This is a genomic window from Streptomyces sp. NPDC026538 (assembly GCF_055567535.1).
Genome location: NZ_JBVHQG010000001.1, coordinates 1,485,145 through 1,537,823 on the forward strand (window position 1 = coordinate 1,485,145; position 52,679 = coordinate 1,537,823).

Sequence of the window (52,679 nt, forward strand, 5' to 3'; positions counted from 1 at the left end):
GATGCCGAGCAGACCGGGCACCGTGTACACCAGCCAGCGGCGCAGCGCCGAGCCGAACGCCGGGGGCTCGTGGCCCTCGATGTCCCGTACCTCCAGGCCGAACAGCTTCTTGCCGAGCGTGCGACCCCACTTGGCGGTGGGCAGCACCTCGTAGAGGACGCCGACGAGGAGCAGGACGGCGAGCACGATGCCGAGGTAGAGGCCGGTCGTGCCGTCGAGCAGCCAGACGGTCTCGGTACGGCCGGAGAGCTTGGCCGCGTCGATCTTGTCCTGCACGTGGTCGGCCGCCCGGGTGCCGAGCGGTACGGCGGCCGCGGCGGTCACCATGCCGACGACCAGGCTGTCGACGAGCCGCGCGGCGAACCGCTTGCCGAGTCCGGCGGGGCGGGCCGACGCCTGCCGCCGGGCGGCCGCCTGGAAGACGTCCTCCACCGGCGGCTTCCAGGGCGCGACCTGCTGATCACCCGCGAGCTGATGCACCTGCTGCGCCCAGGAGGACTGCCCCCCGCCGGGCCCCGCGGTCATGGGGGCGGCAGCCTGCGGCCCGGCGGACTGCGCGGGCACGGCGGGAGCGGCGGCCTGGGGAGCGGCGGGAGCCGGGGCCGAGGCGGCGCGTTCCGCGGCGGCCTTTCCGGCGCCGAAGCCGGGGCGGGCGCCACCGGGAGCGCCGACCGGGCCCTGCGCACCGAAACCGGCCGCACCGGCGGGGCCCTGAGCGCCGTGGCCACCGGACCCGGAGGCCCCGGCCGCGCCCGGACCACCGGACCCCGGCGCACCGAACCCGCCCGAAGCCGCCGCGCCGGAACCCTGTCCGCCGGCCCCGGCGCCGGCACCTTGGCCGCCTGAACCCGGACCGCCGAACCCGGCCGCGCCGGCCCCCGCGCCCTGACCACCCGCGCCCGCCGCGCCGGAACCCTGCCCGCCGGCCCCGCCGGGACCCGTGCCGGCGGTCGCCGCCCCCGTGTTCGGGGGGTTCTCGGCGCGGATCGGGCGGAAGGTCATCGTGCCGTCGTCCATGGGCGGCCGCTCGGCCGGCGGGGTGCCCGCCGGGCCCAGCGTCGGCCTGCGGAAGATGAACGTGCCGCCGGAGTCGACGTCCCCCTGGTCCGCCGGCGGGATCGTCGCCGAGCCGTCCGTGTGGGACGACCGGCCGTCCGGCCGGGGCGGCGAACCCGCCGCCGCCCGGGGGTCGGTGCCCCAGGCACTCCCCTCGGCCGCCCAGCCGGATCCACCCTGCTGCGGGTCCTCGTCGAAGAAGTGCGGGCCGGTCTCCTCCACCGCGGGGGTCGCGGGGCGGGAACCGGGCGGCGGGGCGAGCCGTTCGCCGCCGGACGGAGCCGGGCGGCTGGTGCCCGGCACCCACGCGGCGCCGTTCCAGTAACGGACGTAGCCGGGGATGGACGGGTCCGGGTAGTAGCCCTCGCGGGGCCGTTCGTCACCGGGTGCCGGGGTAGGGGCGGTCATGTCCGTCATCCCGTATCTGCTCGGGGGTCGTGTGGGAGGCTCCACATCTATCAGACGCGCGTGCCCACCACCGCCAGTCCCGCAGGACCCGCCACTTTCCGGGCATCCCTGTGCGCCCCCTTCGGCGCGGCGGAAAAAATTTCCCCGAACCCGCGTAATGCTCACGGCCCCACGCCCTCTCCCCTCGTACGGGCCCGGCCACAGGCGCCCGTACGACCGAGCGAGAGGAAACGAAGTCATGCAGCACACCGTGGTGGAGCGCGAACTGGAGCTGCGGCTCATCCTGTCCCCCGAGCGGAGCGTCCCGGTCCCGGCCCGGCTCGGCTACCGCTCCGACGACCCGTACGCCGTCCATGTCGGCTTCCACATCAACTCGGCGTCCCCGGTCCGCTGGACCTTCGCCCGCGACCTGCTGGTGGAGGGGGTGTTCCGGCCGTGCGGGCAGGGGGACGTGCGGGTGTGGCCGACGAAGGTGGAGGGCCGCTGCGTCGTGCTGATGGCGCTGAGTTCACCCGACGGAGACGCCCTCCTGGAGGCGCCGACCGCCCAGGTGTCCGCCTGGCTGGAGCGGACGCTGCGGGTGGTGCCCCCGGGGACCGAGGGCGGGCGGCTGGGGATCGACGACGCGCTCGACCAGCTGCTCGCCCAGTAAGTCCCCCGACGGCCAGGGCGTGTGGACCGTGTGGCCCGTGTGGCCCGTGTGGGCTCAGAACAGCTTGCCGGGGTTGAGGATGCCCAGCGGGTCGAAGGCGTCCTTCACGGCCCGCTGGAGCTCCACGCCCACCGGCCCGATCTCCCGGGCCAGCCACTCCTTCTTCAGGACGCCGACGCCGTGTTCGCCGGTGATGGTGCCGCCGAGCTCCAGTCCGAGGGCCATGATCTCGTCGAAGGACTCGCGGGCGCGGCGGCACTCCTCGGGGTCCTGCGCGTCGAAGCAGACCGTGGGATGCGTGTTGCCGTCGCCGGCGTGGGCGACCACGCCGATGGTCAGCCCGTGCTTCTCCGCGATGCGCTCGACCCCTTCGATCAGGTCGCCGAGCCGCGAGCGGGGCACGCACACGTCGTCGATCATCGTGGTGCCCTTGACGGCCTCCAGGGCGACCAGCGAGGACCGGCGGGCCTGGAGCAGGAGTTCGGACTCGGCGGCGTCCTCGGCCGGGACCACCTGGGTGGCGCCCGCCTCCTCGCACAGCGCGCCGAGCGCGGCGAGGTCGGCGGCCGGGTCCGGGGTGTCGAAGGCGGCCAGGAGCAGCGCCTCGGTCGACTCCGGCAGGCCCATGCGGGTGAGTGCGTTGACGGCCTTCACGGTCGTACGGTCCATCAGTTCGAGGAGGGACGGTACGTGCCCGCCCGCCATGATCCGGCACACCGCGTCGCAGGCGGCGGCCGCGGAGCCGAACTCGGCGGCCAGCACCAGCTGCTGCGGCGGCTTGGGCTTCAGGGCCAGGACGGCCCGTACGACGACACCGAGCGAGCCCTCGGAACCCACGAACAGCCGGGTCAGGTCGTACCCGGCGACGCCCTTCGCGGTACGCCGGCCGGTGGACAGCAGCCGCCCGTCGGCGAGGACGACGTCCAGGCCGAGCACATACTCGGCGGTCACCCCGTACTTCACACAGCACAGGCCGCCCGACGCCGTGCCGATGTTGCCGCCGATCGTGCACATCTCCCAGCTGGAGGGGTCCGGCGGGTAGGAGAGGCCGTGTTCCTCGACCGCGCGGGAGAGGGTGGCGTTGATGACCCCCGGTTCGACGACGGCGATGCGGTCGACCGGCGAGATCTCCAGGATGCGGTCCATCTTGGTCAGGGACAGCACGATGCAGCCGTCGGTGGCGTTGGCGCCGCCGGACAGGCCGGTGCGGGCGCCCTGCGGGACGACCGGGACGCGCAGCTCGGTGGCGACGCGCAGGACGTGCTGAACCTGCTCGACCGTGCGGGGCAGTACGACGACGGCCGGGGCGCCGGCCGGGCAGAAGCTCGCCATGTCGTTGGCGTAGGAGGTGGTCACATCGGGGTCCACGAGAACCGCGTCGGCCGGCAGGCCCGCCAGGAGCCGGTCGGTGAGGTTGCCGGTGGTCTCGTCCCGAGGCGCTTCGATACGGCTCATGATCACAGCGTCGCACCCGGGGCCATCGGTGTGAACCCCACAGGTGCCCTCCTTGGGCCGCCCGTGCGCGGTCGTCCTATTGACGCACAGTATCCGGCATGTGCGCGCTCGATAACCGACCGTCAGGGCCCACCACCTCGTTGCTCACCGAGTCGGGGCCGCCGCGCCGCCGTCGCCGGGTACTGCGGCGGCTTCTGGTCGTCGCGCTGGCGGGCGGGGCGGCGGCCGGCACGGCGCTGACGGTGTGGCCGCACCGGCCGGAGCCGCGCCACGCCGCCGCGCCGCCCCCGGCGGCCGGGCCCCGGGCCCAGGCGAGGGCGCAGGCCGCGGCGCAGGCGGCGGCGCAGACGGCCGTCCTCAACGGCCTGCCCGCCGCGCTGCCCGACCTCACCGCGCTCATCGGCGCGCGCGAGAGCCGGGTGCGGGCGCAGCCGAAGGACGCGCGGGCCTGGGCGGTGCTCGGGGCCGCGTACGTGGAGCGGGCGCGCCGGACCACCGGCACCGCCGACTATCCGCGGGCCGAGCGGGCGCTGCGGACCTCCCTCCAGGTGGCCGGCAAGGGCAACACCGACGCGCTGGCCGGTCTCGCCGCGCTGGCGAACGCGCGCCGGGACTTCGCGACGGCCAAGCGGTTCGGCGAGGAGGCGCTGAAGGCGGCGCCGAAGCGGTGGTCGACGTATCCGGCGCTGATCGACGCCTACAACGGGCTCGGCGACTACAAGGCGGCCCGGTCCGCGCTGGACAAGCTGATGGCGCTGAAGGTCGGGGCGGCCGTGAAGCCGGCCGTGATGGCACGGGCATCGGCCGTGTACCGGGACCGGGGCTGGCGGGAGGACGCGGTGGCGCAGGTGACGGACGCGGCGGCGGCCGCCGGGACGCCGGCCGAGCAGGCCGCGTACCTGACCCAGGCCGGGCAGCTGGCCTGGGAGCGGGGAGACCGGGACGACGCGCTACGGCACTTCACGGCGGCGGTGCGCCTGGACCCCGACCAGCCGGCGGCGCGGGCCGGGCAGGGGCGGGCGCTGGCCGCGCTGGGCCGCACGCAGGAGGCGCTGGCCACGTACCAGCGGGCGCTCACGCACCGGCCGGATCCACGCGTCACCCTGGAACTGGCCGAGTTGTACGAGTCGCTGGGGATGGGGCACCAGGCGGAGACGCAGTACGCGCTGCTGCAGACGCAGGTGCGGCGGGAGCTGGACGCCGGCGTCGACGACGAGTTGCTGATCGGGCAGTACGAGGCGGACCACGGGGATGCCGAGGAGGGGGTGCAGCGGCTTACGGCCGAGTGGGACCAGCAGCCCGGCATCGAGGTCGCGGACGCGCTCGGGTGGGCGCTGCACCGGGCCGGCGCCGACAAGGAGGCGCTGGGCTACGCCTCGATCGCGACGGACTCGACGAAGGGCGGCGGGGTCCGCAGCGCGTCGTACGCCTTCCACCGGGGCATGATCGAACGCGACCTGGACCTGGAGGCGTCCGCCCGCCGCCACCTTCAGGACGCCCTGCGCATCAATCCGTACTTCTCCCCGCTGCAGGCCCCGGTGGCCCGGGCCACCCTGGCCACCCTGGGCGACCAGCCCCCGAACGAAGAGGCCCCGCAGTGACCCACCGGCGGCCGGGCACCGCCGGGGACCGCCGTCGTGGCGGGGCGCCGTCGCGGCGGAGAGAAGTCTGACCGACGTCGGTTTCCCTCCGCCGCGGCGCGGCGATCAGCCACGCCGGCGGCGGATCCCGGCGGTGCCGGGCCGGCCTCGGCCAGGCGGCTCGCCAACCGGCCCCGCGGCCCACCAGGCCGGCCTCGGCCAGGCGGCTCGCTCACCGGCTCACCGGCCCACCAGGCCAGCGGGCCCCCGGCCCCTGGTTCACAGGTTGCCGCGGCGCTCCTGCTCGCGCTCGATCGCTTCGAAGAGGGCCTTGAAGTTGCCCTTGCCGAAGCCCATGGAGCCGTGGCGTTCGATGATCTCGAAGAAGATCGTCGGGCGGTCCTGGACCGGCTTGGTGAAGATCTGCAGCAGGTAGCCGTCCTCGTCCCGGTCGGCGAGGATCTTCAGCTCGCGCAGGGTGTCGACCGGCACCCGGGTGTCGCCGACCCACTCGCCGAGGGTGTCGTAGTAGGAGTCGGGGGTGTCGAGGAACTCGACGCCGGCCGCTCTCATGGTCCGTACGGTCTCGACGATGTCGTTGCTGTTGAGCGCGATGTGCTGGACGCCCGCCCCGCCGTAGAACTCCAGGTACTCGTCGATCTGGGACTTCTTCTTGGCGACGGCGGGCTCGTTGATCGGGAACTTGACCTTGAGGGTGCCGTCGGCGACGACCTTGGACATCAGCGCGCTGTACTCGGTGGCGATGTCGTCGCCCACGAACTCCTTCATGTTCGTGAAGCCCATGACCCTGTTGTAGAAGCCGACCCACTCGTTCATCCGGCCGAGTTCGACGTTGCCGACGCAGTGGTCGACGGCCTGGAAGGTACGGCGGGCGGGCGGCTCGACGATCGGCGACGCGGCGACGAACCCCGGCAGGTACGGGCCGTCGTACCCGGTCCGCTCGACCAGGGTGTGGCGGGTCTCGCCGTACGTGGCGATCGCGGCGAGCACCACCGTCCCGTGCTCGTCCTTCAGCTCGTAGGGCTCGGCCACCGACCGGGCGCCGTGCTCGACGGCGTACGCGTACGCGGCCCGCGCGTCCGGGACCTCGATGGCCAGGTCGACGACCCCGTCACCGTGCTCGGCGACGTGCCTGGACAGGAACGTGCCCCACTCGGTCTCCGGCCTGACGACGGAGGTGAGGACGAACCGCGCCGAGCCGTTCTCCAGGACGTAGCTCGCGGTCTCCCGGCTGCCGTGCTCCGGTCCGGAGTACGCGACCAGCCGCATGCCGAACGCGCTGGAGTAGTAGTGCGCCGCCTGCTTGGCGTTGCCGACGGCGAAGACGACCGCGTCCATTCCCTTGACCGGGAAGGGATCGTCCTGCCGGGTGGTCGCGTCGGGAGTGTGCTGTGTGGTCTGCGTCATGGTCGAAGGGTGACCCCGGCCCACAAGGTGCGCAATAGTTCCCGTATTCACTGGACAACATGTTCAGCGGTACGGCCGTAATGGCGGACTTTCTGTGCAGGATGACCATCCGGAGGCGGGCATGGCGATCGATCATCTGGACGGGCGGATCCTGGTGCTGCTGGCCCGGGAACCGCGGATCGGCGTGCTGGAGATGTCCCGTCGGCTCGGGGTGGCGCGCGGGACCGTGCAGGCCCGGCTCGACCGGCTTCAGTCGAATGGAGTGATCCAGGGATTCGGCCCGCAGGTGGACCCGGCGGCCCTCGGCTACCCCGTCACCGCGTTCGCCACGCTGCAGATCCGGCAGGGCCAAGGCCCGGACGTACGGGCGCACTTGGCGACCGTGCCGGAGGTGCTGGAGCTGCTCACCACCACCGGCACCGGCGACATGCTGTGCCGGCTGGTGGCCCGCTCCAACGCCGATCTCCAGCGGGTGATCGACCGGGTCGTCGGTTTTGATGGCATTGTCCGGGCCTCCACGGCGATCGTCATGGAGAACCCCGTTCCGCTGCGGATCATCCCGCTGGTGGAACAGGCCGCGGCGGACAGCGAAGGGACGACCTGACCGGCTCGGAGTTCGGGGTGAGCGCGCGTGAGCTTCTGGGAGTACCTGGGCAACCGGCACCAGACCCTGCTCACGGACGCCTACCAGCACGCCAGCGCGGTCTTCCAGTGCATGGTCGCGGCGACCCTCATCGGCGTACTGATCGGTCTCGTCACCTACCGCAGCGAGTGGGCGGGCAACCTCGCCACCACCGCGACCGCCACCATCCTCACCGTCCCCTCCCTCGCCATGATCGGTCTGCTGATCCCGGTCGTGGGCCTCGGCGTCCCGCCGACGGTGATCTCCCTGACGCTGTACGGGCTGTTGCCGATCGTGCGGAACTCGATCGTGGGCCTGCGCGGGGTCGACCCGATGCTGGTGGACGCGGCCAGGGGCATCGGCATGTCCCGGCTGACACGGCTGATGCGGGTGGAGCTGCCGCTGGCCTGGCCGCCGATCCTGACCGGCATCCGGGTCTCCACACAGATGCTGATGGGCATCGCCGCGATCGCCGCGTACGCCTCCGGTCCCGGCCTCGGCAACGAGATCTTCCGCGGACTGGCCTCCCTGGGCAGCAAGAACGCGCTCAACCAGGTACTGGCGGGTACCGTCGGGATCATCATCCTCGCGCTGCTGTTCGACGCGGCGTACGTCCTGATCGGACGGCTGACCATTCCCAGGGGGATCCGTGGCTGAATCCCATGGCGCCTCGATCGAGCTGGAGAACCTGACCAAGCGCTACCCGGGCGGCCCGCAGCCGGCCGTGGACAACGTGAACATGGAGATCAGGGCCGGCGAGACGGTGGTGTTCGTCGGCCCGTCCGGCTGCGGCAAGTCGACCACCCTGAAGATGATCAACCGGCTGATCGAGCCGACCGGCGGCCGGATCCGGATCGGCGGCGAGGACGTCACCGACATCGACGCGGTGAAGCTGCGCCGCAAGGTCGGCTACGCCATCCAGTCCGCCGGGCTGTTCCCGCACATGACGGTCGCCCAGAACATCGCCCTGGTCCCGAAGATGCTCCGCTGGCCGAAGGCCCGGATCCGCGCCCGCGTCGAGGAGCTGCTCGACCTGGTCGGCCTGGACCCCGGCGAGTTCCACGCCCGCTATCCGCGCCAGCTCTCCGGCGGCCAGCAGCAGCGGGTGGGCGTGGCCCGGGCGCTGGCCGCCGATCCGCCGGTGCTGCTGATGGACGAGCCGTTCGGCGCCGTGGACCCGATCACCCGTGACCATCTCCAGGACGAGCTGATCAGACTCCAGCGCGAACTGCACAAGACGATCGTCTTCGTCACCCACGACTTCGACGAGGCGATCAAGCTCGGCGACCGGATCGCCGTACTCCGCGAACGCTCGCACATCGCCCAGTTCGACACCCCGGAGGCGATCCTCACCAACCCGGCGGACGACTTCGTCTCCGGTTTCGTCGGCGCGGGCGCGGCCCTGAAGCGGCTGAACCTCACCCGGGTCCGGGACGTCGAGATGGGGGACTATCCGACGGTCACCCTGGACACCCCGCTCCAGGAGATCTTCAACAAACTGCGCGGCAGCGGCACGAACGAGATCCTGCTGCTCGACAAGCGCGGCCGCCCCTACAAGTGGCTCCGGCGCGGCGACCTGATGCGGGCCAGGGGCTCGCTGGCCCGCGCCGGCACGCTGGTGCACGACACGGTGACCCGGGACGCGACCCTGCGCGACGCGCTGGAGGCGGTGCTGACCGACAACGCGGGCCGGGTCGCGGTGACCGGGCGGCGCGGCCAGTTCATCGGGGTGGTCGACATGGAGACCCTGATGAACTCGGTGCACGAGCTCCTGGAGGCCGACCGCCTCGAAGCGATGGAGCACCAGCACGAACTCGAGGAGGCCCGGGCCGCCCAGACCCATGCCGAACAGGAGGGCGAGGGAGGGGAGCAGAAGGCGTGAGCACGTCCCCCGACGCCCGCCCCGAGGGCGAGCACGAGGTCAAGGGCCTCGCCTTCCGTGACGAGGGCGAGGCCGAACAGGAGGCCCCGCCGCCGCGGCAGGGGCCGCCGGCCCGCCGTATCACCTGGCGGAAGCTGACGTTCCTGCCGGCGTTCCTGGTGGCGCTGCTGCTGGCCACCTGGCTGTGGTTCCAGCAGGCCCACCTGGACACGATCTCCGCGAACGCCCTCTCCCACGGCCAGGTCTCCAAGTGTCTGTGGCAGCAGGTGAAACTCACCGTGATCTCCACGTTCTTCGTGCTGATCATCGCGATCCCGCTGGGCATCCTGCTGACCCGCAAGGCCTTCCGGAAGGCCACCCCGGTGGCGATGGCCTTCGCCAACATGGGCCAGGCGACCCCGGCGATCGGCCTGCTGGCCCTGCTGGTCATCTGGCTGGGCGTCGGCGAGAAGCCGGCCCTGATCGGCATCATCGTCTACGCGATCCTGCCGGTCCTCTCCAACACCATCACGGGCCTCAAGGCGAACGACCCCACCCTCCTGGAGGCGGCGCGCGGCATCGGCATGTCCCCGCTGGGCGTGCTGCGGAAGGTGGAGCTGCCGCTGGCCGTCCCGCTGATCCTGGCGGGCGTCCGTACGGCCCTGGTCCTCAACGTCGGTACGGCGACGCTGGCCACCTTCGGCGGAGGCGGCGGCCTGGGCGTCCTGATCACCACCGGCATCACGAACCAGCGCATGCCGGTCCTGGTCCTCGGCTCGGTGCTCACGGTGGCCCTGGCGCTGCTGGTGGACTGGCTGGCCTCACTGGCGGAGATCCTGCTCCGGCCGCGGGGCCTGGAGGTGGGCCGGTGAGACGGTTCCGTGTGCCACCGGCGCTGGTGCTGACCCTGCTGGCGCTGCTGCCGGCCGCCGGCTGCGGTCTGACGAGCGGCTCCCCCATGGTCGACGACGTGACACCTGGCTCGATCGGATCCGGAGAGCCCCTCAAGGGCGCCCATCTCACGGTCACCTCCAAGGAGTTCACGGAACAGCTGATCCTCGGCGCGATCATGGGCATCGCCTTCGAGGCGGCTGGCGCGGAGGTCCTCGACCGCACCGGCATCCAGGGCTCGATCGGCGCCCGCGAGGCGGTCAAGTCCGGGGAGGCCGACGGGATGTACGAGTACACCGGCACGGCGTGGATCACCTATCTGGGCAACAGCCACCCCATCCCCGACCCGCAGCGGCAGTGGCAGGCGGTCCACGACGCCGACCTGCGCAACGGCCTGACCTGGCTTGCGCCCTCCCGGCTCAACAACACCTACGCACTGGCCATGAACCAGGCCAACTTCAGGAAGTACGGCACGAAGACCCTGTCGGAGGTGGCCGCGCTGGCGAAGTCGGACCCGGGCGCGGTGACCCTGTGCGTGGAGGGCGAGTTCGCCAACCGCGCCGACGGCCTGCCCGGCATGGAGAAGGCGTACGGCATGAGCGTGCCGGCCAGGAACATCACGCAGATGGACACCGGGATCATCTACACCCAGGTACAGAAGGGCAGTTGCACCTACGGCGAGGTCTTCACGACCGACGGCCGCATCAGGTCCATGAACCTGGTGGTGATGCAGGACGACAGGAAGTTCTTCCCCAACTACAACGCGGCGCCCGTGATCAACACCAAGGCTCTGAAGAAGTGGCCGGCGATCGCGACGGTCCTGGACCCGGTGACGGCGAAGCTGGACAACACGGTGGCCCAGACGCTGAACGCGAAGGTGGACGTGGCCGGCGAGGACCCGCACCAGGTGGCACTGGACTGGATGAAGGCGGAGGGGTTCGTCAAGTAGCGGGGCCGGAGCGGGAGTTCCAAAGGACTCGATGCAAAAGAGTGGTTGCAAAGGGTTCTTTGCATCGCTATCTTTGTACGCATGACGGAGCACGAGGACCGGAAACAGCGTCGGCTGGACGCACGTTCACTGCGCGGGCTCGCCCACCCGCTGCGGATGCAGCTGCTGGACGCGCTACGGCAGCACGGTCCCGCCACCGCGTCCCAACTGGCGGAGCGACTGGGCGAGTCCAGCGGCGCGACCAGCTACCACCTGCGCCAGCTCGCCGAACACGGCTTCGTCGAGGACGCTCCCGAGCGCGGCAAGGGCCGGGAACGGTGGTGGCAGGCGGTGGACCAGGGCCTCCGCTTCGACAGTGCGGACTTCGAGGACGCGAGTCCCGAGGTGCGGGGGCTGACGGAGGTGTTCCTCCAGGAGGGCGCCGCACGCCATGCCCGCGAGCTGTCCGCCTGGCTCGGCACCCGCGACCAGTGGCCCCAGGCCTGGGCCCGTTCCACCGACATGAGCGACATGAGCCTGCGGCTCACACCGGATCTCGCCATCGAACTGATCGGCAGGATGCATGACCTGATCGACGGCTACCGCGACCGGGTCCCCGACAAGGACACCCCGCAGTCGGAGCAAGTACGCATCCACACGCACCTCTTCCCCATCGAGACGGACTGAGAGGCACGACATGCACACGCAGACCCAGCTCGCCCAGCACCGGACGACGGAACTCCGCACCCAGGCGGAGGCCTACCGCCTGGCGAAGGAGACCAGGCCTGAGAGGGAGCTGCGCACCCGTCTGGGCTGGGCGTTGGTCGAAGTCGGCCTGCGCATCGCGACTCCGGTGCCGGCAGCGTCCTGAGGGGCGCGGGGCTGTATCACCGTGCGGCTCCGCCGCGCGGGCGCGACCGGCCCCCACCGGCGGGCCGGCCGAAACTCAACAGGCCGGGACGCTCTTCCCCTTCTCCAACGCGACCAACTCGGATACAGCCCCCTTGAGACTGGTCACCGGCACCAACCGCAACCCCTTCGGCAGCTCGGCCTTCGCATCGGCGCACTCGTCCTTCGGCACCAGGAAGACCGTCGCCCCGTCCCGCCGCGCGGCCTGCGTCTTCAGCGCCACCCCGCCCACGGCCCCCACCGTGCCGTCGGCGCTGATGGTCCCCGTACCGGCGATGTTCTTCCCCCCGGTGAGGTCGCCCCCGCTGCCGTTCCCGTCCAGCTTGTCGACGATCCCGAGCGAGAACAGCAACCCCGCACTCGGCCCGCCCACGTCCGCCAGCTTCAGGGTCACCTTGACCTTGTCGGCGCTGAGATCCAGGTACTTCAGCGCGGCCTGCGCCGCCGCGTCCTGCGACTGCTCCATCTGCTCGGTGTTGTGCTGCTCGATCTCCTTGACGTTGTCGCCGCTCGGATACACCGAGTCGCGCGGCATCACCGCCCGGTCCGTGCGGAACCAGTTGCCGAGGACGTCGCCCAGCGACACCCGGGTGTCCGGCCCGGTCGCCTCGATCGTCGTCATCCGCAGCTGCCCGCCGGTGGTCCGGGTGGGCGCCCCGGAGATGGTGATCACCGGGGTGCCCTGGTTGTCGCCGAGCACGTTCGCCGTCATCCCGGGCTGGGCCACCGAGAACGGCAACGGCGCGAAGACGGCCGTACCGATCAGAGCCACGACGGGAACCGTACAGACGGCGACGGCCTGGAGACGCGTGAGACGTGAGAGCACGGAGTCAATCTAACGCGACGACGTGGCAACCACTTCAGGCCATCGCCCCGGCCCATCACCCCGGACCCTCGCCGGACCCTCAGCGCAACGCCTCCGCGACCTCCCGCGCCGCGTCCATGACCCGCGCCCCCACCCGCTCGGGCACGGCGTCGGCCAGCATCACGACCCCGACGCTCCCCTCGACCCCGGTGACCCCGAGCAGGGGCGCGGCCGCACCGCTCGCACCGGCCTCCAGTTCGCCGTGGGTCAGCGTGTACCCGGGGTCGTCCTTCGGCGAGTGCCGTGCGGCCAGGATCGCCTTCCCGGCGGCCCCCCGGTCCAGCGGGTGCCGGAACCCGGCCCGGTAGGCCACGTGGTAGTCGGTCCAGCTCGGCTCGACGACCGCGACGGCGAGCGCCTCGGTCCCGTCGACCAGCGTCAGGTGTGCCGTCGCCCCTATGTCCTCGGCGAGCGACCGCAGGGCCGGCAGCGCGGCCTCCCGTACGAGCGGATGCACCTGCCGTCCCAGCCGCAGTACTCCGAGGCCGACCCGGGCTCGCCCGCCCAGATCGCGCCGTACCAGCGCATGCTGCTCGAGCGTGGCAAGCAACCGGTACACCACGGTCCGGTTCACGCCCAGTTTGTTGGAAAGCTCGGTGACGGTCAGCCCGTGGTCCGTGTCGGCCAGCAACTTGAGGACCCTGAGGCCCCGGTCGAGCGTCTGAGAGGTCTCCGCGGTCACGACGCCCACTCCTTAAGTGGTGAGGTCGGCAGCCTCCGACGCGGCGGATGCGTCGCCGAGTCCCGTCAGCGACGCGCTTCAGAGGCCGCCGATCGGCAGGACGGCCCGGCGGCTCCGGGCCCAGTCGCTTCACGGCTGCGCTCCGCGGCGGCGCTGCCACGGGGCGTGTGCGTAGCCGGACAGTAGCGAAGGGGGTTCGCTGAGCGGAAGCCTCCGTCCAGAATCCGGTCACGCTCGGGTACGGACTACTTCGGTATGTGACGGTATGCGCCCACGTATCGCGCCCAAAGAGGCCAGGTATCGCGGCCAAAGGGGCACGAGGCCCTGTCGACCTGCGGCTCCGCCGCGTGGGCCGGACGAGCCCCCGCTCACCCGCGGCCTGCCGACTACCTCATACGCGTGGCCCACTCCTGCACCTTGGCGATCCGCTGCCGGAGCTGTCCCGCCGTGGCCTCCGCGCTCGGCGGCCCCCCGCACACTCGGCGCAGCTCGGTGTGGATCACCCCGTGCGGCTTGCCGCTCTGGTGCACATACGCGCTGACCATGGTGTTCAGCTGCTTCCGCAGCTCCATCATCTCCTTGTGGGAGACGACGGGGCGCCGTTCCGCGGGCAGTTCCAGCAGGTCGGCCTCGTCGTCCGGCTTCTTGCGGCTGTGCGCGATCTGCCGGGCCTGCCGCTTCTGCAACAGCAGCTGCACCTGGTCGGGCTCCAGCAGTCCCGGGATGCCGAGGTAGTCCTGCTCCTCCTCGCTCCCCGGGTGCGCCTGCATACCGAACTCGGCACCGTCGTACAGCACCCGGTCGAAGACGGCCTCGGACTCCAGCGCCTCGAAGGCGAACTGCTCCTGCTCGCCGGTGTCCTCGTCCTGCTCCTTGTTCGCCTCCTCCATCTCCTTCTCGGACTCGGCGTACGGGTCCTCCTCGCCGTCCTTCTTCGGCTTGTCGAGGGCGTGGTCGCGCTCGACCTCCATCTCGTTGGCGAAGGTCAGGAGATCCGGGACGGTCGGCAGGAACACGGAGGCCGTCTCGCCGCGCCGCCGGGACCGTACGAAACGGCCGACGGCCTGGGCGAAGAAGAGGGGAGTCGAGATGGTGGTGGCGTACACCCCGACGGCGAGCCGGGGGACGTCGACGCCCTCGGACACCATCCGCACCGCGACCATCCACCGGTCGTCGCTCGCGCTGAAGGCGTCGATCCGCTTGGACGCGCCGGTGTCGTCGGAGAGAACGAGGGTGGCCTTGTTCCCGGTGATCTCACGGATGAGCTTGGCGTAGGCCCGGGCCGACTCCTGGTCCGAGGCGATGACCAGGGCCCCGGCATCCGGAATACCCTTCCGCACCTCCGTCAGCCGCTGGTCGGCGGCGCGCAGCACGGCCGGCATCCACTCACCGCGCGGATCGAGCGCCGTACGCCAGGCCTGGCTGACGGCGTCCTTCGTCATCGGCTCGCCGAGCCGCGCGGCGATCTCGTCACCGGCCTTCGTCCGCCAGCGCATGTTGCCGCTGTAGGAGAGGAAGATGACCGGCCGCACGACATGGTCGGCGAGCGCGTTGCCGTACCCGTAGGTGTAGTCGGCGGCGGACCGCCGGATCCCGTCCTGCCCCTCCTCGTACGTCACGAAGGGGATGGGGTTGGTGTCGGACCGGAAGGGCGTACCGGTCAGCGCCAGCCGCCGGGTCGCCGGCTCGAACGCCTCCAGACAGGCCTCGCCCCAGGACTTGGAGTCACCGGCGTGATGGATCTCGTCGAGGATGACGAGCGTCTTGCGCTGCTCGGACCGGTTGCGGTGCAGCATCGGCCGCACCCCGACACCGGCATAGGTGACGGCGACCCCGTCGTACTCCCGGCTGAGCGGTCCCGCGCTGTACTCGGGATCGAGCTTGATCCCTATCCGTGCCGCGGCCTCCGCCCACTGCTTCTTCAGATGCTCGGTGGGGGCGACGACGGTGACCTGCTGCACGACATGGTGGTGCAGCAGCCAGGACGCGAGGGTCAGCGCGAACGTCGTCTTGCCGGCGCCGGGCGTGGCGACGGCGAGAAAGTCACGCGGCTGCTCCTGGACGTACTTCTCCATGGCCCCCTGCTGCCAGGCACGCAGCTTGCTGGCGGTACCCCAGGGTGCCCGGCCGGGGAAGGCCGGCGAGAGGTGGTGGGAGGACGAGGAGGCAGAAGCGGCGGTGGTAGTCACGGTCTCCGTAGTAAGGGGGTCGGGCGGCTACGTATGGGTATGACAACCGGGCCACCCTACCGGCGCCCCGCGGCGGTCAACGCGCGGACAACGCCGCCTCACCCTCGGGTGGGACTCACGTCACAGATCACGAAGCCGGGTCGTCACCCACACCCCGAGGAGCGCCACGGCGGCCATCGGCAGGAACACGACGGCGAAGGCGACCGGATGGGAACCGGAACCGGCCGTCCCGGTCATGCTGCCGCCGCCCAGGGAGGCGAAGGCGGCGCCGGCCACGGCGAGCAGCACGACGTTCGACAGGGCGTCGGAGATCTGCAGGGCGGCCGAGTTGGCACCGGCCTCCTGCGGGGCGGAGAGCCGCAGCATCAGCACGCTCGACGAGGCGATCACCAGGCCCATCCCGAAGCAGCCGAAGGCCCAGGCGACCGCGACGACCCACACCGGCATGCCGTGCAGGAGCACGCTGGGCGCGGTGGCGATCGCCGCGGCGACCAGCACCATCCCGAGGGTCATCAGCCGCTCCCGGTACGGCGCCACGCGCGGCCGCGCCTGCACCCACGAACCCAGCGCCCAGGTCACCCCGCCCGCCGCCAGCGAGAACCCGGCGAGGGTGGGCGAGAGCCCCCGCTGGGTCACCAGCATCAGCGGCACGAAGGACTCGGCGGAGACGAACGCACCGGCCGCGACCCCGCGCAGCAGGACCACCGACGGCAGCCCGCGGGCCGCCCGGTAGGTCCCGCGCGGCAGCAGCCCGAGTACGGCGGGGACCAGCAGCGCACCCCCGACGGCGCCCGGCAGCAGGGAGATCCACCGCTGGTCCTGAGCCGCGTACTGCAGCAGCCCCACACCGGCGGAGATACCGAACGCGAGCCGGATCCGCCGCCGTTCGAAGGTCTCCCGCGTCCGTTCGGCGACCGGCCCGCCGGCCCGGCGCCGTATCTGGGGAAGGGCGAGCGCCACCGGAAAGACCACGAGCGCCGGGATTCCGAGGAACACCCATCGCCACCCGAGGTGCTCGGTCACCGCGCCGGCGGCCAGCGGCCCGACGATGGACGGCACCACCCAGCCGGCGGCGAAGGCGGCCATGATCGCGGGCCGCAGCCGCTCCGGATAGGCCCGCCCCACCACCACGTACAGCGCGACGATGACCAGCCCGCCGCCGAACCCCTGCACGGCCCGCCCCAGGATGAACACCCACATGACCTGAGCGGTCCCGGCGACGACGAGCCCCGCGGCGAAGGCCCCGATCCCCGTGGTCAGCGCCCCGAGCGGCCCCCTCCGGTCCGACCACTGCCCGGACAGCACCATCCCGAACAGACTGGTCGTGTAGTACCCGGAGAAGGCGAACGCGTACAGCGACACCCCGTCCAGCTCCCGGGCGGCCACGGGCATCGCCGTCCCGACGGCGGTCGCCTCGAAGGCGATCAGCAGCACCACGGACACGATCCCGACGCTCAGCGCCCGGTACGACCGCCCCAGCACACCCGCACCACGGGCTGCGTCATCTGTCGTCTCATCTGCGACAACGGCGTCGCTGGGCTCAAGAGCGGTCATACCGACCAAGGTAAGCCCCAATCCCCACCTTGACCCCTGTCCCGAGCCCCACCCCACCTCGGACCTTGGTCGTAGACCTCCCGTCCGCCCTCCCTTCATGAACGCCACATGGCAGTCCCATTGCAGCCCCACCGATTCCCTTGAGCCCCTCCCCCACCCACGCCTACCTTCAGATCACCGACACGGCCGTGTGCCCGAGTGGTTCAGGGGCTCGCCTGCGCTGTATCCCTCAGCGAGCTCCGCTCGCGGGGAGTCACGCGGGTTCATCCCCACCACGGCCGTGACGGAAGAAGCTGTTCCCGGCCGTGTGCCCGAGTGGTTTAGGGGCTCGCCTGCAAAGCGAGTTACGCGGGTTCGATTCCCGCCACGGCCTCCAGCGCCTGACCAGGCAGAACGAAAGGGCGGCACCCCGGAGGGGGCGCCGCCCTTTCGGTCGTCCGTCTCAGTTCGGCTCTCAGCCTGTCCGAGGGTCGGGCCCCGGCCCGGAAAGGGCCGGTGGGTTGGATTCCCGCCACGACCTGATGGCCCGAGCTGCCGTTCAGAGCACCCCGCCCGCCTCGTCCTGGAACAGCTCCGTCCAGTAGTGCCACTCGGCGTCCATCGTCGTGGGGGTCGGGTCGATGGTCGCGAGGGTGTGGAGCATGGTCGCGGCGAGCTGGTCGTAGGCCTCCGTGGTGAGTTCGTGGCCCAGGTGCTCGTCGATGGTGCGCTCGTGGTGGAGGAGCCAGAGGGTGAAGGCGAGCGTGGAGATGTCCGTGTTGAGGGGGTAGAGGGTCGCCTCGGGCTCGGAGAAGTTGAGGATCGCGCCCGTGGTGCCGTCCACGACCAGGCTGTTGTCCTCGACCAGGTAGCCGAGGCGTATGAGGTGGTCGGCGTGGGGCGGCAGGGCGTCCAGGGGGAAGCCGCCCGGCTGTACGTCGGTGAAGAACTCCTTGAGGGTGGGCAGCGGGGCGTCCGGGTCGAGGTGGAAGAGAACCGCGTTTTCCGGCAGGCCGGTCTCGCGCAGGAAACGGCGGGTCGGCAGGTGGGTGAGCGTCGGCGGGAAGTCCACCTCCTCGAAGCGGGCCACCCGGCCCTGCCCGAACTCCTGGTCCAGCAGCCGGGCCGGCAGGTCGACGGCGAGCCCGGAGTCCGTGCCGGGGCCCGCGATCAGGCCGAGCGGGCGGATCAGTGCCGTCGCCTTCCAGTACGGCGGGACCCGGCCTGCCGTGTCCTCCTCGAAGAGCTCCAGGAGCTTGCGGGAGGCCTCGGTGGCCGCCTTGGTGCCGTAGGTCCCGGCGAGGGAGGCGAAGCGGCCGCGCAGGCCGGTCAGTTCCTCGGTGACCGCGGCGAAGCGCAGCAGCGTCTCCAGCGAGGGCGCCAGCGGGCGCGGGTCGGCCGGGTCGACCAGGTACGCCGTGCTGATCTCGCCGGTGCCGCCGTCGAGGAGGATCGACTCCGTGTCCAGGCCGGCCGGGGCCAGCAGTTCGCCTATCACCAGCCGGTCCCGGAGCTCCTCCGCGAGCCGGGACGGGCCTGCCGTGATGTCCGCGACGTCGGCGAGCGTGCGCAGGCCGGCCGTGCGGAGCGGTTCGAACGTCAACAGGCCGCCGGTGTCGGGGAGTCCGGGGCCGGTGAGCCACATGCGGGTCGGTTCGTGCGTGATGTAACGGTCCAGTTCTGCCTCGGTCAGCGTGATCGCCGCCGCACCGCTGCCGGTCGTGCTGGTCGTGCTCATCGCTGCCCCCGCGATCAAAGAGTTCAGGAAATGCAAGTGGGTCGGAGTGGTGTGCCGTAGGCCGTCCTGAGCAGGGCATGGTGTGCCGTTCGGGCTTCCCCTCCGAAACGGCCGTCCCCACTGCCCAGAACACTACGCCGCGCCACTGACAACGCCCCGTGGAAAAGACGTCAGGCGACCCTCGCCCGTTCCGTCCCGGTGAGAATCGCCGCCACCGTCTGTTCCACGGTCAACGCCGAGGTGTCCAGCCGCAGACCCAACGCCTGGGTGCGCAGCCGTAGTTCCGCGTCCAGTTCGGCGATCGTCCACGCGGGCCCGTACCCGGTCTTCGGCCGCCCCGCCTCCCGCTCCGCCACCGCCTCGGGGCTGGGGGCGAGTACGACGACGTACAGCGGGCGGGTGCGGATCCGCTCGACGTACGACGTCAACTCGGGGCCCAGCAGCACGTCCTGGACGATCGCCGTGAAGCCGGCCGCCGCGTACGCGTCCGCCGTCGCCGCCGACAGGTCGTAACGGAGGTGGAGTTGGGCGGTCGCCTCCGCGGCGGCCTCGGGTGTGTACTCGGCCCGGCCGGAGACGATCATCCGGCGGAAGACGTCACCGCGCACGTGGGCCGCCCGCGGAAGCCTTTCGGCGAGCGCCTGGGCGACCGTCGACTTGCCCGACGCCATGATCCCCGCGATCACGACGACCCCGGACAGGCTCACTGGCCGGTGACCACCGCGGCCTGCGGGCGGATCGGGAGGCGGTTGACCGGGCGGCCGGTCGCCGCGCGGACGGCGGAGGCGATGGCCGCCGGTGACGTCACGACCGGTACCGCGCTGACCGACTTGGCGCCGAAGGGCGCGACCACGTCCCGCTCCTCGACGAGCTTGACGATCCGGATGTCCGGCGCGTCGAGGGCGGTCGGCAGGGCGTATCCGGTGAGGTCGGGGTGGCGGACCAGCCCGCGCGGGGTGCGCAGGTTCTCCGTGAGCGCGATGCCGACGCCCTGGGTGACACCGGCCTCGATCCGCGCGTTGAGCTGCGCCGGGTTGAGGATCCGGCCCACGTCCTGGGCGACGGCCAGCTCCACGACGCGTACCGAGCCGAGTTCGATGTCCACGTCGACGACCGCGCGGATCGCGCAGAAGGCGAGGCCGACGAAGGCGTCGCCCTGGCCTTCCGCGTTCAGCGGCTCGGTCGGGTGCGGGCGGCACTGTGCGGTGGCCCACAGTTCCTTGCCGTCCATCGCCTCGGTGACGGTGGTCGACAGGACGCCGTCGTACGACGTGATCTTGCCGTCGGTGATCTGGAGGAGTTCGGTGGACATGCCGAACTTGTGGGCGAGGGGCTGGAGGAGCTGGGTGCGGACCATCTTGGCCGCGCGTTCGACGGCTCCGCCGGAGACCCAGGTGTGGCGGCCGCGGCAGCCGGGGCCGGCCGGCGGCTGGTCGGTGTCGACGGGTGCCACGTGGACCTCGTCGATACCGAGGGTGTCCTGGACGATCTGGCGGGCCAGGGTGGTGAACCCCTGGCCGGTCTCCACGGCCGCGCAGAGCACGGTCGCGATGCCGTCGTGGACCTTGACGGTGGCCGTCGAGACCTCGTCGGCGCCCTCGGCGCCGAGCATGTGGACCATGCCGAGGCCGTAGCCGACGCCCCGGCGCACCGCGCCCGGCTCGCCCGCGCCCTCGGGGCCGCCGGGCAGCAGCCACTCGTCCTCGGGGGTGTCCTTGGGGAGCGCGGGCAGCGGGAAGTCCCGTACCGCCTGGAGCAGCTCGGCGACGGGGGCCGGGCAGGTCACCGTCTGGCCGATGGGCAGTACGTCGCCGGTCGCGAGGGCGTTGCGCAGGCGGATCTCGGCGGGGTCGATGCCGAGTTTCTTCGCCAGCTTGTCCATCTGCGCCTCGTAGGCGGCGCACACCTGCATGGCGCCCTCGCCGCGGACGTGGCCGGAGGGCGGGTTGTTGGTGCGTACGGCCCAGCCCTCGATGAAGGCGTTCGGGACGACGTAGGGGCCGCAGGCGAAGGAGACGGCGGCGGCCAGGGACTCGGCGGAGGTGTCGGCGTAGGCGCCGGCGTCGAGCAGGATCTGGGCCTCGACCTTGACCAGCTTGCCGTCGGCGTCGGCGTGGTGCCGGTAGCGGAGCAGGGTGGGGTGGCGGTGGGCGTGGCCGAGGAAGGACTCCTCGCGCGTGGCGGTGAGTTTGACCGGGCACCCGGTCTTCAGGGCGAGCAGGCCGAGCGGCAGCTGGAAGCCCTGGTCCTCGCGGTCGGCGGTGGCGCCCGGCACGCCGGTGACGACGATCTTCACCTGTTCGAGCGACAGGCCGAAACAGGCGGCGGCCGTGTTGCGGTCGGTGTGCGGGTCGGTGGAGGCCAGGTACAGCTCGACCCCGCCGTCGGGGCGGGGCACGGCGAGTCCGGCCTCGGCGCCGATGGGGGCCGGGTCGGCGCGGCCGATGCGGTACTGGCCCTCGACGACGACCTCGCCGGCCGCGTCCGGGTCGCCGTGGCGCAGTGGGATGTGCCGGATCAGGTTGCCGTCGGGGTGCAGCGGCTCGGCTTCGAAGGCCTGCTCGGGGTCGATGACCGGGTCGAGCACCTCGTACTCGACGATGACGGCGGCGGCGGCCATCCGGGCCGTGTCGGGGTGGTCGGCGGCGACGGCGGCGATGGGCTCGCCGTGGTGCCGTACGACCTCGGCGGCGAACACCGGACGGTCCGGGGTGCCGCGGCCGTGGCGGGGGGTGCCGGGGACGTCCTCGTGGGTGACGACGGCCCGTACGCCGGGCATCTCGCGCGCGTGGCTGGTGTCGATCGACACGATGCGCGCGTGCGGGTGCGGGGAGCGCAGTACGGCCGCCCAGAGGAGGCCCTCGGCCCACAGGTCGGCCGCGTACGGGAAGGTGCCCTCGGTCTTCGCGCGCGCGTCGGCGGGCGGCAGCGACACGCCGAGGCCGTGCGGCAGCGGCTCGGGGACGGGGTCGGCGCTGTCCGCGGCGGTGGTCGTGGTGACGGTCTCGTTGGTCACGCCTGGCCTCCGTCCGAGCCGTAGGGCTGGTCGCCGTAGCTCTGACTCTGGTCGCCGAACGTCTGGTCACCGCCGTACGACTGGTCGTACGACTGCTCGCGCCGGGCGTCGTACGACGACTGCTCGCGCTGGGCGGGGGACGCGAAGGTGCCCGGCGAGTCGAACGCCGACGCGTTGACGCCGCCGGCTCCCGGTCCCGCCTGATGCGGAATACGGGCCTCGTCGCCGTCCGTCTCAGCGTCGGCGGCGGCGTGCGCCTCGCGTTCGGCGACGACCTCCTGGACGGCGTCCAGGACGCCCCGGTAGCCCGAGCAGCGGCAGAGGTTGCCGCACAGGGCCTGGCGGGTCTCCATCTCGGTGGGGGCCGGGTTGCCTTCCAGCAGGTCGTGGACGGTCATGGCCATGCCCGGGACGCAGAAGCCGCACTGGACGGCTCCGCGCAGGGCGAGCGCGCGTTGGACGTCGGAGGGCCGGCCGTCCTGGGCGAGGCCCTCGACCGTGCGGACCTCGCTGCCGGCCGCGGTGACCGCGGGGACCAGGCAGGAGGCGACCAGGCGGCCGTCGACCTGGACGTTGCAGGCGCCGCATTCGCCCTGGGAGCAGCCGTCCTTGGCGCCGGCCAGGCCGAGGCGTTCACGCAGGACGTAGAGGAGCGACTCGCCGATCCAGGCGTCGGTGACGGGGCGGTCGGTGGCGTTGACGCGGAGGACGTAGGAGGCGAGGGGGTGGTCGTCGAGCGCCTCGGCTTCGCCTTCGGCGTGTTCCGTCCCGTCCGCGCCTGGCGTGCGGCTTTCGTCGTCGGGTGCGGCCGGCCCCTGTGCGGGCGCGTCGCCGTCGGCGGTCTGCGGGTCGGCGGTGGGGTGGTGCGGGTCGAAGCGCCCGGTGGGGTGCTGGGCGGGCGCGTCGTGGGGTTCGTCGCCTTCGCCGGGCCGGGCCGGGCCGGTGGCGGTCGCGGGGCCCGCATGGCCGGCCGCGGCCTCGCGCCCGACTGCGGTCTGTCCACGGGGGTCGGCCGGATCTCCGGGCGCGGTCGGCCGGCCGGTCGCGCGCAACCGTCCGGCTCCGGGCGGGGCGCCCGGGTCAGGCGATCCGCCGCCCGCGTACAGAGCGCCGGGGTCGGGCGACTCGCCGAAGTCGCGGCGTGCGGCGGCGTCAAGTGACTCGCCGACTCGGTGCGGTTCGCCCGTATCGACCGGTTCGCCCGGTTCGTCCACCGTGGGCGCGCCGGGCCCAGAAGTCGCCTCAGCGGGCCCGGAGGCGAAGGCGGGGGCCTGAGTGTCACCGTGGCCCGCCGAGGCGCCTGAGGGCGCTCCGGGGGCCTCTGTGGGGTGCTCCCAGGCCTGGACCTCGGTCGCCCAGGGTGCGGACGCGCCGCCCGGCAGGGTCGCCGGCGGTGTGCCGCCCCACTGCTCCATGAGCGCGGATGTGGTGAACTCGCCCGATTCGTCCGGAACATCACCGCCCGCGACCGGAATGGACCACTGCCCGGTCACATCGTGACCGGGCGCGGGCGGCGGCTCCTCGTACGTCCACTGCTGGGTCGCCGCCGGCTGGTACGTGAACCGGTCGTCGGCGGCCCGCTCCTGGGGGACCGCGTTCGGGTCGGGCCACTGACCGCCGTCGGCCGACGCGCCCCAGGTCTCGCTGTCGGGAGCGACCGCTATCTGCGGCGGCACATAGCCGTGCCCTGGCGCGGCCAGGGGGCTGTCACCGGACAGCAGGGCCTCGATGCCGCCCTCGGGGAGTTTCACGAAGGCGGTCGCGCCGTCGTCGTAGTCGCCCTGGGGCAGCGGGTCCCAGCGGCCGCCACCCGAGGGCGCGCCCTCTCCGTGCTGTTCGTCGGTCATGACAGCGCCCTCCCCAGTGCTCGTCGGGCCAGCGCGGCGACAGTGCGCCGCAGGTGCAGTACGGCAGGCGGAAGCGGGGGCACCGAGCCGTCCGGCTCGGGTGCCGGGTCGGGGATGCAGGCGGCCGCGACGTACTCGCCGAAGGCGTGCAGCGCCTCCGGGACGAGCGCGCGGTCGTTGTCCCAGTCGATCAGCCGGGCCACCCACTGCTCGGCCTCCAGCGGCCGCAGCGGCATCGGCGCTATGGCTCCGACGGCGCATCTGACCCCGCGCCGCGCGGGGTCGAGGACGAGCGCCACGGAGGCCACCGAGCGGCCGGGGCCGGTGCGGCCGGTGGCCTTCAGGAAGACCTGCGGGGCGTGCAGCAGCGGCACGCGCACGAAGCCGATCAACTCGCCGCCGCGGAGCATCTCCACGCCGGCCAGCAGGTGCGACACCGGGATCTCCCGGCGGGAGCCGCCCGGCCCCGCGATGATCAGCGTCGCCTCCAGGGCGGCGAGCACCGGCAGCGCGTCGCCGGTGGGCGCGGCCGTGGCGATGTTGCCGCCCAGGGTGCCCGCGTTGCGGATGTGGGGCGGACCGGCGGCCCGCGCGGCGGCGGCGAGCGCCGGGATCAGGGCCGCGAAGTCGGGACGGCCCATGCGCGCATGCGTGAGTCCGGCGCCGAGCAGCGCGTTGCCGTCCTGGTACTGCCAGCCGCGGATCTCGCTGATCCGGCCGAGGCCGACCAGGGCGGCGGGCCGGAGCTGTCCGGAGTTGACGGCGGCCATCAGGTCGGTACCGCCCGCCACGGGGACCGCGGCGGGCATGGCGGTGAGGGCCGCCACTGCTTCGTTCAGTGTCGTGGGCAGCGTGACGGACTGCGCCGCCTGCGGTGCGTGCGTGGTCAAAACCGGCTGCCCCTTCCCGCTGCCCCCACCTGGTCCCACCTGTGTGGCCGTACGGTACGTGCTCACAGGGCGGACGTGGCAACTCTGGCACATCTTCGCAAGCCTCGAACGCACGGGTCCGCTAGGAGGCATTCGCCCACCTCACCGGCAACTTGGTCCGTTTTCGTACGCCATCACCAGTGCATACCGATTGACACTCTTCGGTGACCCTTGAGGTCTTTTTCCCTTCCGCGTTCGGAACGAGGAGCGGGGCCGGAGGAGCCGCGAGGGGGAGCCGGCGAGGAGCCCGGAGGGGACCGGGGCAGGGGGCCCGGGAGGGACCGGGCAGGGGGCCCTGGACAGGGGGCTAGCGCTTCGGGGGCGGGCCGTCGATCGGGCGGCCCGGCACCCCGGGACGCCGCTGCCACGGCAGCGGGCCGGCCGGCGGACGGTAGGCCACGCCCAGGGCGTCCAGACGCAGGTAGTGGGCGCCCATACGGCGCTCGAAACCGGCGAAGTCCCGCTCCCCCGGGGCCGGGAGAGCGCTCCAGGCGACCTCGGCGAAGGCGGCGAGCCGGGGAAAGGCCTGGTAGTCCACGCGCGCGAGGTCCTCCATCACCTCGGTCCAGAGGTTGGCCTGGGTGCCCAGCACATGAGCTGTCTCAGCCGCGTCGAGGCCCGGTGGAACGGGCTCGAACCGGTACACGTCCTCCAGGGTGCGGACGTATCCGATCGGCACGGGCTCGTCCGCCCCGGCGGCCTGCCGGTGGTCCAGGTACACATGCTGCTCGGGGCACATGACGACGTCGTGCCCGGCCCGCGCGGCCGCGATCCCGCCGCCGTAGCCGCGCCACGACGACACGGCCGCGCCCTCGGCGATCCCGCCCTCCAGGATCTCGTCCCAGCCGATCGGTCTGCGCCCGCGCGCGGAAAGCCACTTGGCGAAGTGACCGATGAACCACGACTGCAACGCGTCCTCGTCGGCGAGCCCGAGTTCCTTCATCCGCGCCTGGGCGGCCGGCGAGGCCCGCCACTGGTCCTTGGGGCATTCGTCGCCGCCGATGTGAATGAACGCCGAGAACTCGGCGGCATCGGCCGGGAACAGCTCCAGCACTTCCTCGAACACCCCCTCGTAGAAGCGCAGGGTGTTGTCGGTGGGGGCGAGTACGTTCGGAGAGATCCCCCAGGAGTCCCAGACCGAGAGGGCGGAGCCCCCTGCGATGGAGGCAGTGATGACGTCGGTGTTGCCGAGTTCCGGATACGCGGCGATGGCGGCCTGCGAGTGGCCGGGCACGTCGATTTCGGGGACGACCGTGATATGCCGTGCGGCCGCGTAGGCGACGATCTCCCGGATGTCGTCCCGGGTGTAGTGGCCGCCGTGCGGCTTCTCCTCCCACAGCGGTGAGGCCCGGTGGCCGAATTTCGTGCGGGGCCGCCAGGAGCCGACCTCGGTGAGCCGGGGGTGGCGGTCGATCTGGATGCGCCAGCCCTGGTCGTCCGTCAGATGGAAGTGGAAGACGTTGAGTTTGTGCGCCGCCATGAGATCCAGGTAGCGCAGGACGCCTTCCTTGGGCATGAAGTGCCGGGCGACGTCGAGCATGAGGCCGCGCCAGCGGAATCGGGGGGCGTCCTCGATGATCTGGTGCGGGATTCCGTACCGGATCCCGGGGCGCACGGGCGCTCGGCGGAAGGCCTCCGGCCCCAGCAGCTGGCGCAAGGTCTGGGCGCCCCAGAAGACCCCGGCCGGACCGCCGCCGCGGATCTCGACCCCCCAATTCGCGATCACGCTCAACCGGTACGCCTCGGGCTCCAGCGAGTCGTCCAGGCACAGCCGTACGGAGTCGCGGGCGTCCTCGGTGCCGGGCCGCAGCGGCAGCCCGAGGGCCGCGCCGAGGGTCGAACGCAGCCAGCGTTCGGTCCCCTCGGTGCCCGGGGCGGCCCACAGGGTGGTGTCCGCGTCGAACAGGACACCGCATCGCATCGGTCCCTCGACCGCGCGCGGTGCCGGAATCAGATCCACTTCGGAAGTCATGTCAGTCCTTGACCGCTCCGCCCAGTCCGGAGACCAGCCGTCGCTGTACGAGTACGAAGAACACCAGCACCGGAATCGTCATCACCGTGGAGGCCGCCATGACCCCGCCCCAGTCCGGGTCGTCGGGCTTGAGGAACACCAGCAGCGCCATCGGCAGCGTGGACTGCGAAGTGTCGCTGATGATGAAGGACTTGGCGAAGAGGAAGTCGTTCCAGGCGGAGATGAAGGAAAACACGCTCGTGGCCACCAGACCGGGCAGCACGAGCGGGAAAAGGATCTGCCAGAGAAAGCGCGACCGGCTCGCCCCGTCGATGTAGGCGGCCTCCTCCAGCGCCTGAGGCACCCCTTTCACGAACCCCCGCAGCATCCAGATCGCGAAGGGCAGCGAGAAGGCGATGTGGGGCAGGATCAGCGAGCCCAGCGTGTTCAGCAGACCGAAGGCCCGCATCTGGAAGAACAAGGGGATGGTGAGGGCCTCCACGGGCACCATCTGAGCCACCAGAAACATGATCAGCAGGGTGGTCCGGAAGCGGAACCGGAATCGTGTCACGGCGGTCGCGGCGAGAAAGGCGATCAGCGCCGAGACGATGACCACACTGCCCGCCACGACAAGGCTGTTGACGAAGTAGCGGCCGAATTCCTGCTGCCCGAAGACCCGCCGGAAGGAGTCCGTCGAGGGCGCGAGAGTCCATGGCCGGGGCCGGTCGGACTCGATCTCACCGGACGGTTCGAAGGCGCCCAGCACCATCCAGTACAGCGGGAAGGCGACCACGAACGCGATCGCCAGCGCCGCCGTCTCGGCGGCCAGCCGCCCCGGCCGGCGTATCGACCCGCGCACAAGATTCACGACGGTCACAGCTCCTCCCCCTGGCGGCGCAGCAGCCGCAGATAGCCGAGGGTCACGCCGAGCAGGACCAGCAGCGTGACCACGCCGATGGCGGCGCCGAGTCCGTACTGCGAGGAGGCGAAGGCCTGCGTCGCCGCCCTGTTCTGGCGGCCTGCGCACCCGGACTTCGGGCCCGTCAAAGGAATGCGGGGACGGGGAGCTTCATGGAGTGACCCTCCGGAGCGTGCTGAAGCGTAAGCGTTCAAGACACTGCACACACTGCGCCCATCCGTTGCAACATGCGCAACGACGGTTTCGCTCTGCGCAACACCACGGAGCGTAGGGACAACATGAGCATGCCGACAAGAGGTCTCGACCACTCTGTGACCGGCGGACGCACCCTGTGCAACGCGCGGGTACGACAAAGGCCCCGGAGCACGCCAAAACGCGCCCGGGGCCTCGGAAGATCCGGGGGTGTTACTTGTCCTTGCCGCCCTCGCCGTCGCCGCCGCTGCCCATGGAGTCGTAGATCTCCTTGCACATGGGGCACACGGGGTACTTCTTCGGGTCGCGGCCCGGTACCCACACCTTGCCGCACAGCGCCACGACGGGGGTGCCGTCGAGGGCGCTCGCCATGATCTTGTCCTTCTGGACGTAGTGGGCGAAGCGCTCGTGGTCGCCGTCGCCGTGGGACACCTGTGGCGTCGGCTCTACGAGGGTCCCCGTACCAGTCCCGCGCTCGGGCTCAAGAGTGCTCATAAGGCCCAAGGGTACTGAAGCGCCCGGGCAACGGTTGCGAGAAGGCCCGCCGTCAGTTGAGCGAGGCGTCGTCCGGGTAGGTGGCCACCATCGCCAGCTCGTTGCGCTGGCGGCGGAGCACCTCGCGCCAGAGTCTCTCGGGGGACGGAGAGGAGACGTCTCCGGGTTCCGACTCGACGACGTACCAGGCGCCCTCGACCAGTTCGTCCTCCAGCTGGCCGGGGCCCCAGCCGGCGTAACCGGCGAAGATCCGCAGGGAGCCGAGGGCCGAGGCGAGCAGCTCCGGCGGGGCCTCCAGGTCGACCAGGCCGATCGCGCCGTGCACCCGGCGCCAGCCGAGCGGGGCCCGGTCGCCGTTGCCGCCGCCCGGGATGACCGCGACGCCGAGCGCGGAGTCCAGCGACACCGGGCCGCCCTGGAAGACGACCCCGGGGTCGCCGGTGAGAGCGGCCCAGCCCTCCAGGATGTCCCGGACGTCCACCGGAGTGGGCCGGTTGAGGACGACGCCGAGGGAGCCCTCCTCGTCGTGGTCGAGAAGGAGCACCACCGCGCGGTCGAAGTTCGGGTCCGCCAGGGCGGGCGTGGCCACGAGCAGCCGCCCTGTGAGCGAGGACACCTCGGTCATGCCTGACATGATCCCGCATCTTCCCCTCGCATGGGGAGCCAACGGGGGTGTGGGAGTGAATGCAGCTCAGGGAGGAAGGAAGCACCCCCCGGCGCACGATGACGCGCGGTGACCCCATGTGCCCGACGAGGAACCGTTCGTGTTGTGACACACCTATGACGTAGCTGGGCGGTCCTTGGGCATACGGCAGGGGACCGATGGGCGATTACTCTGTCTCTCCGGCCCTGCCCCACTCCACGGAACGCGAGATTCATGACCGTCAACGACGATGTCCTGCTTGTCCACGGCGGCACCCCGCTGGAGGGCGAGATCCGGGTCCGCGGTGCGAAGAACCTCGTACCGAAGGCCATGGTCGCCGCCCTGCTGGGCAGTGCGCCGAGTCGGCTGCGCAACGTTCCGGACATCCGTGACGTGCGTGTCGTACGCGGCCTGCTCCAGTTGCACGGGGTGACGGTCCGTCCGGGTGAGGAGCCCGGTGAGCTGGTGCTGGATCCGACGTACGTGGAGAGCGCGAACGTCGCTGACATCGATGCCCACGCGGGTTCGAGCCGTATCCCGATCCTGTTCTGCGGCCCGCTGCTGCACCGGCTCGGGCACGCCTTCATCCCGGGTCTGGGCGGCTGCGACATCGGCGGCCGGCCCATCGACTTCCACTTCGACGTGCTGCGGCAGTTCGGCGCGACCATCGAGAAGCGGGCCGACGGGCAGTACCTGGAGGCGCCGACCCGCCTGCGCGGTACGAAGATCCGGCTGCCGTACCCGTCCGTCGGCGCGACCGAGCAGGTGCTGCTGACGGCCGTACTCGCCGAGGGCGTCACGGAGTTGTCCAACGCGGCCGTCGAGCCGGAGATCGAGGACCTCATCTGCGTGCTGCAGAAGATGGGCGCGATCATCGCGATGGACACCGACCGGACCATCCGCATCACCGGTGTGGACGAGCTCGGCGGCTACAACCACGGCGCCCTCCCGGACCGCCTGGAGGCCGCGTCCTGGGCGTCGGCGGCGCTGGCGACCGAGGGCAACATCTACGTCAAGGGCGCCCAGCAGCGCTCGATGATGACGTTCCTGAACACCTACCGCAAGGTCGGCGGTGCCTTCGAGATCGACGACGAGGGCATCCGCTTCTGGCACCCGGGCGGCCAGCTGAAGTCGATCGCCCTGGAGACGGACGTGCACCCCGGCTTCCAGACCGACTGGCAGCAGCCGCTGGTGGTCGCCCTGACCCAGGCGACGGGCCTGTCGATCGTGCACGAGACGGTGTACGAGTCGCGGCTCGGCTTCACCTCGGCGCTGAACCAGATGGGTGCGCACATCCAGCTCTACCGCGAGTGCCTGGGCGGCGCGGCCTGCCGCTTCGGGCAGCGCAACTTCCTGCACTCCGCGGTCGTCTCCGGGCCGACCAAGCTCCAGGGCGCCGACCTGGTCATCCCCGACCTGCGCGGCGGCTTCTCGTACCTGATCGCGGCCCTCGCGGCCCAAGGCACGTCCCGGGTCCACGGCATCGACCTCATCAACCGCGGCTACGAGAACTTCATGGAGAAGCTCGTGGAGCTCGGCGCGAAGGTCGAACTGCCGGGCAAGGCGCTCGGCTGACCGCGACCTCCTGACCCCGGCCCCGGGCGGCGCCCTCCCGGCCGGGGGTCCGGGGGTCGCCCCCGGGCAGACACAGCATGGAGAAGCTCGTGGAGCTCGGCGCGAAGGTCGAACTGCCGGGCAAGGCGCTCGGCTGACGCCCGTAGTAGGTACGACGATGGGGCGGCCCCTGGTGGAGGGGCCGCCCCATCGTCGTGTTACACGCCGTACGCCGTCCCGTGGCCTACGGAAGGCAAGGTCACTTGCCCTTCGCGGATTCCTTCAGCTTCGAGCCCGCGGAGACCTTCACGCTGTAGCCGGCGGGGATGTTGATCGGCTCGCCGGTCTGCGGGTTGCGCGCGGTGCGAGCGGCACGGTGGGTGCGCTCGAAGGTCAGGAAGCCGGGGATGGTGACCTTCTCGTCGCCCTTGGAGACGATGTCGCCGACGACGTCGGCGAACGCGGCCAGCACGGCGTCGGCGTCCTTGCGAGTCACCTCGGCACGGTCGGCCAGCGCGGCCACCAGCTCACTGCGGTTCATGTTGTTACTCCCGTGTTCTTCTTGCCATGGAGGCGTGCCACGCGGCGGAGCCGCATGTTGGGCCGGGACGCATCCTGCCCCCACCTGCGGCGGGAACGCCAATCCGTTGCCGCCCATACCCTACGGGGGGCCCGAAGGGGGGGTTTCACGACGCGCCGATCGGATGGCGTGGCATGTTTCACAGACGTTTACTGGGGGCTGCTGCCCCCAGACCCCCGCAATCATGCGGGCGCGTCGCGTTCTGGTTCCGGTGGGGGCTTGTCGCCCCACGCGGCGGTAGCCGCACATCGACACAGCCCCGCGTCCCTGACGGGGCGCCCTGAAGGGGCGCTTACGCGCCCTTCGCGGCCTCCCGCACCGCGCCCGCCACCGCTCCCGCGACCTTCTCGTTGAAGACGCTCGGAATGATGTAGTTCGGGTTCAGCTCGTCCTCGGTGACCACGTCGGCGAGGGCCTTCGCGGCCGCGAGCATCATGTCCGTGTTCACCGTCCGGGACTGCGCGTCCAGGAGGCCGCGGAAGACGCCCGGGAAGACCAGCACGTTGTTGATCTGGTTGGGGAAGTCGGAGCGGCCGGTGGCGACCACGGCGGCCGTCTGGCGGGCGATCGCCGGGTCCACCTCGGGGTCCGGGTTCGCGAGTGCGAACACGATGGCGTCGTCGGCCATGGCGGCCACGTCGTCGCCGTCGAGGACGTTCGGGGCCGAGACGCCGATGAAGACGTCCGCGCCCCGCACGGCCTCCTTCAGCGTGCCGGTGAGGTCCTCGGGGTTGGTGTTGTCGGCGATCCAGCGCAGCGGCGAGTCGGCCGGGGCCTCCACCAGGTCCTCGCGGGCGGAGTGCACGACACCGCGGATGTCGGCGACGACAGCGTTCTTCACGCCGGCCGCGATCAGCAGCTTCAGGATGGCCGTACCGGCCGCGCCGGCGCCGGACATGACGACCCGGATGTTCTCGATCGCCTTGCCGGTGCAGCGAAGTGCGTTGGTCAGGGCGGCGAGGACGACGATCGCGGTGCCGTGCTGGTCGTCGTGGAAGACGGGGATGTCGAGGGCCTCCCGCAGGCGCGCCTCGATCTCGAAGCAGCGCGGCGCGGAGATGTCCTCCAGGTTGATGCCGGCGAACCCGGGGGCGATCGCCTTGACGATCTCGACGATCGCGTCGGTGTCCTGGGTGTCCAGGCACAGCGGCCACGCGTCGATGCCCGCGAACCGCTTGAAGAGGGCCGCCTTGCCCTCCATGACGGGCAGCGCGGCCTTCGGGCCGATGTTGCCGAGGCCCAGGACCGCCGAGCCGTCCGTCACGACCGCAACGGAGTTGCGCTTGATGGTGAGGCGGCGCGCGTCCTCGGGGTTCTCCGCGATCGCCATGCACACGCGGGCCACGCCCGGGGTGTAGATCATGGAGAGGTCGTCACGGTTGCGGATGGGGTGCTTGGACTGCATCTCGATCTTGCCGCCGAGGTGCATGAGGAACGTACGGTCCGAGACCTTGCCGAGGGTGACGCCCTCGATCTCGCGGAGCTGCCCGACGATCTGGTCGGCGTGGGCGGTCGAGCTGGCAGCGATGGTGACGTCGATACGGAGCTTCTCGTGGCCGGACGCGGTGACGTCGAGGCCGGTGACCGAGCCTCCGGAGGACTCCACGGCGGTGGTGAGCTGCGAGACGGCGGTTCCGCTCGCGGGCACCTCCAGCCGGATGGTCATCGAGTAGGAGACGCTGGGCGCCGTTGCCATGGCCGACTTCCTTCGTTTCACCGTGTAGCGAGTTGTGCCGTCCGATCGTCGCACCTACCGCCGGGTAGGCGGTAGCGGGGCCTGGTTTCGTGCGTATTGTTCGCACGAAAAAGAGGCCCACATCACAGCGTGACGTGGGCCTCTTCGACGTTCATGACACCGGCCCGCCATGCTCGCCTCGCGGCAAGTGGTCGCTCGTAGCGACGAAGGTTGGGCCCGGGGGCTTGGATCGAGCCGGTGTCACGACAAGGCTAACAAACAGATCCCCTAAGGCCATTCCCGTCCGCGGACTTCACAGGAAACCTCCAGCCGAACGGCCCCGCGTTCACTCCCTGAGCAGGTCCGGCACCCCAGCCGCGTCCGGCTCGTCCCGCTCCCCCGAGACCACCGTCAGCTGCTGGGTCGCCCGGGTGAGGGCCACGTACAGCACGCGCAGCCCGGCCGGGGACTCGTCGGCGATCTCGGCGGGCGACACGACGACCGTCGCGTCGTACTCCAGGCCCTTGGCCTCCAGGCTGCCCAGGGCCACCACCCGGTCGCCGAGCCCGGCGAGCCAGCGGGCGGCCTCGGCGCGCCGGTCCATGGCCACGACCACGCCGACCGTGCCGTCGACCCGGTCGAGAAGCTGCTCGGCCGCCGCCCGGACGGTCTTCTCCAGCGAGTCGCGGGCGCCCGTGCCGTGTCCGTTGTCCGCCACCACGAAACGCGGCTCGACCCCGGTGGAGCGGACCGCCGACGGGGACTTGGAGCCGGGCATGGCGAGCGCCAGCACCCTGGCCGCGAGCTCGGCGATCTCCGCCGGGTTGCGGTAGTTCACGGTGAGCTCGAAGCGGCGCCGCGGGCGGCTGCCGAGGGCCTCGTCCCGGGCCTCGGCCGCCTCGTCCGGGTCGGACCAGGAGGACTGGGCGGGGTCGCCGACCACCGTCCAGGTGGCGTGCCGGCCGCGGCGGCCGACCATCCGCCACTGCATGGGGGTGAGGTCCTGCGCCTCGTCGACGATGACGTGGGCGTACTCGACGCGCTCCTGGGCGAGCCGTTCGGCACGCTCGCGCTGGGACTCCTCGCGCGTCGGCATCAGCTCCTCCAGGCCGGTGAGCTGGTCCAGCGGGTCCAGTTCGCGCTTCTTCCTGGGGCGGACCGGGGCGCCGAGGATGGCCTCGAGCTCGTCGAGCATGGCGATGTCGTGCACGGAGTGGCCGTCCCGGCGCAGGGAGCGGGCGACCCTGCGGACCTCGCCGGGGTTGAGGATGCGGCGGGCCCAGCGGCCCAGGCGGCGCTCGTCGGCCATCGCGGTGAGGACCGCCTGCGGGGTCAGCTCGGGCCACCAGGCGTCGAGGAACCCGATGAAGGAGTCCTCCGTGACGATGTCCTCGTCGAAGGAGGAGCGCAGCTCGGCGGCCAGCTCCGGGTCGCTGTGCCGGCCGGCCGCGCCGGAGCGGGCCCACAGGGCGTCCAGCAGGAGCCTGCGGGCCCGGGGCCGCAGCAGGTTGACGGGGGCCGTGCCGCCGAGCGCGTTGTGTCTGATGCGGTCGAGTTCCTCGGCCTCCAGCTCCAGGCGGCGGCCGAAGGCGACGACTCTGAGCCGGGTCGGTGAACCGTTCACCTCCAGGGCTCCGCGGGCGGCCTTGCGCAGCACCCGGAGCATCCGGGAGGAGCCCTTGGCGCGGGCGTTGGCCGGCGTGTCGTACAGGGTCGCCTCGGCGCCGTCGACGAGGGAGCCGATGGCGCGGATGGCGACCTGGCCCTCCTCGCCGAGGGACGGGAGGACCCCTTCGGTGTACGCGACCAGCAGCGGGGTCGGGGAGACGATCAGGATGCCGCCCGCGTACCGGCGCCGGTCCTGGTAGAGCAGGTAGGCGGCGCGGTGCAGCGCCACGGCCGTCTTACCCGTCCCGGGGCCGCCCTCGACGTAGGTCACGGAGGCGGCGGGGGCACGGATGACCAGGTCCTGCTCGGCCTGGATGGAGGCGACGATGTCCCGCATGGAGTGGGTGCGGGCCTGGCCGAGGGCGGCCATCAGGGCGCCGTCGCCGATGACGGGCAGGGTGTCGCCGTCCAGGAAGGCGGTCAGCTCCGGGCGCATCAGGTCGTCCTCGACCCCGAGGACCCGGCGGCCCTTGGAACGGATCACCCGGCGTCGTACGACACGCCCGGGATCCACCGGAGTGGACCTGTAGAACGGCGCGGCGGCCGGTGCCCGCCAGTCGATGACCAGCGGGGCGTAGTCCTGGTCGAGGACGCCGATCCGGCCGATGTGCAGGGTCTCGGCGATGTCGGCGGTGTGGTCCGCGCGGACCGCGCCCTCGGCGGGCTCCACGGCGGTGTAGGCGCCGTCCGGGCCCTTCTTGCCGTCCTTGCCGAGGAGCAGGTCGATCCGGCCGAAGAGGAAGTCCTCGAACTCGTTGTTGAGCCGGTTGAGGTGGACGCCCGCGCGGAACACCTGCGCGTCCCGCTCGGCGAGCGCGCCGGGCGTGCCCACCTGGCCGCGCTTGGCCGCGTCGTTCATGAGGAATTCCGCCTCGTGGATCTTCTCCTCGAGGCGCTGGTACACCCGGTCGAGGTGTTCCTGTTCGACGCTGATCTCACGGTCCCGAACGGAGTCCTGAGCGGAGTCCTGTTCCGAGCCGTGAGGGCCGACCGCGGATTGTTGAGCCTGAGCGGCCACCGGGCCCCCTTCTGACGTGCTGGGCAGCCGTCAACCGTACGCGAAGGGGGCCCGCCGAAGCTACGCGCTGACCGAGACCAGCTTCTTGCCGTCGAACGTCATGACCTCGAAGTGGTCGATCTGATTGGGGGCGAAGGCCGCGCCGCCGTGTACGTAGAGGGGCTCCTTGGCCTTCTCCGACTTGGCGTCCGTGATGCCGTATCCCCAGGTCGGAACGGACCAGGAGGTCACCGTCTCACGCTCGCCGTTCTTGCCGACGGCGATCAGCGAGCACTTCTTCGGGCCGGTGACGTTCTTGAGCTGGAGGACCGCGTGGGTGCCCCAGTCCTTCTTCTCGACGGCGACGGTCGCGGTGACGTGGGTCGCCGGGTCCGTGGCCGTCTTCTTGTCGGACATCGTCTGGAAGGCCGTCTGGGCAGGCCCCATGGCCATGTCCGTGCCGCCGCCGCTGTCCGATCCGCTCAGCGCCACGCCGGCCGCGGTGCCGCCGGCGATCAGCACGACCGAGGCCGCCAGGCCGAAGAGGCTGCGCCGGGTGCGGACCTTCCGCTTGTCGGCGACCTCCACGACCAGCTTCTCGACCATCCGAGGGCTGGGTTTGGCGGACAGCGACTCGCCGATGGACGGCGTGGATCCGGAACCCGGCAGATCGGCCAGGGCCGCCAGCATGGGCTCCATTCCGGCCAGCTCGTCGAGCTGCTGGGCGCACCACTCGCACCCGGCCAGATGGGCCTCGAAAGCGGTTGCCTCGGCGTCGTCGAGAATCCCCAGCGCATACGCGCCGACCGTCTCGTGCTCATTGGGAACCGGAGATTCCTGCATAGCACCAGACATACCCGAACCACCTGTGCCGAACCCGCCGTGTCCCCCGTACACACTCATCACGCCGTCACCCCCCGCTCCTCCAGTGCCAGCTTCATGGACCGCAGGGCATAGAACACCCGTGAGCGCACGGTGCCGCTGGGTATACCCAGCGTTTCGGCCGCCTCGTTGACGGTACGCCCCTTGAAATACGTCTCGACGAGCACCTCCCGGTGGGCCGGGGTCAGGTCGTCGAGCGCGTCAGACAGCGTCATCAGCCACAGCGCCTTGTCGATCTCGTCCTCCGCGGGGATGACCTCCAGCGGCGACGGATCGACCTCCTGCGGCCGGGCCTGCCGGCTGCGGTGACCGTCGATGACGATGCGGCGAGCGACCGTCACCAGCCAGGGGCGTACCGATCCGGTCGCTCGATTGAGCTGGCCGGCGTTCTTCCAGGCACGGATGAGTGTCTCTTGCACGACGTCCTCGGCGCGTTGCCGATCACCGGCGACCAGCCGAAGGACATACGCAAGGAGAGGTCCGGCGTGCTCTCGGTAGAGGGCACGCATCAGCTCCTCATCAGGCTCCGAGGGCTGGGACATGCGATGTCGGGCCCTCGATCCACGTTCATTGGCCACGGCCGCATCCTTGCGCACGCCCACCTCCGGTGTCCGGGGGTTCCCCCAGTCGGTCGCTCCCCCACCGGTACGGAAGTGACTCGCGGTGTGTTCAACAAGGCCTCACATTTTTCCGCGAGGTGACATGACGAGCGGGACATGACCCCACATTCCCACCGCGTGATCTTTACATTTCCGACACATCGCCGAACGCCCGAGCGTTGCCCGAGGGTTGCCACGGACAAACCGAATGTTGTCGAAATCACTTTCGGGGAGCTTCGATGAAGATCCGGCATATAGCGCAAAAGGGACGGCGGTTGAGGAGGCCGGGTCGACTGAGGACCGCTCGGCGGTCATGCCGATACCCATGCCCATGCCGACGCTCACGCCCATGCTCACGCTCGGGCGAGGGCCGCGCGGCGGCGGTGGCGGGCCACCCGTTCGCGGTTGCCGCAGATTTCGCTGGAGCACCAGCGGCGTCTGCGTCCGCGGGAGGTGTCCAGGTAGACGATGGGGCAGTTGTCGCCCTCGCACTCCCGGACGGCCGCCCGTGCGACGGGGTCGGTGAGCAGTTCCACGGCGTCCCGGGCGACGGCCGAGAGCAGCGCGGCGCACTCGGGCGGCCCCGCCAACTCCCGCACCAGGAAGCCGTCCGCGCCGGGTACGGCGCGCGGCGCCGGGGGTGCGGCGGCGCGGGCGAGGTCGTTGACGCCGGCGAGCGCGAAGTCGTACGACCGGGGACGGGTGTTGCTCCGGACGCCGTTCCGGCCGGTGTTCCGTTCGCGCACCAACTGACCCACATGTCCCCTCAGTTCACGGAACGCGACCAGCCAGCCGGTGTCGGCGTGGGCCAGCGGGGTGCCCGGCGGGACGAGTCCGGAGCCGGTGATCCAGGCCCGCAACGGCTCGAGCGCGTCGAGCCGTTCGCCGGGATGCGTGGTCGCCAGCAGATCCAGGCAGATCCGCCCGGCGTCGAAGCGCAGCTCGTACGGGGCCGTCGCCGTACCCAGTGCCATGTGCCCGCCACCGCCTAGGACAGGGAACCGTGTCCTCTCACAGTGCCCGGCCCGGCGGGCGGCCGGAACCCCCCGTACCCGTGTTCCGCGAGGTTCCCGTCCGACCCGCACCCGGCGGGGACGCCGGTGCGTGCGGCGCGGGCCGTCCCCGTCGGGTCCGGATACCCCGGCGGGCCTCGCCATGGCCGCCCCCGGCCGTGACCCTTTGTCGTGCGAACGCACAGCGAGCCGCCCCAAGGGGGACCCACGGGGGACGGCGGTTCAGAAAGGACACGTTCATGAGCATGCGCACCCGGGTCGTCGCGGTGGCGACGGCCGTACTGCTGGGCGCCGGCGGCCTGGCCCTGGCACCGGCCGCGAGCGCCGCCGCGGCGTACCACGGCATCGACGGCGGCGGCGGTGTCACCGACGACTGGCAAGACGAGGAGAACCTCGGCGTCGACGACTACGCCACGAGCAACGCGACGGCCCTGTGGGAGACCGTGCTGTGGGCGGACGGCGCCCAGTGGCAGGACGACGACGGCGACTGGCACCCCTTCACCAGGAGCCAGATCGACGGCTCGTTCGGCCCCGAGACCGAGTCGGCCACCCAGTGGTGGCAGGAGCACTTCGGCCTTTCGGACAACGACGGCGTCGTCACCGACCAGACGTGGACGTTCGCCCAGCAGCGGCTCACCGGCCCGACCTCGTTCCAGACCGTCACGTACCACGGCACCTCGCACAACGCCCCGCTCAAGCGGATCAGCGGCAAGTACCGGGTCCGGATCAAGGGCACCGGCTCCTACAAGATCGCGTACTACGACAAGGTCGGCTGAGCACCCCGCGGGGCAGCGCCCACAGCAGCCCCGCGGTCAGCAGCACGATGACACCGAACGCGGCGAGGGCGGCCGTCCGCCACCGCCGCGTTTGCGGTTCCGGCGCGGGAGGCGGTCCCGGCGCGGGAAGCGGTTCCGGTACCGCAAGCGGTCCCGGTGCGGGAGGCGGTCCCGGTGCCGGTAGCGCTTCCGCCGGCGGCTCCGACGGGCCCTGCGGCCACGCCTGTTCGGCCAGCTCCCACAGGGCCAGCAGCCGCGTCTGGTCGCCGCCGCCCAGCCGGCACAGCACCTGGGCCGCACTCCTCGGCGGCAGTCTGTCCCCACTCAGATAGCGCTGCCACGACGACTTGCTGTACGCGGTGCGCCGGGCCAGACCGGCCAGGCTGAGCCCGGTACGGCCCTTCAGGACGCGCAGTTGCTCGACCAGGTGCCGGGCCTGTCCCGGCAGTGTGGCCGGCAACGGCTGCCAGCGTGTCATGTCCCGTTCCCCCCTGTGCCTCGGTCCGGCGTCAGCGTGCCGCCCGCCCGGCCGGATCCGGCAGAGCGCACGCCCGCGGGCCGGGGCACACACGGTCGCGCGCACGCGTCCGCGCGGGACGACCCGGCGCGGGCGGGGAGGAACGGACCCGAGTGGCGGCCCGGGAGCCGCCGGTTACGGCCGGTTGCCGGGAGACGGTCCCCTGAACGTCGTACGACGGTCAGCCGGACCGCTCATCCCCCATGGCCCCCGTGGCGAAGTCCGGCCCAGGCGACGAGCGGTGGAGAGGTGGTGCGGCGGAGCGGTGGAGACGTGGAGCGGTGGAGACGTGGAGCGGGGCGGGACGTGGAGCGGGGCGGGACGTGGAGCGGGGCGGGACGTGGAGCGGGGCGGGACGTGGAGCGGTGGAGACGTGGAGCGGTGGTCCGAGGCGGGCGGACCGGCCTGGGCGGCCCGGGCGGGGTCCGGCGGCGGCTCACGCGTCCGCGTACTTGGCGTCCGCCGCAGGGTCCAGGGCGAGCCGGTAACCCCGCTTGACCACCGTCTGGATCAGCTTCGGCGCGCCCAGGGCCGTACGCAGGCGGGCCATCGCCGTCTCCACCGCGTGCTCGTCGCGCCCCGCCCCCGGCAGGGCCCGCAGGAGTTCGGCGCGGGCCACCACCCAGCCCGGCCGCCGCGACAGCGCCCGCAGCAGGGACATGCCGGCCGGCGGCACCGGCCTCAGCGCGCCGTCCACGAGGACCGCGTGCCCCCGGATCTCCACCCGGTGGCCGGCGATCGGCAACGCCCGTGCCCGCGAGGGGAGTTCCTGGCAGAGCAGCTGTACGAGGGGTCCGAGCCGGAACCGTTCCGGCTGAATGGTGTCGACGCCGAGGGCCTGGAGCGGGAGCGCGGTGACCGGGCCGACGCAGGCCGGGACGACGTCGTGGTGGAGGGCGGCGAGCAGCTCGGCCTGGAGCCCCCGTTTCCCGGCGCGGGAGAGCAGGGAGGCCGCCGCGGGCGCACTGGTGAAGGTGACCGCGTCGACCGTGCGGGAGACGACGGCGTCCAGGAGCCGGTCGACCGGCCCGAGGTCCTCCGGCGGCATCCACCGGTACACCGGCACCGGCAGCACCTCCGCCCCCGCCGCCCGCAACGACTCCACGAACCCCGGCAGCGGCTCCCCGTGCAGCTGTACGGCGATCCGGCGGCCCTCCACGCCCTCCTCCAGGAGCCGGTCGAGCACCTCGGCCATGGACTCGGAGGACGGCGACCACTGCTCGGTGAGCCCGGCGGCCCGCACCGCGCCCTTGACCTTGGGGCCGCGGGCCAGCAGCTCGACATGGCGCAGCCGGTCCAGCAGCTGCTCGCCGAAGCCCCACCCGTCCGCGGCCTCGATCCACCCCCGGAACCCGATCGCGGTGGTCGCCACGGCCACGTCCGGCGCCTGGTCGATGATCTCCTTCGTGGCGGCGAGCAGTTCCCCGTCGTCGGAGAGCGGCACGATACGCAGGGCGGGCGCGTGCAGCACGGCCGCGCCGCGCCGCTGGAGCAGTGCCCCGAGCTCGTCGGCCCGGCGCGCGGCCGTGACCCCCACGGTGAACCCCGCGAGAGGGCCGGACCGGCCGGGATCCGGCCGCTGCTGTTCCTCGTCCATGACTGCTCTCCTAGCTGGCCCGCATGCCCACCGAGCCTGTCAACGGCGCGTGACAGGCTCGGTTCGGCTCCGTGTCACCCGTGTTACGTCACACCTCGGCGTAGCTGAGCTGCGCCTTCGTCTCGGTGGCGGCTGCGGGGTGCCGCTGCGCGGCGGACCGGCGAAGGTATACGGCCCAGGTGACGGCGAAGCAGAGGCCGTAGCAGACCAGGAAGGCGACGAAGGCACCGGTGCCCGAGCCGTAGGAGAGGAAGGACTGCCGGAAGGCGAGGTTGATGCCGACGCCGCCGAGCGCGCCGACCGCGCCGATCAGGCCCATGGAGGCGCCGGACAGCCGCCGCCCGTAGGCCACGGCCTCCTCGCCGGTGAGCCCCTTGGCGAGGGCCTTGGCCTGGAAGATGCCGGGGATCATCTTGTACGTCGACCCGTTGCCGAGGCCGCTGAGCGCGAACAGCACGACGAAGAACGTGACGAACAGCGGCAGTGACTTCTGCATGCTGGCGGCGACGAGGAGGGCGGTGGCGGCGGCCATGCCGACGTAGTTCCAGAGCGTGATCCGCGCCCCGCCGTACCGGTCGGCGAGCCATCCGCCGACGGGCCGGATGAGGGAGCCGAGCAGCGGACCGATGAAGGTGAGGTACGCGGCCTGGAGCGGCGTACGGCCGAACTGGACCTGGAGCACCTGCCCGAAGGCGAACGCGTACCCGATGAACGACCCGAACGTCCCGACGTAGAGGAAGGACATGATCCAGGTGTGGGCGTCCTTCGCGGCGTCGATCGCGGCGCCGGTGTCGTTCTTCACGGTGGCGAGGTTGTCCATGAAGACCGCGGCGAGGACGGCGGCCAGGAGGATCAGCGGGATGTAGATGCCGAGCAGCACACGCGGGCCGCCGCCGGCCCCGATGATCGCGAGCGCGACCAGCTGGATGACCGGCACGCCGATGTTGCCGCCGCCCGCGTTGAGCCCGAGCGCCCACCCCTTCTTCTGCAACGGGAAGAAGGCGTTGATGTTGGTCATGGAGGAGGCGAAGTTGCCGCCGCCGATGCCGGCCAGCAGGCCGACGAGGAGGAAGGTGCTGAACGACGTCCCCGGTTTCGTCACCACGAAGGCGGCGACGGTCGGGATGAGCAGCAGCGCGGCGGAGATGATCGTCCAGTTCCGGCCGCCGAAGAGCGCGACGGCGAAGGTGTACGGCACCCGGACGACGGCACCGACCAGGGTGACCATGGAGGTCAGCAGGAACTTGTCGGCCGGGGTCAGGCCGTACTCGGGGCCCATGAACAGCACCAGCACGGACCACATGGTCCAGATCGAGAACCCGATGTGCTCGGACAGGACGGAGAAGATCAGGTTCCGCCGTGCGACCTTCTCACCGGTCGCGTTCCAGAACGCCTCGTCCTCCGGATCCCACTCCTGGATCCAGCGACTGCGTGAGGTAGGGGCTGGGGCTGTCATGACGCCTCCACGGTGCTCCGCGTGCTCGGTCTTTCCGACTCCGGATGAGTGACTGAGCCCGAAGGTAGGGAGACGGCGTTTCCGCACTGTGGCTGTGGGTGACCGGAAGGGAACGTTGCTCTCACCCTGGTGGGAGGACGGGTGAGAGGTCGGGTGAGAGGTCGGGTGCGCGGCGTTCTCAGCGCGGGGTGGAGGGAGGCTGCTGGGGCGGGGTGTACGGCCCGTAGGGGCCGGGAGCGTACGGACCCGGTGCGGGCGGCTGCTGACCATGACCGGTGGGGGCGGGCTGGGCGCCGTACGGGCCGTAGGGACCGGCCTGCTGCGGCCACGGCTGCTGATACTGGGGCTGCTGGTACTGAGGTTGCTGGTACTGGGGCTGCTGGTACTGGGGCTGCTGGTACTGAGGTTGCTGGTAGGGAGCCTGCTGCCCGTGCTGCTGCACCGGGGTCGGCTGCGTCGGCATCTGCACCGGCATCGGCATCGGTGTGCCCGGCGGCAGATACCGCACCCGGCCGTTCTCCCCCGTCACCGGCATGAACCCGGCGGCCTGGAGGCGCTGCGCGAACTTGGCGTTGCGGCCGCGGGTGACGAAGAACCCGAGCCCCATGACGGCCATGAGAACGACCCAAACGACACCGGAGACGACGAAGGCCCCGGCACTGCCGCCGGCGCGCGCCGCGGCCAGCACCAGCCCGAGGGTGATACCGCCGGCCCCGAGCAGCATCCGCTTCTCGGCGTTCTTGCCGGTGAGGTCGAACTGGATCCGGGCCTTGAGCAGTTCGACGGCGTCGGGGACGAGCGGCGGCAGGGAGACCCCGTCGGCGGCGTTCGGATACTGCGCCCAGTTCTGCGCGGCCCGCGCCCGGCCCTGCGGGCTGTGGTCGGGGACGATCAGCATCTTGAGGACGTTGTTGCGGGAGCCGGTGTGCCGGGCGTCGGCGTACTCGTACCCGAACTGCTGGGCGATGAAGGCCAGTCGGGCGAGCTTCTTCACGGACGCCCAGGCGTTGGTGAGCTCGACGGGCTCGCCACTGGCCATCAACTGGAACATCTTCCGCACTTGCCGCGCGCTCACAGCATCCACTCCCCGTCGGCTGAGCCACTCTTTTAACTTTGCAACCAGGGAAGTTTTCCATGTGACATGCCATGAGGGGACGGCTGCCCAGCGGATTGACCGGAGCTTGACCTGACGTCAATGCTCGCCGATCGGTACTCACGCATTCACGCGGCATCCACTCACCTCGAACCACAGCAGCTTCCCGGACCTGCGGTCCAGCGGGCCGCCGTCCCCTACGGGCCGGCCGCCCCACGAGTCGGCGTACTCCTGCACGAGGTGCAACCCGCGCCCCTCTTGGGCATCCGCCGGGGCGAGCGGGACACGGTCCGAGGGCGGTGCATCGAAAGGGGCCGGGATGCGCGGATGACTGTCCCAGACGCCGACCCGCAGCCGCCCGTCGGGCAGGGCGGTCAGCCGGAGGGAGGCGGGGCCGTTCGTGTGCCGGTAGGCGTTGGTGACCAGTTCGGACGTCAACAGCTCGACCGCGTCGAGGATTTCGCGCTTGCCATGGCCGCCGAGCACCGCCCGTACGGTCATACGTGCGACACGTGCCGCGCGCGGATCATGGGGCAGGCGAAGGGCGTACGCCCAGGTGTCGGGCAGGGATACGGTTCAGGTTCGGGGCAGGGTCACGCCCTTCGCCTGAGCCCACTTCATCACCAGGCACAATCAGCGCATGGGAACGGACATCCACGGCTGGGTCGAGTGCCGCACCTGGCGGGAAAGCCTGGACCACGACGAGACGGCATGGTCGCCGGCGATCAGCTTGTCGATGCTGGGCATGCCCAGAGACTACGACGCCTTGGCCTGCCTCTTCGGCGTACGCGATTTCCACGGCATGTGGCGCCCGGTGGCGCGGCGGACCGGGGCCTCCCTGCGGACCTGTCCCCCGAGGTCCGTGAGGATCACGCCACTTGGGCCGGCTCGGCCTTCGCGGAGACCTGGCTGACCTGGTCGGAGGTCAGGTCGATCGACTGGACGGAACCGGCACTCCCAGGCGTCACTCACATCACCCGCTACCACCGCGCCGAGGACGGCACCCTCCGTCTGCTCCACACCCACGACTGGAGCCGGGCCTTCGCCCGAGCGAGCGGCATCAACACGCTGACGACATCACCGACCGACCTGGCAACCTCTGCCCCGAAGGCACGGAGTGGACGACGACCACCGCCCTCTACCGAGCCGAACGCTTCCTCCGCCGGGACGCGGTCCCGGCGGAGGGCCCGTGGGCCCCGGTATGGACGGTCATGGAGACACTGGCCGGGGTGCACGGCGAGAAGAACGTGCGGCTGGTGGCCTGGTTCGACGAGTAAGGACTTTGCAGGCGGCCTTCGTCACGGCTGACACTCGACACTGCCGACCTGAGACGTGATGCGGCTGATGACCCAGACGCCCTTCGCGTTCTTCTTGAGATCGGTCCGATAACCGACGTAACTCGTCGCGGTGATCTCCGTCTTCCGAACCTTGTCGGTCGTGAGGTACTTGACGTAGGCCTTGCCCTGGTCCTCGCAGTAGCTGAAGGAGGCGGTGCCGTCCTTCGCGACCGCGACATCGGGGTCGTAGAAGCGATACGCGCCCGTGAGGCCGGCCTTGTGGTCCACATAGTTCTGAATGAACTTCCGCGTCCCCGCGGCGGCTGCACCGTCGTAGTAATAGCGGTACGCCTCGTCGAGCGCGTCCTGGCGGACGATGGCGAGATCCACCGCCTTGATCGACTGCTCACTGTCCGCCAGCACCGCGTCCTTGTCGGCGTCACCGGTCGCGGGCCAGTCGAAGCGGTACGACAGATCGGCCGGCATGTCGATCACCGGCCGACCGTCCGAGCCTGTCGAAGCGGCGGGGCCGGAGGCATCGGAGGCGGAAACGGAGGGGCTGGACGTCCCCGAACCGCCGGCGCCTGCCCCCTCCCTGCCGGTCTCCGACTCCCCACCGCATCCGGCAAGAGCGAGCAGCAGCACGCCTGCCAGACCCACGCCTACCGCCCTCGTTACGGCTGGCACGCCTTGTCACCCCCTATTCGCGACGATGTCGGTGGTCTGCCAGACACCGTCGGCGCTCTTGTCGAGCCTGGTGTTGTACGAGACGTAGCTGTTCTTGGCGACAGGCGTCTTGTTGATCTTTCTGGTCTTCTTGTCCCTGCTGAAGCCCTTGCTCTCGTCACCGCAGAAGGTGAGGATCGCTGACGCCTTGCTCTTGAGCGTCACCTTGCGGTCGTAGTACCGCGCAACGCCGGTGATCGTGACGTCGGCCTTCTTCCACTGGGCGACCCAGGACAGCGCGGCCTCAAGGGCCTTACCGGTGTTGTAGTAGGCGATTCCCTCGCCCGTGGGATCTGTCCCGGCAATGGCGGCGTCGGTGGCTCGCACCCCCTCGGCACTGTCCGCGAGCACCGGGTCCTTCACGGGATCACCCGTCCGGGAGCCCTCGAAGGTCAGGGTGAGATCAGCGGGCAGTTCGATCCTCGGGCGGCCGGTCGTGATCTCCGACGCCGAAACGCTGGGCGAGACCGACGCCCCGGTCCTTGTGGCCGAAGGCGAGGCCTTGTCCGCGGCTTCCGCTCCGCCACCGCCGTTTCCGCCGCACCCGGCGAGAAGGAGTACGGCTGTCAAGCCGGCTGCGGCTGTCGTGGGCAGACGGGAGCGACGGTTCACGAGGGGCTCCTGGTCGGGCGACTGGGATGTGTCATGAGGTACGCGCGCGCTTGGCTTATCGGCTAACCAGTGCAGGCCTTGTCACCGCGGTGGGAGGTCAGGGCCGTGGTCTGCCACACGCCCGAACCGTTCTTCACCAGACGCGTGTTGTACAGCACGTACGGACTCTGGCCCGATGGCGTCCGGTCGACCTTTCCGGTCTTGCGGTTCTTGTTGAAGCCCTTGCTCTCGTCCGAGCAGTAGAGGACCGTCGCCGTGGCATCTCCGGACGACAGGGTGACCTTTGGCGCGTAGAAGCGGGTGGTGCCCGTGAAGGAGAGGTTGGCGTCCAGGTACGCCTGGATCCAGGCGACGGCGCCGCTCAACGCCTTGTCCCGGTAGTAGAAAGACAGGCCCGGCGCGCCCGTGTCGCCGCGCAGGATCGCGTCGTTCGTCGCATCGATGCGCGCGGCGGTGTCGGTGAGGACGGCGTCCTTCTCGGCGTCACCGGTTTTCCAGCCGACGTACTCGTCCGTCACATCCGACGGAAGCGTGATCTGGGGACGGCCAGCCGAAGCGGAGGCCGACGCGTTCGCTGAAACGGACGCCGGTGCCCCCGCGTCCTCGTCCTTGGCGTTCGACTTGGAGCCGTTACTCTCTCCGTCGCCTGAGCCGCAGCCGGCCAGCAGCATTGCGGCCGTCACCCCGGCGGCAGTTGTCGTGAGCAGGCGGGAACGGCGGGTCACGAGGAGCTCCTGGGGGGCGGATGAGGTCAAAGAAAACAGCGGACACGGTAGCGGGGCAGGGTTGGCTACCGCAAAGGATTACCGGCTGGGCAGCACCAGAACTGTCCTGGCCTTCGCCAACTTCCCTATGACTGGCACGACTTGTCCCCCCTGTTGGAAGCGATGTCGGTCGTCTGCCAGACACCTTCAGCGTTCTTGACCAGTTTGGTGTGGTAGAGCACGTAGGACCTTGCGGTCGCCGGTGATTTGTCGACCTTCTTGGTCTTCTTGTTCTTGATGAAGGCCTTGCTCTCGTCGGAGCAGTAGGTGACGTAGGCCTGGTTCGCCCCGGAAAGGGTCACCTTACGGTCGAAGAAACGGACTTCCCCGGTCCATGTGTCGCTGTCATCGATGTAGCCCTGCACGTATGTGATCGACGACTCCAGGGCCTTCCCGGTGTTGTAGAACCCCAGCGCCTTGGTGCCCGTACTTCCGTTGAAAATCGCCTCGTCCACGGAGTTGGTGCTGAGAGCACTGTCCGCGAGAACGGCGTCCTTCGCGGCGTCTCCCGTCTTCGCATCCTCGAAGACGTTCTTGGACTCGGAAGGGAACGTGATCTGCGGACGCCCCGCGGCCTCGGACGCCGAAGCAGAGGCACTCGGCGATACCGAAGCCGACGCCCTCGTGTCCGAGCCCGCGATCCTGTCGTTCGACTTGGAGTTGCCGCCGCCTCCTCCGCCACACCCGGCGAGCAGAAGTGCCGCCGTCGCACCGGCGGTGGCAGTCGTAAACAGGCGCAGGCGGCGGGTCACGGTGGGCTCCTGGTGTGGCGGGCGATGTCGAAGAATGCAGCGGAAGCGGTAGCCGGGACCAGGGGGTACCAGCGCAATTGGCCGCATCTGCTGTGCAAAGGATGCACAGGCTGGGCGTTGGAACATCAGTCGGTCTGCCCTCAACGGGCATTGCTGCCTTCCGTTCGGCGGCAGCCCCGGGGCGGCGGGGGTCACTTCCAGTGCAGCGACTTGGCGACCGCCTCGAACAGATCGACCATGGCATCGGCGAACATGTCCAAGGACGTCGAGAACGTGAGCAGCAGGACAGCCTGGGTGTTCGGCACCCTGACCGCGTAGTCCACCACGGTCACGGGCAGTTGGTTGCCGGTCGGGTCTTCGGCGCCCGGAACCTTGCGGCTCCGCCGCATCGTCGCGGGACCGGCGAAGGGGAGAACGACCTCAGCGATCTGCTGGGACCGACCCTTGGCTTCGAGGCGGACGCGCTCCCCGGCCGGGATCACTGTGACGAGGAGCGAGGCGGAGAGGGGCACAGGGCCGATGGAGGTCGTCGAGATATAGAGCTCGACGCCGCCGTTCTCGTAACCTTCTTCCGCGCGGGCACCTACGGTCTTGGTGAATTCCCGCTTGAGCACCACCGCGTCGTCCTGACCATCGAATACCCGCTCGGCCAGGGCGCGAATGGGCGCTTTCCAGCCGTCGGGTTCGAGCGGAATCCTGAACCAGCCGTCCGGAACGAGCAGGCCGTAGTCACCCGGAGGGTGAATCTCACCGTAGGTGCGGCCGTCGGCGACGGTGTCCGGCATTCCTCAGCCTTCCTTGATCTCGGCGAGCTCCAGCGACTCGGCCAGCGTCTGTGCCAATTCCAGGAGCGCTTCACTGAAGACGAGGTTCGTCCATGTCATCCGGAAGACAAGGATGTTGTCGACCTGCGGCGGAATCACCGCATAGGTGACCGTCTCCATCATCGTCTTCTTCTTGAAGAGCGAACCGGTCTCGACCGAGAGGAGTTCCTGGACGCGTACACCGGGGCCGGCCGGCAGGTTCACCTCGGTCACGCTGCGACGCTCGGGCGACGAGGGCAGAACGGCTTCCAGGAGTTCCGGAAGACGGTCCGTGGACCGGTATCCTTCCCCGTCGAAGTCGTGCACCTCGTAGACGGCGGTCAACGCCTTGGCCGCGTCGATCACATAGGCATAGGTGAAGGTGGGGTCGCCCAGATCAGCCGTGGCCGCCACCCGAGCCAGTACCGAGGTCAGTTCGCGGATCTCGCCCCGGGGAGCATCTGTACCCAGGTATTCCCGGGCAGCCTGCTTGGCCCACTTCTCGAACTCCGCGTTCTCTCCCACGGGGAGTCTGATACTGCCCTCGGGTTCGGAGATCAGGCACTGCCACATCACGTCGCCGCTCCCTTGAAATTCCTTCTGGCCGTCACGAACCCACCGTCCAAGCAGACTTCCACTTGTTGTACGGATTGTCCCATTCCGTGAGGCCGTGGAGCTTGTCATTCCCGTCGATGGCGGTCGCCGCGGCAGTGTAACCGAGCCACCTCTGCCCGGCGGAGCGTACATAGTCGGTGAACTTCACACCGCCCATGCTTTCGAACTTACCGAGAATCGGGACCTCCGCGAGTGCCTTGCTGGACTCGACCCATTCCGGATTACCGAAGGGCCGGGCCCCCCGCCAAGCATCCCTTCCGAAGAGCTTCCCGACGTCCTTGAAGTCCTTGAGGCCCTTCACGGCGTCGACCGTGTCCTGATAGATCGCCTTGGGATTCAGGACGTGCTTGAACTCTCCGAGCTTCCCGAAGGTTCCCGGCAAGTCGCCCGCAAGTCTCTGTGACGCCTCTTCGGCGGCCTGGTTGGCAAGCTTGGTGGCTTTGCCCTTCAGTGTGTTGGCGGCCTTCGACGATCTGCCGGCCAGCGAGTTGGCGGCGAGGAAGTCCGCGCGCGCGGAGCGGCTCGCCGTCTGCACACCCCGCACGCCCGCCGCAGCCGCCTTGCCCGCGCTCAGCGCGGCACGCCCCAGCCCGAGCGTGAGCAGGGCCACGCCGTCCAGAACCAGGTCGGCGATGCTCGCGTCTCCCGAGAAGACGAGCACCAGGTGGCAAGCGAGGGACACGACCGTCGCGAGCAGAGCGATCGCGTCCAGTACACCCGCCAGCGCCCAGCCGATCACCGGGATCCAGCCCACCAGCAGAGAGGCGAGGGCGCAGGCCGTCGCCACCCAGCCGGCGATGTCCGCGATGCTCTTGAGCGCTCCCTTGATGTTCTCCCAGGTGGAATCCTTCAGCTTGTCGTGGTCGATAAGCGCCTCGAGGGCCCGGGCCGCCTTCTCCCCAGCCCGATTGCGGGCGTTCTTGGCGGCGTGCACTCGCTTGATGGCGTCCTTGATACGGCCGTCGACCTCGTCCCGCTTCGTGGTCAGGTCGTGTTTCTGCTGCTCGTAGTCGCCCGCGGACTTGTCCAGGGCGTCGAGCGACTTGTCGAGACGGTCCCGCTCCTCGCGGTCGCGCTCGGCGTCGTTGCGGGCCTTGTCCGCCGCCTGCTGGGAGGAGGCCAGGACGGAGGCGTACTTCTCGTCCGGCAGGTCCGTCTGCTCACCCAGGAGGTCGGCAGCCGTCTCGAAGCGGTCCAGGACCTTCTTCAGCCGTCCGACGGTTCCCTCGGCCGTCTTGCGGAACTCGTTCGCGGCATCACTCTGCCAGCCGTCCACACCGCACAGGGCCTCGATGTTGCCCGTCTGCCTTCTGATGGCGTCGGCCACCGAGCGGAATCGCCGGCCCAGCTTCGCCACGGCATCGGGGTCCCCGGACACCGGGTCGGAGTCCAGCTCGACCGGTGACCAGTCCTTCGGTCGGGACATCATCCCCCTTGCCGCTAGGGCTGCTTCTCCTGCTTGCGGACCGCGTTGGCGAGGTCGGTGTCTATCTGCTCGTAGGCCTGGGCCGCGGCCTTCGTGATTCCCGCGAGCTTGGCCAACTCCCCTTCGAGTTTCCCCCGCTTGTAGTCCCAGTTGTCGGCGAAGTCGTCGAGCCGGTCCGTGAGTTCCTCATGACCGACGACTTCTCGGCTCCAGCCGTACTTGTCCTTGTCGTCGAGCCCCTGTAGTTCCGCGACGATCTTCTCGATGCCGGTGGCAACGCTCTTGAGCACGTCGAGATCGTCGATCCTGGTCCTGTCACCCACGGCGCCCCTTACGGCCGGAGGGCTCCGGCCGGCCCTCACTCACCTGTTGACGGACTGGATCTCCTGGACGACGACATCCTGAGAGCGGCCGAAGGTGCCGTCGGGCAGGTTGTCGCCGTTGCCGTCGCTGCCGGTCCAGCTGATCTGCCAGGTGACCGTGGCCTTCAGCTGGTACGAGCCGTCGCCGGACGAGTGGAGGTACTTCACTCCACAGGGTGGCGTCCTGTCGGCGTCACCCGCGCTGTACTTCTCCCCCACCGTGCCGTTGTTGATCTCGCAGACACCCGACGCCGGGTAGGTGACCGCGTCGGACGTACCCGGGTCGATCTTGAGGGCGACGGGTTTGGCGGTCGTCGTCGCCCACATGCCCAGGGCGTCGATGCGCGCGGTGACCGACACCGGCTTGAACGTCGCCCCGTCCAGCCACGCCCACGTGGGGAGGTTGACCTTTGTCGTGTTCGCGGGCGCCAGACTCACGTCCTTGGAGGGCACGCGGATTTCGTTGTACGCCAGTTTGGCAAGAATCTCAGGCGTGACGGTGTTCGGGATGTTGGCCGGCGGGTCGTCGCCGGTAGCCACCCAGAAGTAGGGCTCATCGCACTTGTCCCAGCCGGGCGGGAAGGACTTGTTGACGTACGAGTCCCACCAGTAGCCCTTGCCGGTCTCGTCCTTGTTGAAGTCCTTGTAGGGATGCCCGTTGACATACCGGTCGCGCTGAGTCGCGTCCCACCCGTCACCCGTCGAACCGGCCTCCCAGATCGGTTCCAGGTACGCCTGCAAATCCGCCGGGGAGTACTTCGGGGCGTACCAGCACGCCGGCGGGGTCCAGGACGTGATGGGAGCGACGGGGCCGACGGAACTACCCGAGCCGTTCTTGGAAAGGTCGTACCGGATCACACCGACGGTCGAGGAAAGCTTGCCGTCCGGGGACGAGTTCCCGTGCTCCTGCGTCTCGCTGGTCGTCGTCCCGTCATCCCCTCGCCCACCCGCATAAGCGTTCTGCGAGACGAAAACCGACACCCATGCGAGCGAGATGATCGCTGCGCCTCTCGCCAACTTCCTTACGGCTGGCACGCCTTGTCCCCCCGATTCGACACGATGTCAGTAGTCTGCCAAACGCCCTTGGCATTCTTCGTGAGCTTGGTGTGGTACAGCACGTAACTGTCCGCCGTCGTTGGCGTGTTCTTGACCTTGCCGGTCTTCCTGTTCTTCAGAAACGACTTGCTCTCGTCAGAACAGTAGGTGACGTACGCGTTCTTGACCCCGGACAGCGTCACGCTGCGGTCGAAGTACCGGGTCTTGCCGATCCACGTGTCACCCTTGTCGATATACCCCTGTACGAACGTGATCGCCGCGCCCAGGGCCTTGTCCGCGTTGTAGAAACCGAGGGCCTTCGTGCTCGTGCTTCCCTCGAAGATAGCCTCATCCATGGAGTTCACGCTCAGGGCACTGTCCGCGAGGATCGCGTCCTTGGTGGCATCGCCGGACTTCTGGTCTTCGAAAACATTTGAGGCGTAAGACGGGAACGTGATCTTCGGACGCCCCGCAGGCTCGGATGACGAAGCCGAAGCACTCGGCGATGCCGAAGCCGAAGCCCCCGTGTCCGCGCCCGCGATCTTGCCGTTCGAGTCGGACTTGTCTCCGTCTCCTCCGCCGCAGCCGGCGAGCAGGAGTGCGGCCGTCACACCGGCGGTGGCTGTCGTGAGCAGGCGGCGGGAACGGCGGGTCACGGTGGGCTCCTGGTGGGGCGGTTGGGGTCTGCGAAGCAGCGAATACGGTATCGGTGTCCATCCGGAACGCACCAGAGCGATTTACTGCGACCCGCCCGCACCAAACCCGCATAGCAGATCATAGTCGGGCAACTGAACGTCCTCACCACAGCTTTGGTGCCGTCCCGTGACATCTCGACGCCCCTCAGTTGACCCACGCAAAGGGCTGTTGACCGGGTCAGGCAGCCCGGCGGCGGTGTCGGCTCCCGCGTGCCGATCACGGACCATCCTTCGCCTCAAACCGGCCAGACCTGTAACTTCACGTGTGCACAGGTTTGTTGATGAGGCGTACGCGACGGGGGTTGCGGGGTTATGGCGGGCTACCGACCGGCGGACTGGCATCCACTCGACCTCGACAAGGACCCCACCCCGGGCGACCCGCAACGCGTCCGCACCCTCGCCGCCCAACTCCACGG

General features: G+C 70.6%; 48 protein-coding genes, 1 tRNA gene and 1 pseudogene (1 of these 50 running past the window's edge). 12 read left to right on the forward strand and 38 right to left on the reverse strand.

Translation table 11 applies throughout. The features are described 5' to 3' along the window. Positions 1–1,464: the 5' portion of an RDD family protein gene (locus tag ACZ4N4_RS06710; protein ID WP_467585160.1), read on the reverse strand. The gene continues 90 nt to the left of window position 1, outside the view; 1,464 of the gene's 1,554 nt are visible here — the first part of the coding sequence; the start codon lies at positions 1,462–1,464; its stop codon lies beyond the left edge, outside the window. Between the two features lie 238 nt (positions 1,465–1,702). Here ACZ4N4_RS06710 and ACZ4N4_RS06715 point away from each other — a divergent pair, with 238 nt between their 5' ends. After that, positions 1,703–2,116 (forward strand): SsgA family sporulation/cell division regulator, encoded by a 414-nt coding sequence (locus tag ACZ4N4_RS06715; RefSeq protein WP_467585163.1) that lies wholly within the window; start codon positions 1,703–1,705, stop codon positions 2,114–2,116. A gap of 54 nt (positions 2,117–2,170) precedes the next feature. Here the strand turns inward: ACZ4N4_RS06715 and ACZ4N4_RS06720 are convergent, their stop codons facing one another. Continuing rightward, positions 2,171–3,577 carry an FAD-binding oxidoreductase gene (locus ACZ4N4_RS06720; protein WP_467585166.1) on the reverse strand — a complete coding sequence of 469 codons (1,407 nt, stop codon included), beginning with the start codon at positions 3,575–3,577 and terminating at the stop codon, positions 2,171–2,173. Between the two features lie 92 nt (positions 3,578–3,669). On the opposite strand from ACZ4N4_RS06720, the gene ACZ4N4_RS06725 reads away from it, so the two are divergent. After that, positions 3,670–5,172, forward strand: a complete 1,503-nt coding sequence (locus ACZ4N4_RS06725; RefSeq protein WP_467585169.1) for a tetratricopeptide repeat protein — start codon at positions 3,670–3,672, stop codon at positions 5,170–5,172. 258 nt (positions 5,173–5,430) lie between these two features. Here ACZ4N4_RS06725 and hppD read toward each other — a convergent pair whose 3' ends face one another. Then, a complete protein-coding gene (gene hppD / locus ACZ4N4_RS06730) occupies positions 5,431–6,579 on the reverse strand; it encodes a 4-hydroxyphenylpyruvate dioxygenase (RefSeq protein WP_467585172.1) in 1,149 nt (382 codons plus the stop codon). A 121-nt stretch (positions 6,580–6,700) separates the two neighbouring features. Here hppD and ACZ4N4_RS06735 point away from each other — a divergent pair, with 121 nt between their 5' ends. The 7 genes from ACZ4N4_RS06735 (at position 6,701) to ACZ4N4_RS06765 (ending at position 11,752) form a co-directional block, all read left to right on the forward strand. Continuing rightward, positions 6,701–7,183, forward strand: a complete 483-nt coding sequence (locus ACZ4N4_RS06735; RefSeq protein ID WP_351748245.1) for an Lrp/AsnC family transcriptional regulator — start codon at positions 6,701–6,703, stop codon at positions 7,181–7,183. A 27-nt stretch (positions 7,184–7,210) separates the two neighbouring features. Next, positions 7,211–7,858 carry an ABC transporter permease gene (locus ACZ4N4_RS06740; protein ID WP_450756303.1) on the forward strand — a complete coding sequence of 216 codons (648 nt, stop codon included), beginning with the start codon at positions 7,211–7,213 and terminating at the stop codon, positions 7,856–7,858. Then, positions 7,851–9,083: a betaine/proline/choline family ABC transporter ATP-binding protein gene (locus ACZ4N4_RS06745; RefSeq protein ID WP_453571728.1), complete on the forward strand. Its 1,233-nt coding sequence runs from the start codon at positions 7,851–7,853 to the stop codon at positions 9,081–9,083. Before ACZ4N4_RS06740 ends, ACZ4N4_RS06745 begins: the two co-directional genes overlap by 8 nt. Further along, complete coding sequence (locus ACZ4N4_RS06750) at positions 9,080–9,934, forward strand: ABC transporter permease (RefSeq protein ID WP_467585177.1); 855 nt, start codon at positions 9,080–9,082, stop codon at positions 9,932–9,934. Before ACZ4N4_RS06745 ends, ACZ4N4_RS06750 begins: the two co-directional genes overlap by 4 nt. An 86-nt stretch (positions 9,935–10,020) precedes the next feature. Next, complete coding sequence (locus tag ACZ4N4_RS06755; protein WP_453572134.1) at positions 10,021–10,902, forward strand: glycine betaine ABC transporter substrate-binding protein; 882 nt, start codon at positions 10,021–10,023, stop codon at positions 10,900–10,902. Between the two features lie 81 nt (positions 10,903–10,983). Continuing rightward, a complete protein-coding gene (locus tag ACZ4N4_RS06760; protein WP_467585179.1) occupies positions 10,984–11,568 on the forward strand; it encodes an ArsR/SmtB family transcription factor in 585 nt (194 codons plus the stop codon). Positions 11,569–11,578: 10 nt separating this feature from the next. Then, positions 11,579–11,752, forward strand: a complete 174-nt coding sequence (locus ACZ4N4_RS06765; protein WP_467585181.1) for a hypothetical protein — start codon at positions 11,579–11,581, stop codon at positions 11,750–11,752. A 75-nt stretch (positions 11,753–11,827) separates the two neighbouring features. Here the strand turns inward: ACZ4N4_RS06765 and ACZ4N4_RS06770 are convergent, their stop codons facing one another. The 4 genes from ACZ4N4_RS06770 to ACZ4N4_RS06785 all read right to left on the reverse strand — a co-directional run bounded on the left by ACZ4N4_RS06770 (position 11,828) and on the right by ACZ4N4_RS06785 (position 17,080). Beyond that, positions 11,828–12,616 (reverse strand): S16 family serine protease, encoded by a 789-nt coding sequence (locus ACZ4N4_RS06770; protein ID WP_467585183.1) that lies wholly within the window; start codon positions 12,614–12,616, stop codon positions 11,828–11,830. Between the two features lie 79 nt (positions 12,617–12,695). Beyond that, positions 12,696–13,337, reverse strand: coding sequence for an IclR family transcriptional regulator (locus tag ACZ4N4_RS06775; protein WP_453571713.1), 642 nt, complete (start codon positions 13,335–13,337; stop codon positions 12,696–12,698). Between the two features lie 386 nt (positions 13,338–13,723). Further along, a complete protein-coding gene (locus tag ACZ4N4_RS06780; RefSeq protein ID WP_467585186.1) occupies positions 13,724–15,526 on the reverse strand; it encodes a DEAD/DEAH box helicase in 1,803 nt (600 codons plus the stop codon). Between the two features lie 120 nt (positions 15,527–15,646). Next, complete coding sequence (locus ACZ4N4_RS06785) at positions 15,647–17,080, reverse strand: MFS transporter (RefSeq protein ID WP_467585188.1); 1,434 nt, start codon at positions 17,078–17,080, stop codon at positions 15,647–15,649. Positions 17,081–17,381: 301 nt separating this feature from the next. Here ACZ4N4_RS06785 and ACZ4N4_RS06790 point away from each other — a divergent pair. Continuing rightward, a tRNA-Cys gene (locus ACZ4N4_RS06790) sits at positions 17,382–17,456 on the forward strand. 162 nt (positions 17,457–17,618) lie between these two features. On the opposite strand, the gene ACZ4N4_RS06795 is transcribed toward ACZ4N4_RS06790, so the two are convergent. The 10 genes and pseudogenes from ACZ4N4_RS06795 to ACZ4N4_RS06840 form a co-directional block, all read right to left on the reverse strand. Then, a complete protein-coding gene (locus tag ACZ4N4_RS06795; RefSeq protein ID WP_467585191.1) occupies positions 17,619–18,797 on the reverse strand; it encodes an SUKH-4 family immunity protein in 1,179 nt (392 codons plus the stop codon). Between the two features lie 170 nt (positions 18,798–18,967). Then, on the reverse strand, positions 18,968–19,498 hold the full coding sequence (locus ACZ4N4_RS06800; protein ID WP_467585358.1) for an AAA family ATPase: 531 nt from the start codon (positions 19,496–19,498) through the stop codon (positions 18,968–18,970). Between the two features lie 2 nt (positions 19,499–19,500). Next, positions 19,501–21,813 carry a xanthine dehydrogenase family protein molybdopterin-binding subunit gene (locus ACZ4N4_RS06805; protein ID WP_467585192.1) on the reverse strand — a complete coding sequence of 771 codons (2,313 nt, stop codon included), beginning with the start codon at positions 21,811–21,813 and terminating at the stop codon, positions 19,501–19,503. Next, positions 21,810–23,660, reverse strand: coding sequence for a (2Fe-2S)-binding protein (locus ACZ4N4_RS06810; protein WP_467585195.1), 1,851 nt, complete (start codon positions 23,658–23,660; stop codon positions 21,810–21,812). Before ACZ4N4_RS06810 ends, ACZ4N4_RS06805 begins: the two co-directional genes overlap by 4 nt. Continuing rightward, a complete protein-coding gene (locus tag ACZ4N4_RS06815; protein ID WP_360489483.1) occupies positions 23,657–24,550 on the reverse strand; it encodes an FAD binding domain-containing protein in 894 nt (297 codons plus the stop codon). The genes ACZ4N4_RS06810 and ACZ4N4_RS06815 overlap by 4 nt, the downstream gene beginning before the upstream one ends. 346 nt (positions 24,551–24,896) lie before the next feature. Next, entirely contained in the window at positions 24,897–26,561 is a 1,665-nt protein-coding gene (locus ACZ4N4_RS06820; RefSeq protein ID WP_467585198.1) for a beta-N-acetylhexosaminidase, read from the reverse strand. A gap of 1 nt (position 26,562) precedes the next feature. Next, a complete protein-coding gene (locus ACZ4N4_RS06825; RefSeq protein WP_467585200.1) occupies positions 26,563–27,408 on the reverse strand; it encodes a carbohydrate ABC transporter permease in 846 nt (281 codons plus the stop codon). Positions 27,409–27,413: 5 nt separating this feature from the next. After that, positions 27,414–27,545: pseudogene (locus tag ACZ4N4_RS06830) on the reverse strand (sugar ABC transporter permease); the annotation flags it as partial. A 319-nt stretch (positions 27,546–27,864) separates the two neighbouring features. Then, positions 27,865–28,146, reverse strand: coding sequence for a DUF3039 domain-containing protein (locus ACZ4N4_RS06835; protein WP_351701319.1), 282 nt, complete (start codon positions 28,144–28,146; stop codon positions 27,865–27,867). A 52-nt stretch (positions 28,147–28,198) separates the two neighbouring features. Beyond that, the gene (locus ACZ4N4_RS06840; protein ID WP_453571691.1) at positions 28,199–28,771 is read right to left on the reverse strand and encodes a YqgE/AlgH family protein; all 573 of its coding nucleotides are present in this window, start codon (positions 28,769–28,771) and stop codon (positions 28,199–28,201) included. Positions 28,772–29,023: 252 nt separating this feature from the next. Between ACZ4N4_RS06840 and murA the strand changes: the two genes are divergently transcribed. Next, the gene (gene murA, locus ACZ4N4_RS06845) at positions 29,024–30,364 is read left to right on the forward strand and encodes a UDP-N-acetylglucosamine 1-carboxyvinyltransferase (protein ID WP_453571688.1); all 1,341 of its coding nucleotides are present in this window, start codon (positions 29,024–29,026) and stop codon (positions 30,362–30,364) included. Positions 30,365–30,602: 238 nt separating this feature from the next. Here murA and ACZ4N4_RS06850 read toward each other — a convergent pair whose 3' ends face one another. From ACZ4N4_RS06850 to ACZ4N4_RS06875, 6 genes are all read right to left on the reverse strand, one after another. Next, a complete protein-coding gene (locus ACZ4N4_RS06850) occupies positions 30,603–30,884 on the reverse strand; it encodes an HU family DNA-binding protein (protein ID WP_089106629.1) in 282 nt (93 codons plus the stop codon). Positions 30,885–31,215: 331 nt separating this feature from the next. Continuing rightward, complete coding sequence (locus ACZ4N4_RS06855; RefSeq protein ID WP_450756339.1) at positions 31,216–32,619, reverse strand: NAD-dependent malic enzyme; 1,404 nt, start codon at positions 32,617–32,619, stop codon at positions 31,216–31,218. A gap of 325 nt (positions 32,620–32,944) precedes the next feature. Next, positions 32,945–35,284 (reverse strand): HelD family protein, encoded by a 2,340-nt coding sequence (locus ACZ4N4_RS06860; RefSeq protein WP_467585205.1) that lies wholly within the window; start codon positions 35,282–35,284, stop codon positions 32,945–32,947. 60 nt (positions 35,285–35,344) lie between these two features. Continuing rightward, the gene (locus tag ACZ4N4_RS06865) at positions 35,345–36,106 is read right to left on the reverse strand and encodes an anti-sigma factor family protein (protein ID WP_453571683.1); all 762 of its coding nucleotides are present in this window, start codon (positions 36,104–36,106) and stop codon (positions 35,345–35,347) included. A gap of 59 nt (positions 36,107–36,165) precedes the next feature. Beyond that, on the reverse strand, positions 36,166–36,687 hold the full coding sequence (locus ACZ4N4_RS06870; protein ID WP_010039908.1) for a sigma-70 family RNA polymerase sigma factor: 522 nt from the start codon (positions 36,685–36,687) through the stop codon (positions 36,166–36,168). Between the two features lie 410 nt (positions 36,688–37,097). Then, positions 37,098–37,718: a CGNR zinc finger domain-containing protein gene (locus tag ACZ4N4_RS06875; protein WP_453571680.1), complete on the reverse strand. Its 621-nt coding sequence runs from the start codon at positions 37,716–37,718 to the stop codon at positions 37,098–37,100. A gap of 278 nt (positions 37,719–37,996) precedes the next feature. Here ACZ4N4_RS06875 and ACZ4N4_RS06880 point away from each other — a divergent pair, with 278 nt between their 5' ends. Next, entirely contained in the window at positions 37,997–38,533 is a 537-nt protein-coding gene (locus ACZ4N4_RS06880; RefSeq protein WP_467585208.1) for a peptidoglycan-binding domain-containing protein, read from the forward strand. Here ACZ4N4_RS06880 and ACZ4N4_RS06885 read toward each other — a convergent pair. The 15 genes from ACZ4N4_RS06885 to ACZ4N4_RS06955 all read right to left on the reverse strand — a co-directional run bounded on the left by ACZ4N4_RS06885 (position 38,484) and on the right by ACZ4N4_RS06955 (position 52,224). Further along, on the reverse strand, positions 38,484–39,011 hold the full coding sequence (locus ACZ4N4_RS06885; protein WP_467585211.1) for a helix-turn-helix domain-containing protein: 528 nt from the start codon (positions 39,009–39,011) through the stop codon (positions 38,484–38,486). The two genes, ACZ4N4_RS06880 and ACZ4N4_RS06885, sit on opposite strands and share 50 nt — an antisense overlap. A 475-nt stretch (positions 39,012–39,486) precedes the next feature. Further along, on the reverse strand, positions 39,487–40,647 hold the full coding sequence (locus tag ACZ4N4_RS06890; protein ID WP_467585213.1) for a uroporphyrinogen-III synthase: 1,161 nt from the start codon (positions 40,645–40,647) through the stop codon (positions 39,487–39,489). An 88-nt stretch (positions 40,648–40,735) separates the two neighbouring features. Continuing rightward, positions 40,736–42,103 (reverse strand): nitrate/nitrite transporter, encoded by a 1,368-nt coding sequence (locus tag ACZ4N4_RS06895; RefSeq protein WP_467585215.1) that lies wholly within the window; start codon positions 42,101–42,103, stop codon positions 40,736–40,738. 178 nt (positions 42,104–42,281) lie between these two features. Next, complete coding sequence (locus tag ACZ4N4_RS06900) at positions 42,282–43,178, reverse strand: hypothetical protein (RefSeq protein ID WP_467585218.1); 897 nt, start codon at positions 43,176–43,178, stop codon at positions 42,282–42,284. A gap of 138 nt (positions 43,179–43,316) precedes the next feature. After that, positions 43,317–43,733: an ATP-binding protein gene (locus ACZ4N4_RS06905; protein WP_467585361.1), complete on the reverse strand. Its 417-nt coding sequence runs from the start codon at positions 43,731–43,733 to the stop codon at positions 43,317–43,319. Positions 43,734–44,494: 761 nt separating this feature from the next. Then, entirely contained in the window at positions 44,495–44,959 is a 465-nt protein-coding gene (locus tag ACZ4N4_RS06910; protein ID WP_467585364.1) for a hypothetical protein, read from the reverse strand. 207 nt (positions 44,960–45,166) lie between these two features. Further along, a complete protein-coding gene (locus ACZ4N4_RS06915) occupies positions 45,167–45,811 on the reverse strand; it encodes a hypothetical protein (RefSeq protein ID WP_467585221.1) in 645 nt (214 codons plus the stop codon). A gap of 62 nt (positions 45,812–45,873) precedes the next feature. Next, on the reverse strand, positions 45,874–46,482 hold the full coding sequence (locus ACZ4N4_RS06920) for a hypothetical protein (RefSeq protein WP_467585224.1): 609 nt from the start codon (positions 46,480–46,482) through the stop codon (positions 45,874–45,876). A gap of 179 nt (positions 46,483–46,661) precedes the next feature. Then, entirely contained in the window at positions 46,662–47,327 is a 666-nt protein-coding gene (locus ACZ4N4_RS06925; protein WP_467585226.1) for a hypothetical protein, read from the reverse strand. 191 nt (positions 47,328–47,518) lie between these two features. Then, on the reverse strand, positions 47,519–48,112 hold the full coding sequence (locus ACZ4N4_RS06930; RefSeq protein ID WP_467585229.1) for a hypothetical protein: 594 nt from the start codon (positions 48,110–48,112) through the stop codon (positions 47,519–47,521). Between the two features lie 3 nt (positions 48,113–48,115). Then, entirely contained in the window at positions 48,116–48,655 is a 540-nt protein-coding gene (locus tag ACZ4N4_RS06935) for a hypothetical protein (RefSeq protein WP_467585232.1), read from the reverse strand. Between the two features lie 82 nt (positions 48,656–48,737). Beyond that, a complete protein-coding gene (locus ACZ4N4_RS06940; RefSeq protein WP_467585235.1) occupies positions 48,738–50,171 on the reverse strand; it encodes a putative T7SS-secreted protein in 1,434 nt (477 codons plus the stop codon). 14 nt (positions 50,172–50,185) lie between these two features. Continuing rightward, positions 50,186–50,494: a hypothetical protein gene (locus ACZ4N4_RS06945; RefSeq protein WP_467585238.1), complete on the reverse strand. Its 309-nt coding sequence runs from the start codon at positions 50,492–50,494 to the stop codon at positions 50,186–50,188. Positions 50,495–50,533: 39 nt separating this feature from the next. After that, a complete protein-coding gene (locus ACZ4N4_RS06950; protein WP_467585241.1) occupies positions 50,534–51,568 on the reverse strand; it encodes a hypothetical protein in 1,035 nt (344 codons plus the stop codon). Then, a complete protein-coding gene (locus tag ACZ4N4_RS06955) occupies positions 51,556–52,224 on the reverse strand; it encodes a hypothetical protein (protein ID WP_453571637.1) in 669 nt (222 codons plus the stop codon). Before ACZ4N4_RS06955 ends, ACZ4N4_RS06950 begins: the two co-directional genes overlap by 13 nt. Positions 52,225–52,679 lie beyond the last annotated feature (455 nt).

Bases quoted from the DNA above. Each gene is read 5' to 3' on its own strand.
- ACZ4N4_RS06715 (WP_467585163.1), top strand. From the start codon at position 1,703: ATGCAGCACACCGTGGTGGAGCGCGAACTGGAGCTGCGGCTCATCCTG.
- ACZ4N4_RS06725 (WP_467585169.1), top strand. From the start codon at position 3,670: ATGTGCGCGCTCGATAACCGACCGTCAGGGCCCACCACCTCGTTGCTC.
- hppD (WP_467585172.1), bottom strand. From the start codon at position 6,579: ATGACGCAGACCACACAGCACACTCCCGACGCGACCACCCGGCAGGAC.
- ACZ4N4_RS06735 (WP_351748245.1), top strand. From the start codon at position 6,701: ATGGCGATCGATCATCTGGACGGGCGGATCCTGGTGCTGCTGGCCCGG.
- ACZ4N4_RS06755 (WP_453572134.1), top strand. From the start codon at position 10,021: ATGGTCGACGACGTGACACCTGGCTCGATCGGATCCGGAGAGCCCCTC.
- ACZ4N4_RS06760 (WP_467585179.1), top strand. From the start codon at position 10,984: ATGACGGAGCACGAGGACCGGAAACAGCGTCGGCTGGACGCACGTTCA.
- ACZ4N4_RS06765 (WP_467585181.1), top strand. From the start codon at position 11,579: ATGCACACGCAGACCCAGCTCGCCCAGCACCGGACGACGGAACTCCGC.
- ACZ4N4_RS06785 (WP_467585188.1), bottom strand. From the start codon at position 17,080: ATGACCGCTCTTGAGCCCAGCGACGCCGTTGTCGCAGATGAGACGACA.
- ACZ4N4_RS06795 (WP_467585191.1), bottom strand. From the start codon at position 18,797: ATGAGCACGACCAGCACGACCGGCAGCGGTGCGGCGGCGATCACGCTG.
- ACZ4N4_RS06810 (WP_467585195.1), bottom strand. From the start codon at position 23,660: ATGACCGACGAACAGCACGGAGAGGGCGCGCCCTCGGGTGGCGGCCGC.
- ACZ4N4_RS06820 (WP_467585198.1), bottom strand. From the start codon at position 26,561: ATGACTTCCGAAGTGGATCTGATTCCGGCACCGCGCGCGGTCGAGGGA.
- ACZ4N4_RS06835 (WP_351701319.1), bottom strand. From the start codon at position 28,146: ATGAGCACTCTTGAGCCCGAGCGCGGGACTGGTACGGGGACCCTCGTA.
- ACZ4N4_RS06840 (WP_453571691.1), bottom strand. From the start codon at position 28,771: ATGACCGAGGTGTCCTCGCTCACAGGGCGGCTGCTCGTGGCCACGCCC.
- murA (WP_453571688.1), top strand. From the start codon at position 29,024: ATGACCGTCAACGACGATGTCCTGCTTGTCCACGGCGGCACCCCGCTG.
- ACZ4N4_RS06850 (WP_089106629.1), bottom strand. From the start codon at position 30,884: ATGAACCGCAGTGAGCTGGTGGCCGCGCTGGCCGACCGTGCCGAGGTG.
- ACZ4N4_RS06855 (WP_450756339.1), bottom strand. From the start codon at position 32,619: ATGGCAACGGCGCCCAGCGTCTCCTACTCGATGACCATCCGGCTGGAG.
- ACZ4N4_RS06865 (WP_453571683.1), bottom strand. From the start codon at position 36,106: ATGCAGGAATCTCCGGTTCCCAATGAGCACGAGACGGTCGGCGCGTAT.
- ACZ4N4_RS06870 (WP_010039908.1), bottom strand. From the start codon at position 36,687: ATGTCCCAGCCCTCGGAGCCTGATGAGGAGCTGATGCGTGCCCTCTAC.
- ACZ4N4_RS06875 (WP_453571680.1), bottom strand. From the start codon at position 37,718: ATGGCACTGGGTACGGCGACGGCCCCGTACGAGCTGCGCTTCGACGCC.
- ACZ4N4_RS06880 (WP_467585208.1), top strand. From the start codon at position 37,997: ATGAGCATGCGCACCCGGGTCGTCGCGGTGGCGACGGCCGTACTGCTG.
- ACZ4N4_RS06885 (WP_467585211.1), bottom strand. From the start codon at position 39,011: ATGACACGCTGGCAGCCGTTGCCGGCCACACTGCCGGGACAGGCCCGG.
- ACZ4N4_RS06890 (WP_467585213.1), bottom strand. From the start codon at position 40,647: ATGGACGAGGAACAGCAGCGGCCGGATCCCGGCCGGTCCGGCCCTCTC.
- ACZ4N4_RS06895 (WP_467585215.1), bottom strand. From the start codon at position 42,103: ATGACAGCCCCAGCCCCTACCTCACGCAGTCGCTGGATCCAGGAGTGG.
- ACZ4N4_RS06910 (WP_467585364.1), bottom strand. From the start codon at position 44,959: ATGCCGGCCGATCTGTCGTACCGCTTCGACTGGCCCGCGACCGGTGAC.
- ACZ4N4_RS06920 (WP_467585224.1), bottom strand. From the start codon at position 46,482: ATGCTGCTGGCCGGCTGCGGCTCAGGCGACGGAGAGAGTAACGGCTCC.
- ACZ4N4_RS06930 (WP_467585229.1), bottom strand. From the start codon at position 48,112: ATGCCGGACACCGTCGCCGACGGCCGCACCTACGGTGAGATTCACCCT.
- ACZ4N4_RS06940 (WP_467585235.1), bottom strand. From the start codon at position 50,171: ATGTCCCGACCGAAGGACTGGTCACCGGTCGAGCTGGACTCCGACCCG.